Annotated in this window: 46 protein-coding genes (1 of these 46 running past the window's edge); 7 read left to right on the plus strand and 39 right to left on the minus strand. The window is 64.7% G+C overall.

All coding sequences use genetic code 11. The annotated features are described in order from the left end of the window. Positions 1-97: 97 nt before the first annotated feature. Positions 98-316: an IS3 family transposase gene (locus BMY31_RS04440; protein ID WP_369821286.1), complete on the plus strand. Its 219-nt coding sequence runs from the start codon at positions 98-100 to the stop codon at positions 314-316. A 131-nt stretch (positions 317-447) separates the two neighbouring features. Here BMY31_RS04440 and BMY31_RS04445 read toward each other — a convergent pair whose 3' ends face one another. The 11 genes from BMY31_RS04445 to uvrA all read right to left on the minus strand — a co-directional run bounded on the left by BMY31_RS04445 (position 448) and on the right by uvrA (position 12,625). Further along, entirely contained in the window at positions 448-1,362 is a 915-nt protein-coding gene (locus tag BMY31_RS04445; protein ID WP_180371359.1) for a proline iminopeptidase-family hydrolase, read from the minus strand. A 140-nt stretch (positions 1,363-1,502) separates the two neighbouring features. Then, on the minus strand, positions 1,503-1,898 hold the full coding sequence (gene hisI / locus BMY31_RS04450; protein WP_091008691.1) for a phosphoribosyl-AMP cyclohydrolase: 396 nt from the start codon (positions 1,896-1,898) through the stop codon (positions 1,503-1,505). Between the two features lie 26 nt (positions 1,899-1,924). Continuing rightward, positions 1,925-2,692: an imidazole glycerol phosphate synthase subunit HisF gene (hisF, locus tag BMY31_RS04455; protein WP_091008694.1), complete on the minus strand. Its 768-nt coding sequence runs from the start codon at positions 2,690-2,692 to the stop codon at positions 1,925-1,927. 11 nt (positions 2,693-2,703) lie between these two features. Further along, complete coding sequence (locus BMY31_RS04460) at positions 2,704-3,438, minus strand: 1-(5-phosphoribosyl)-5-[(5-phosphoribosylamino)methylideneamino]imidazole-4-carboxamide isomerase (RefSeq protein WP_091008697.1); 735 nt, start codon at positions 3,436-3,438, stop codon at positions 2,704-2,706. Positions 3,439-3,440: 2 nt separating this feature from the next. Then, positions 3,441-4,118 (minus strand): imidazole glycerol phosphate synthase subunit HisH, encoded by a 678-nt coding sequence (gene hisH, locus BMY31_RS04465; RefSeq protein ID WP_091008699.1) that lies wholly within the window; start codon positions 4,116-4,118, stop codon positions 3,441-3,443. After that, positions 4,118-4,705: an imidazoleglycerol-phosphate dehydratase HisB gene (gene hisB / locus BMY31_RS04470; protein ID WP_091008702.1), complete on the minus strand. Its 588-nt coding sequence runs from the start codon at positions 4,703-4,705 to the stop codon at positions 4,118-4,120. Before hisB ends, hisH begins: the two co-directional genes overlap by 1 nt. Continuing rightward, positions 4,705-5,805: a histidinol-phosphate transaminase gene (gene hisC / locus BMY31_RS04475; protein ID WP_091008705.1), complete on the minus strand. Its 1,101-nt coding sequence runs from the start codon at positions 5,803-5,805 to the stop codon at positions 4,705-4,707. Before hisC ends, hisB begins: the two co-directional genes overlap by 1 nt. A gap of 96 nt (positions 5,806-5,901) precedes the next feature. Continuing rightward, positions 5,902-7,287 (minus strand): histidinol dehydrogenase, encoded by a 1,386-nt coding sequence (gene hisD, locus BMY31_RS04480; protein WP_091008708.1) that lies wholly within the window; start codon positions 7,285-7,287, stop codon positions 5,902-5,904. After that, the gene (gene hisG, locus BMY31_RS04485) at positions 7,274-8,953 is read right to left on the minus strand and encodes an ATP phosphoribosyltransferase (protein WP_091008711.1); all 1,680 of its coding nucleotides are present in this window, start codon (positions 8,951-8,953) and stop codon (positions 7,274-7,276) included. Before hisG ends, hisD begins: the two co-directional genes overlap by 14 nt. A gap of 286 nt (positions 8,954-9,239) precedes the next feature. Beyond that, the gene (gene ybaK, locus BMY31_RS04490; RefSeq protein WP_091008714.1) at positions 9,240-9,737 is read right to left on the minus strand and encodes a Cys-tRNA(Pro) deacylase; all 498 of its coding nucleotides are present in this window, start codon (positions 9,735-9,737) and stop codon (positions 9,240-9,242) included. Continuing rightward, positions 9,737-12,625 carry an excinuclease ABC subunit UvrA gene (uvrA, locus tag BMY31_RS04495; RefSeq protein WP_091008717.1) on the minus strand — a complete coding sequence of 963 codons (2,889 nt, stop codon included), beginning with the start codon at positions 12,623-12,625 and terminating at the stop codon, positions 9,737-9,739. The genes ybaK and uvrA overlap by 1 nt, the downstream gene beginning before the upstream one ends. A gap of 290 nt (positions 12,626-12,915) precedes the next feature. Here uvrA and BMY31_RS04500 point away from each other — a divergent pair, with 290 nt between their 5' ends. The 3 genes from BMY31_RS04500 (at position 12,916) to BMY31_RS04510 (ending at position 16,806) form a co-directional block, all read left to right on the plus strand. Continuing rightward, on the plus strand, positions 12,916-13,752 hold the full coding sequence (locus tag BMY31_RS04500; protein WP_078687831.1) for an Mrp/NBP35 family ATP-binding protein: 837 nt from the start codon (positions 12,916-12,918) through the stop codon (positions 13,750-13,752). Positions 13,753-13,754: 2 nt separating this feature from the next. After that, entirely contained in the window at positions 13,755-15,050 is a 1,296-nt protein-coding gene (locus BMY31_RS04505) for an aminoacetone oxidase family FAD-binding enzyme (protein ID WP_159444017.1), read from the plus strand. Positions 15,051-15,135: 85 nt separating this feature from the next. Beyond that, on the plus strand, positions 15,136-16,806 hold the full coding sequence (locus tag BMY31_RS04510; RefSeq protein WP_091008720.1) for an NAD(P)/FAD-dependent oxidoreductase: 1,671 nt from the start codon (positions 15,136-15,138) through the stop codon (positions 16,804-16,806). Between the two features lie 96 nt (positions 16,807-16,902). On the opposite strand, the gene BMY31_RS04515 is transcribed toward BMY31_RS04510, so the two are convergent. The 21 genes from BMY31_RS04515 to rpsA all read right to left on the minus strand — a co-directional run bounded on the left by BMY31_RS04515 (position 16,903) and on the right by rpsA (position 40,434). Beyond that, positions 16,903-17,319, minus strand: coding sequence for a hypothetical protein (locus BMY31_RS04515; protein WP_091008723.1), 417 nt, complete (start codon positions 17,317-17,319; stop codon positions 16,903-16,905). A 661-nt stretch (positions 17,320-17,980) separates the two neighbouring features. Further along, complete coding sequence (locus BMY31_RS04520) at positions 17,981-18,847, minus strand: PfkB family carbohydrate kinase (RefSeq protein WP_091008726.1); 867 nt, start codon at positions 18,845-18,847, stop codon at positions 17,981-17,983. Between the two features lie 156 nt (positions 18,848-19,003). Next, complete coding sequence (locus BMY31_RS04525) at positions 19,004-19,972, minus strand: sugar isomerase (RefSeq protein WP_091008729.1); 969 nt, start codon at positions 19,970-19,972, stop codon at positions 19,004-19,006. Positions 19,973-20,022: 50 nt separating this feature from the next. Continuing rightward, positions 20,023-21,591, minus strand: coding sequence for an amidohydrolase (locus BMY31_RS04530; protein ID WP_091008732.1), 1,569 nt, complete (start codon positions 21,589-21,591; stop codon positions 20,023-20,025). 30 nt (positions 21,592-21,621) lie between these two features. Further along, the gene (locus tag BMY31_RS04535) at positions 21,622-23,076 is read right to left on the minus strand and encodes a YfcC family protein (protein ID WP_091008736.1); all 1,455 of its coding nucleotides are present in this window, start codon (positions 23,074-23,076) and stop codon (positions 21,622-21,624) included. 271 nt (positions 23,077-23,347) lie between these two features. Continuing rightward, positions 23,348-24,076, minus strand: coding sequence for a GntR family transcriptional regulator (locus BMY31_RS04540; RefSeq protein ID WP_091008740.1), 729 nt, complete (start codon positions 24,074-24,076; stop codon positions 23,348-23,350). Between the two features lie 237 nt (positions 24,077-24,313). After that, the gene (locus BMY31_RS04545; protein WP_078687826.1) at positions 24,314-24,592 is read right to left on the minus strand and encodes a PTS sugar transporter subunit IIB; all 279 of its coding nucleotides are present in this window, start codon (positions 24,590-24,592) and stop codon (positions 24,314-24,316) included. 132 nt (positions 24,593-24,724) lie between these two features. Then, on the minus strand, positions 24,725-26,968 hold the full coding sequence (gene uvrB, locus BMY31_RS04550) for an excinuclease ABC subunit UvrB (protein WP_078687846.1): 2,244 nt from the start codon (positions 26,966-26,968) through the stop codon (positions 24,725-24,727). A gap of 155 nt (positions 26,969-27,123) precedes the next feature. Continuing rightward, a complete protein-coding gene (locus tag BMY31_RS04555; RefSeq protein ID WP_091008743.1) occupies positions 27,124-27,723 on the minus strand; it encodes a lytic transglycosylase domain-containing protein in 600 nt (199 codons plus the stop codon). Positions 27,724-27,780: 57 nt separating this feature from the next. Further along, complete coding sequence (coaE, locus tag BMY31_RS04560) at positions 27,781-28,446, minus strand: dephospho-CoA kinase (protein ID WP_091008746.1); 666 nt, start codon at positions 28,444-28,446, stop codon at positions 27,781-27,783. 5 nt (positions 28,447-28,451) lie between these two features. Continuing rightward, positions 28,452-28,856, minus strand: a complete 405-nt coding sequence (locus tag BMY31_RS04565) for a zinc-ribbon domain-containing protein (protein WP_234970840.1) — start codon at positions 28,854-28,856, stop codon at positions 28,452-28,454. Positions 28,857-29,060: 204 nt separating this feature from the next. After that, entirely contained in the window at positions 29,061-30,116 is a 1,056-nt protein-coding gene (locus BMY31_RS04570) for a M20/M25/M40 family metallo-hydrolase (RefSeq protein WP_078687822.1), read from the minus strand. Between the two features lie 87 nt (positions 30,117-30,203). Next, positions 30,204-31,463 carry a peptidase T gene (gene pepT, locus BMY31_RS04575; RefSeq protein WP_091008749.1) on the minus strand — a complete coding sequence of 420 codons (1,260 nt, stop codon included), beginning with the start codon at positions 31,461-31,463 and terminating at the stop codon, positions 30,204-30,206. 127 nt (positions 31,464-31,590) lie between these two features. Further along, positions 31,591-32,361 carry a gamma-glutamyl-gamma-aminobutyrate hydrolase family protein gene (locus tag BMY31_RS04580; RefSeq protein WP_257612373.1) on the minus strand — a complete coding sequence of 257 codons (771 nt, stop codon included), beginning with the start codon at positions 32,359-32,361 and terminating at the stop codon, positions 31,591-31,593. 120 nt (positions 32,362-32,481) lie between these two features. Beyond that, the gene (locus BMY31_RS04585) at positions 32,482-33,537 is read right to left on the minus strand and encodes an ABC transporter ATP-binding protein (protein WP_091008756.1); all 1,056 of its coding nucleotides are present in this window, start codon (positions 33,535-33,537) and stop codon (positions 32,482-32,484) included. 3 nt (positions 33,538-33,540) lie between these two features. Beyond that, positions 33,541-34,638, minus strand: a complete 1,098-nt coding sequence (locus BMY31_RS04590; RefSeq protein WP_091008759.1) for an ABC transporter ATP-binding protein — start codon at positions 34,636-34,638, stop codon at positions 33,541-33,543. A 12-nt stretch (positions 34,639-34,650) separates the two neighbouring features. Beyond that, positions 34,651-35,604: an ABC transporter permease gene (locus BMY31_RS04595; RefSeq protein WP_091008761.1), complete on the minus strand. Its 954-nt coding sequence runs from the start codon at positions 35,602-35,604 to the stop codon at positions 34,651-34,653. Then, positions 35,604-36,539, minus strand: a complete 936-nt coding sequence (locus BMY31_RS04600) for an ABC transporter permease (RefSeq protein ID WP_078687816.1) — start codon at positions 36,537-36,539, stop codon at positions 35,604-35,606. The genes BMY31_RS04595 and BMY31_RS04600 overlap by 1 nt, the downstream gene beginning before the upstream one ends. Positions 36,540-36,697: 158 nt before the next feature. Continuing rightward, a complete protein-coding gene (locus tag BMY31_RS04605; protein WP_180363898.1) occupies positions 36,698-38,329 on the minus strand; it encodes an ABC transporter substrate-binding protein in 1,632 nt (543 codons plus the stop codon). 158 nt (positions 38,330-38,487) lie between these two features. Then, a complete protein-coding gene (locus BMY31_RS04610; protein WP_091008764.1) occupies positions 38,488-39,096 on the minus strand; it encodes a pyroglutamyl-peptidase I in 609 nt (202 codons plus the stop codon). A gap of 147 nt (positions 39,097-39,243) precedes the next feature. Continuing rightward, on the minus strand, positions 39,244-40,434 hold the full coding sequence (gene rpsA / locus BMY31_RS04615) for a 30S ribosomal protein S1 (protein WP_091008767.1): 1,191 nt from the start codon (positions 40,432-40,434) through the stop codon (positions 39,244-39,246). Positions 40,435-40,731: 297 nt separating this feature from the next. On the opposite strand from rpsA, the gene BMY31_RS04620 reads away from it, so the two are divergent. Further along, a complete protein-coding gene (locus BMY31_RS04620) occupies positions 40,732-41,484 on the plus strand; it encodes an HAD family hydrolase (protein ID WP_091008771.1) in 753 nt (250 codons plus the stop codon). A gap of 151 nt (positions 41,485-41,635) precedes the next feature. Continuing rightward, the gene (locus tag BMY31_RS04625; protein WP_091008774.1) at positions 41,636-42,940 is read left to right on the plus strand and encodes an L-cysteine desulfidase family protein; all 1,305 of its coding nucleotides are present in this window, start codon (positions 41,636-41,638) and stop codon (positions 42,938-42,940) included. A 141-nt stretch (positions 42,941-43,081) separates the two neighbouring features. On the opposite strand, the gene BMY31_RS04630 is transcribed toward BMY31_RS04625, so the two are convergent. The 3 genes from BMY31_RS04630 to BMY31_RS04640 form a co-directional block, all read right to left on the minus strand. After that, on the minus strand, positions 43,082-44,521 hold the full coding sequence (locus tag BMY31_RS04630) for a serine hydrolase domain-containing protein (RefSeq protein ID WP_091008777.1): 1,440 nt from the start codon (positions 44,519-44,521) through the stop codon (positions 43,082-43,084). A gap of 99 nt (positions 44,522-44,620) precedes the next feature. Beyond that, positions 44,621-46,072 (minus strand): PTS transporter subunit EIIC, encoded by a 1,452-nt coding sequence (locus tag BMY31_RS04635; protein ID WP_091008780.1) that lies wholly within the window; start codon positions 46,070-46,072, stop codon positions 44,621-44,623. Positions 46,073-46,149: 77 nt separating this feature from the next. Next, positions 46,150-47,481 (minus strand): 6-phospho-alpha-glucosidase, encoded by a 1,332-nt coding sequence (locus tag BMY31_RS04640; protein WP_091008783.1) that lies wholly within the window; start codon positions 47,479-47,481, stop codon positions 46,150-46,152. 208 nt (positions 47,482-47,689) lie between these two features. Between BMY31_RS04640 and BMY31_RS04645 the strand changes: the two genes are divergently transcribed. Beyond that, positions 47,690-48,430, plus strand: coding sequence for a GntR family transcriptional regulator (locus tag BMY31_RS04645; RefSeq protein ID WP_091008785.1), 741 nt, complete (start codon positions 47,690-47,692; stop codon positions 48,428-48,430). A gap of 35 nt (positions 48,431-48,465) precedes the next feature. Here BMY31_RS04645 and rnhA read toward each other — a convergent pair whose 3' ends face one another. The 4 genes from rnhA to gltB all read right to left on the minus strand — a co-directional run. Further along, positions 48,466-48,996, minus strand: a complete 531-nt coding sequence (gene rnhA / locus BMY31_RS04650; RefSeq protein WP_374057310.1) for a ribonuclease HI — start codon at positions 48,994-48,996, stop codon at positions 48,466-48,468. A gap of 20 nt (positions 48,997-49,016) precedes the next feature. Further along, positions 49,017-51,752: a DNA polymerase I gene (polA, locus tag BMY31_RS04655; protein WP_091008788.1), complete on the minus strand. Its 2,736-nt coding sequence runs from the start codon at positions 51,750-51,752 to the stop codon at positions 49,017-49,019. Between the two features lie 289 nt (positions 51,753-52,041). Beyond that, the gene (locus tag BMY31_RS04660) at positions 52,042-53,535 is read right to left on the minus strand and encodes a glutamate synthase subunit beta (RefSeq protein WP_078687810.1); all 1,494 of its coding nucleotides are present in this window, start codon (positions 53,533-53,535) and stop codon (positions 52,042-52,044) included. Positions 53,536-53,537: 2 nt separating this feature from the next. Next, positions 53,538-57,671, minus strand: partial view of a glutamate synthase large subunit gene (gene gltB / locus BMY31_RS04665; RefSeq protein WP_091008790.1) — the 3' portion only. Its footprint extends 483 nt past the window's final position; only the last 4,134 of its 4,617 coding nucleotides appear in the window; the start codon falls outside the window, past its right edge; the stop codon is at positions 53,538-53,540.

Below are 57,671 nucleotides of genomic sequence, written 5' to 3' on the forward strand. Positions count from 1 at the left end.
CGACGGCGCCAGCCCGATACTGCACTCGGACATGGGCTGGCAGTACCAGCAGGCCGGGTGGTGCAACAGGCTGAAGGAGGCGGGCGTCGTGCAGAGCATGTCCCGGAAGGGCAACTGCATCGACAACGGGGCGACCGAGCAGGTGTTCGGCCACCTGAAGGACGAGTTCTTCCGTGACCAGACATGGCCGAGCTTCGACGCGTTCAAGAGGGACCTCGACGCCTACGTCGTCCACTGGAACACGAGGAGGCGTCAGGTTAAGCTGAAGGGACTGACCCCGGAGGAGTTCCGGAATCAGTCCCTGCATGCGGCCTAGGCCGCTTTATTTGCCCGTCCAAGAACTGGGGCGCAGTTCACACCTTGGATGGGGGCCGCCTCACCTTGGTCGCGCCCGTGGCCCCTTGCGTTCCTTGCTTGCAAGCGCCTTTTGCCCGCGGTTCCCTGGCCCTACTCGTTCTGCTCGAGGAAGCCCTCCACGACGGCGCCAAAACGTTCCTGCTGCTCGCCGTGGACCCAGTGAGTGCCGTCCTTGAAGAGCTCCCAGCGCGCGCCGGGGATGCCGTCGGCGATCTGCTTTGCGATGATCGGCGTGCACTCGTCGGCCGCACCCGAGGTGACCAGGGTCGGGACGTCAATCTGCCCCAGCTGGTCGACCACGCTCCAGTGCGAGAGCGCGCCCGTGACGACGAACTCGCTCATGCCCTGCATGAAGTGGTAGCACTGGTCGCCCACTGGGTCTGGCGGCGTGACGTCCTCGGGACGAAGCGCCTCGCTGGGGTTGAGCGAGACGTGGCGGCGATAGTACTCCGCGGCCGCGGCCTTGACTTCGGGCCGCTCGTAGTCACCGTCGACATCCGCCTGCTCGAGCGCCTCCCTCATCTGCTGGGGAAGGTAGCTCCTCAGACGGATCGCCTCGCTGAGCCAGAGGTCCATGTCAGCCGGGGAGCTCGAGACCGTCATCGAGGCGAGGCCCTCGTGGCCGAAGCCGTGCCACGGCTCGCCAATGGCGTACATCATCGCCAGCATGCCGCCCCAGCTCTGCCCGAGGGCGTGCAGGCGGTCCCATCCATAGTGCTCCGCAAGGTACGAGCGGACGCAGCTGAGCTCCTCCAGGAAGAACGAGCAGCCCCACTTGTCGGGAAGAGACGGCGTCTTCGAGTTGCCGCACGAGAGCTGGTCGTAGTAGACGACGGCACGCCCGTACTTTTGCGCGATTATGTCGAGCGGCCGCAGGTAGTAATGCGAGGCGCCCGGGCCGCCGTGGATCACCAGGAGCGGGAGCCTTCCCGGCTCGCACTCCCCCACGACGCGGTAGTACGTCTGGTATCCCGCAAACGGGATGTAGCCTTCTTCTATCTTCATGGGCATGTTCCCCACGTGTCGAGACGGTTACGTTCTTCTTATCATAACGCGAGGTAGATGCCCTTATTTATAGCCCTATCCGAACTGTCGCTATCACGTAACGCAAACGCGCGACAACACGTTTTGCGGCCGAGAAGTACCTAGCCCTCGCGCCTGATGGCGCGGAACATGCAGCTGCGGTGCCCGGTGTGGCAGGCGGGACCCGGCGAGTCGACGACAGCCAGCAGCGTGTCGCCGTCGCAGTCGACCAGGAGCGCCTTAAGCTGCTGCACGTTGCCCGAGGTGGCACCCTTGTTCCAGAGCTCCGAGCGGCTGCGCGACCAGAACCAGGTCGTGCCCGTCTGAAGCGTCAGGCGCAGCGACTCCTGGTTCATCCACGCAACCATGAGCACCTCGCCGGTGCCGTGCTGCTGGACCACGCAGGGCACAAGCCCCCTTTGGTCGAACTTGATGCCCGCGGCGTCGAGGTCGACCAGCTCGAGCGGCTCTCCCGCGTAGCACAGCTTCGCATCCGATGGCAAAGTCTCGTCTGACATGGCATGCCCTTCTCTCTAGAAGCCTCTTAGAAGTCCAGGCGCACGGGAATGCCCTGTGACGCCATGTACTCCTTGACTTGGCGGATCGAGAACGTGCCGAAGTGGAAGACCGATGCGGCCAGGACCGCGTCCGCCTCGCCCTCGATGATGCCCTCGGCAAAGTGCTCGAGCGTGCCGACGCCACCCGAGGCGATGACGGGGATGGGGACGGCGCGGGCCACGGCGCGCGTCAGGGCGAGGTCGAAACCCTCCTTGGTGCCATCACGGTCCATGCTAGTCAGCAGGATCTCGCCAGCGCCGCGACGCGCGGCCTCCGTGGCCCATTCGACGGCGTCGATGCCGGTGGCAACACGACCGCCCGCCAGGTAGACCTCCCACTTGTCGACCGTACCCTGGCGCTTTGCGTCGATCGCGCAGATGACCGCCTGGCTGCCGAAGGCCGTGGCGGCCGCGGTAATGAGCGCGGGGTCCTTGATGGCCGCGGAGTTGACGGACACCTTGTCCGCACCGACCGAGATCATCTTGCGCATGCCCGCGACGTCGCGAAAGCCACCTCCCACGGTGTAGGGAATGCGCAGCTCCTGGGCTGCGCGGCTGGCAAGGTCAATGGTCGTCCTGCGATCGTCCGAGGTCGCCGTGATGTCGAGGAAGACGACCTCGTCAGCGCCCTCCCGGTCGTAGACGCGCGCGAGCTCGACGGGGTCGCCGGCATCGCGCAGGTCGACGAAGTTGACGCCCTTGACGACGCGACCGTCCTTCACGTCCAGGCAGGGTATGACTCGCTTGGTAAGCATGTGGCTCCTTCCTACAGGGCCGCCGCGAGGGCATCCTCGAGCGTGAAGTTCCCCTCGTAGAGTGCGCGGCCGGTGATGGCCCCCTCGATCACGTCGTTGCCGGCGGCGGCACAGGCGCGGATGTCGTCCAGGCTCGCAATGCCGCCCGAGGCGACCACCGGGAAGCCCGCGACGCGCGAGATGCGCCGGTACGCCTCGACGTCGATGCCCGTCTGCATGCCGTCACGGGCGATGTCGGTATAGACGAGGTGCCTGAAGCCCTGGTCGCGCAGGTCTGCGACGAGGGTCTCGGCCGAGACGCCTTCGCCCTCGCGCCAGCCGTCGACGCGCACCTCGCCGTCGCGGGCGGCGACATCGGCCACCACGTAGTCGGCGAAGTCGCGGGCGGCAGCCTCGCTGAAGGCGGGGTCGCGCACGAGCGCCGTGCCGATGGCGATGCGCTTGGCGCCGGCGTCGACCAGACGCTCGATTGCCGCCATGTCACGCACGCCGCCGCCGGTGTCCACACTTATCCCCTCGACGGAGCAGATTGCGGCAATGGCGCGCGCATTCTTCTGCCTCGCGTCGGCGTCCTCGCGAAAGGCCGCCGAAAGGTCGACGACGTGGACCCAGTGGGCACCGCGCGCCGCGAAGTCGCGCGCGACGGCCACCGGGTCGTCGGAGTAAACGTCCATCTTCGAGCGGTCGCCGCGCTGCAGGCGCACCACCTGGCCGGCAACCAGGTCGATTGCGGGAAAGAGAATCACCACTACCCCCTGACGACGTTAACGAAGTTGTGCAGGATGACCTTGCCCGTACGCGAGGACTTCTCGGGATGGAACTGCACTCCAAAGACGTTGTCGGCCCACACGCCAGACGCGAAGCTGCGCGCGTAGTGCGTGACGGTCGCGACGATGCCGGGGTCGACGTCGTCGTCAAGCGCGTAGGAGTGCGTGAAGTAGAGGTTGGCGCCCTCGGGAACGTCCACGAACAGCGGGCAGCGATGGCCGTGGTCGGTCATGTGCGCCTGGTCCCAGCCCACGTGGGGCACTTTGAGTCGCGTCGACTCCAGGCGCGTTGCCGAGCCCTTAAGCAGACCCAGGCCACTCACCCACTGGTCGTCACCCGCCGCCTTGTCCGCGTCCCCGGATTCGGCCGAGCGCTCGTTGCCACGCTCGAACAGCAAGTGAAGTCCCAGGCAGATGCCCAGGAAGGGTTTGCCGGCCCGCACGGCCTCGACCACGGCGTCGGCCTGGCCGGACTCGCGCATGTAGGCCATCGCGTCCTCGAAGGCACCGACGCCCGGCAGGATGACGGCGCGCGCGGCAGCGATGTCGACGGGGTCGTCAGACACGCAGACGCTGCCACCCACCTCGTCGACCGCGCGGGCGACGCTCTGCAGGTTTCCCTTGTGGTAGTCGACCACCACGATGTCGCCGCTCAGCATTAGAGGCTCCCCTTGGTCGACGGGATGTCATCGTTTCTTGGATCGAACTCGACGGCGGCGCGCAGCGCACGGGCAACCGCCTTGAAGGCGCACTCGAGCGTGTGGTGCGCGTTCTGCCCGGCAATCTTGCGCACGTGCAGGGTGATGCCCGCGTCGCGTGCGAAGCCCGCGAAGAACTCGTGGCCGAGCTCGGTGTCGAAGTTGCCCACCTTCTGAGCTTCGATGGGAACGTCCCAGTAGAGCTCACCGCGGCCGCTGATATCGATGGCCGCAAGCACCAGCGCCTCGTCCATGGGAACCGTCGCATCCGAGAAGCGCTTGATGCCGCGCTTGTCGCCCAGGGCCTGGGCCACGGCCTGTCCCAGCACGATGCCCACGTCCTCCACGGTATGGTGGTCGTCCACCCAGGTGTCGCCCTCGGCGCGGACGCTCAGGTCACACAGCGAGTGGCGACCCAGTGCGTTGAGCATGTGGTCGAAGAAGCCCACTCCCGTCTGGATGTCGCAGCTCCCGCTGCCGTCCAGGTCGATCGTGACCGTGATGTCGGTCTCCCCCGTCGTGCGGGAGACGGTTGCGATGCGATCCATTAGCGCTCCTCTCCAACAAGCGTCGACAGTGCGTCGAGCACGGCGTCGTTTTCCTCCGGCGTGCCCACGGTGATGCGCAGGCACCCCTCAAGACCCGGCGCGGACGAGAAGTCCCTCACCAGGATAGAGAACTCGTCCCTTAGGCGGCGGCGCACCCGAGCCGCATCGGGCACACGCACCAGCATGAAGTTGGCCTCGCTGGGCCACACGCGCACGCCACGGGAGGCCAGCTGGCCCAGCCCCTGGGCAAGACGTTCGCGCTCCTCGCGGATCTTCTGGATCGTGGGCTCGAACGACGCGCGGCCGCGCACCGCCGCGAGCGCCGCGGCCTGCGAGTACACGTTGACCGAATAGGGCTGGCGCACCGCGGCCAGCGCGCCGGAAATGGAGGGGCTGCACAGCAGGTAGCCAATGCGCGCGCCCGCCAGGCAAAACGCCTTCGACAGCGTGTGCAGGACGGCAAGGTTCTCGAACTCGCCCAGAAGCGGCGCGGCGCTCGAGCCCTCGGGGGCAAACTCCATGTAGGCCTCGTCCAACAGGACGATGCCGGGGCACGCCTGGCAGAGCCGGCGCGCGTCCTCGACAGAGAACAGGTCGCCCGTGGGGTTGTTGGGCGAGGTGACTATCACCAGGCTCGCCGTGCGCGCCGCCTCGACCAGAGCGTCAACGTCGATCGCGAACGTGTCGCTGTCACGCGGGACGTCGACCACCTGGGTCTCGACCAACTCTGCGTACAGGCGGTAGACCGTAAACGTCGGCGGCACGTTGGCCAGCACGTGACCTTGCCCGCCAAAGGCAAGAAACAGGTTAAAGAGCAGCTCGTCGCCACCGTTGCCCACGATCACCTGCGATGGGGCAACACCGTGCCACGCAGCGAGCTCAGCGCGCAGCTCGTCCGAGAGCGGCTGCGGGTAGCGGTTGGCGCTCACCGCGCACAGCGCCTCGTTCACCTTTGCGCGCACGTCATCGGGCATTCCATAGGTGTTCTCGTTGGCCGAAAGGTTGATGCGCGACGGCGTGAACGCAGGGTCGTATGGCTCGAGGGCCGCCGCACTCGGGCGCATGGCCGCGCGGATGCTGTCTGATATTGCTTGGGACATCTGTGGTGACCTCCTTGTGGGCGTCTGGTCGCATCGTGGGCTCCCTCGCCGCATCCCCTCGACCTTCGCCGAGAAGTGCACGCGGCCGTCGTCGTCCTACAGCCTGGGCACGCCCGGTTCGTCGAGCTTGCGGGGCCAGGCGCACTCCATGGCACCCTCACAGGCCTTGGCGGAGTCCGCGAACGCCTGACCGCCCTCGTCAAGCAACCTCATGCGCATGCCGACGGAGAGCGCGTGCGCCCAGAGCCCCTCGGCCTGAGCCATCGCCTGGACGGCGGGACCGTCGGCGCGCAGTCCCTCGGGACTGTAGCTGATGACGCTCGAGCGCTTGGTGAAGTCATACACGCCCAGGGGGCTCGAGAACCTGGCCGTGCCACCGGTGGGCAGCGTGTGGTTGGGACCGGCAACGTAGTCGCCCAGGGGCTCAGAGCTCCAGGCGCCCACGAAGATCGCGCCTGCGTTGCGCACCTTGCCCACGAGCGAAAACGCATCCGCGCAGTGAAGCTCGAGGTGCTCGGGCGCGACGACGTTCATCGCGTCGATGGCCTCGTCGAGCGTGTCGCACACCACGATCAGACCGTTGTCGTCGAGCGAGGCGCGCGTGATCTTCTCGCGCGGGCTCTGCGAGACCAGCGCCTCGACCGCCTGGAGCACGCGGCCGGGAAGCTCCTCGTCGCAGGTCACCAGGTAGCAGGCTGCCATGGGGTCGTGCTCTGCCTGCGCCATGAGGTCGGCCGCAACCACCGCGGGGTCGGCCGTGGCATCGGCGAGGATGCCGACCTCGGAGGGGCCGGCAACCATGTCGATCCCGACGTCTCCGGACACGTAGCGCTTGGCGGCGGCGACGAACGCGTTGCCGGGACCCACGATCTTCTCGACCGCAGGAATGGATTCGGTGCCATAGGCGGCCGCGGCGATTGCCTGGGCACCCCCCACCGCGTAGACCTCGTCGACGCCAGCGACGGCCGCGGCGGCGAGGGTGTAGGCGGAAAGCGAGCCGTCGCGCTGGCGCGGGGTCAGCATGACCACGCGCTCGACGCCGGCGACCTTGGCGGGGATGGAGTCCATGAGGACCGTGGACGGGTACTGGGCGCGCCCGCCGGGAACGTAGAGCGCCGCCGAGGCGACGGGGGTCACCTTGACGCCCAGGACGGTCCCGTTGGGGCGCGTCATGAACCAGGACTCCTCACGCTCGCGCTGGTGGAACTCCTCGATCTGCGCGGCGGCCTTCTTGAGCGCCGCGAGGAACTCGGGGTCGACCATGTCGAGCGCACCCTGGATGACAGACTCGTCGACGCGGAAGCTCTGGGGGCAGGCCCCGTCGAACTTCAGACAATAGTCGCGCACCGCCTGGTCGCCGCCCTCGCGCACGGCATCCACGATGGCCTGGGCGGACTCCATGACCTCGCGGGGCAGGGCACCCTCGCGACGGAGCTCGTCCTTGGTAAGCTGCTGGCCGGCAGAAAGCCTAACGGTCCTCATTGCTGCTCCCCTCTTGCGCGCAGGCGCGCTGGAGCCTCTGGGCCAGGTCGCGGATGCGCTCGTCGGAGCGATAGGCCGCCGGACCTGCGAAGAAGCGTGCGGTACATTCCATTACCTCGTCGACGACGACGAGGTCGTTCTCCCTGAGCGTGGTCCCCGTGGCGGTGATGTCCACCAGGCGGTCCGTCATGCCGACGATGGGGCCAAGCTCGATGTTTCCGTGCAGCTGGACGATGTCGACCTGCTGTCCGATGGAGTCGTAGTAGTTCTGGGTGATGCGCGGGTACTTGGTCGCCACGCGCACGCTGCCACGCCACGCCGCCGCGGCGTCGGCGTCGCCGGCCTTGCTCGCGGGCTCTGCCACGACGAAACGGCAGGCGCCAAAGTGCAGGTCGACCAGCTGGAGCACGTCGATGCCGGCCTCGATGATGGAGTCGTTGCCGCAGATGCCGCAGTCGGCGCCGCCGTGGCCCACGAAGACCGGAGCGTCCTGGGCGCGCACGATGACATACTCGACGCCCTCGGCGGGAATGATCAGCCTACGACCGGGGTCGCGCAGCTCGTCGACGGGAAGGCCCGCCCGCTCGAGCAGGCGCACGGCGTCCTTGAAGAGGCCGCCCTTGGGAACCGCGATGCGCAGCGGGCGCTCGGCGTTTCGGGCGCGCGCCGAGACGACGCCAGACTCGCCCTGCTCGCCCAGGACCTCCTGCATGCATTCGAGCGAGAGCGCAAAGCCGCAGGACGCCACGTCGGGACGGCCCAAGTTCGCCAGGACCGCGTCATAGCGCCCGCCCGAGGCGATGGAGGCAGTCGTGGCCTCGGAGTACGCCTTGAACACGACGCCCGTGTAGTAGTCGAACGAGTTGATGATCGAGAAGTCAAAGGTCAGACGCTGCTTGGCCCTGGCATCGAGGCCGGCCACGAGCTCGCGAAGCTCGCGCGTGCCGCGCTCTTCCTCTGCGACGCCCGCCCGGCCCAGCAGCTCGTCGATCTGGTCGAGCACGTCGGCGTCGCCCGCCAGGCGGCAGATGCCGTGCAGGGCGCTCGCGGCGACGGGAGCCAAGCTCCCCGCCGCGTCAATCAGCTCGTCGAGGCCCACCAGGTCGGAGCCGTGTACAAGCTCCATCGCCCGGGCTCGGAACTCCTCGCTGGGAGCCGTCGCATCGAGCAGCGCCTTGAGCGGCGTCACCGAGCCGCAGACGATCTTCCACGCGGGAACCCTCAGGGCAGCAAGCGTCTCGGCCAGAAGGGAGATGACCTCGACCTCGGGGGCAATCCCCTCTCCGCCAAAGAGCTCGACGCCCAGCTGCGTGAACTGGCGCGGCTGACCCTTGAGCGTGGACTCCTCGCGCACCACCGGCGCGGCGTAACGCAGGCGAACCGGGAGCGACCCGTCCGAGAAGCGCGTGGACACCATGCGCGCGATGGGCAGTGTCAGGTCGGGGCGCAGCACCAGCAGGCTGCCGTCGACGTCGAAGAGCTGGAACGGGGTGTTCTGCAGACGGCCGCCACGGTCGAGCACGGCACGGTCCTCCAGCAGCGGCGTCTCGACGGGAAGGTACCCATGGGACGAGAAGCACGACCTCACGGTCTGCGTGATTCGTTCGCGTGCAAGGGCCTCGGTGGGAAGGATGTCCCTAAAGCCCCTGGGAGTCCTGGCTAGCAAGAGCGTCTCCTCTCGTCCGCCTTGTGAAGTCGCAGGCAGAAGGCTTGTTGCGAGGTCGTTCCCCACAGCCTCCCGCCCGCTTCACTTTAGCGTGCTACAGTGCTTGTGATGGAGGTACTTTATCACACTAAAGTACCCGGCAGTGCACCTGATTGAAGAATATACGAGCAGGAAACAAAGGAATGGAAGCGTTACCTGTTTGCCACGTTGAGCCGCGTTTTCTCCGCCAGCGGCGGTCGGCGCCGAAGTCCGACGCGCTTCGGGGGGCGGGCCCGGGCGACGAGCCCTAGCGGCAGATGTCGGCGAACTGGGCGCCGATGAAATCCGCAAGCTCCTCGGGGTTGAGGCGAAGCGAGATGCCACGCCTGCCACCCGAGATGCCAATCTGGTCGAACAGCTGGGCGGTCTCGTCAATAAGTGTGGGGAACTGCTTCTTCATGCCCACGGGCGTGCAGCCGCCGCGAACGTAGCCGGTGGTGGGCTCGAGGTCCTTCATGTGCATCATCGAGAGGCTCTTCTCGCCCGCCGCCGCAGCCGCCTTCTTCAGGTCGAGCTCCTCGGCCACCGGGACGCAGCACACGACGTGCCCGCCGGAGGGCGTGACGGTCACCAGGGTCTTGAACGCGGATTCGGGGTCCTCCCCCAGCATCTCCGAGATGCGCACGCCAACGCCAGTCGAAAGGTCCTCGTTGTCGGCGTCGTAGCTCTGGAGCTCGTACGAGATGCCCCCGCGCTCCAGCTCTCGCATCGCGTTGGTCTTCTGGACCTTCTCCTTCTTCGCCACTAGCGCGTCGCCATCCTCTCTCGGTCGCGTTCAAGAATCGGGGCAAGGTACTTGCCCGTGTACGAGCCCTCCGTCGCGGCGATCTGCTCGGGAGTCCCGTAGCCCACGATGGTACCACCGCCCTCGCCGCCCTCGGGCCCGAGGTCGATGATCCTGTCGGCCACCTTGATGACGTCGAGGTTGTGCTCGATCACCAGGACGGTGTTGCCCGCGTCGACCAGCTTCTGGAGCACGTCGACCAACATGCGCACGTCCTCGAAGTGCAGGCCTGTCGTAGGCTCGTCCAGAATGTAGAAGGTCTTGCCCGTCTGGGTGCGGTGCAGCTCCTTGGCCAGCTTGACGCGCTGGGCCTCACCGCCCGACAACGTGGTGGCGGGCTGGCCCAGGTGCACGTAGCCCAGGCCCACGTCGTAGAGGGTCTGCAGCTTCTTCTTGATGCGCGGGATGTTCGCGAAGAACGCCAGCGCCTCGGTCACCGTCATGTCGAGCACGTCCGAGATCGACTTGCCGTGGTAGGTGACCTCGAGGGTCTCGCGGTTGTAGCGCTTCCCACCGCAGACCTCGCAGGGCACGTAGATATCCGGCAGGAAGTTCATCTCGATCTTGATCTGGCCGTCGCCCTTGCAGGCCTCGCAGCGGCCGCCTGACACGTTGAACGAGAACCGCCCGGCCGAGTAGCCGCGGGCGCGGCTCTCGGGCGTAGATGCGTATAGGTTGCGCAGGTCGTCCCACAGGCCGATGTAGGTCGCGGGATTGGAGCGCGGCGTGCGGCCGATGGGGCTCTGGTCGATGTCGATCACCTTGTCGATCAGCTTGTTGCCCTCGTCGTCTACCACGCCCTCGAACTTGCGATAGGGACCGACGAAGCGCGAGGCGTGCTGCACCTCGTTCGCAAGCAGCGGTGCGATGGTGTTGGTGACCAGCGACGACTTGCCCGAGCCCGAAACGCCGGTGACGACCGTGAGGGTTCCGAACTCGACCTTGGCCGACACGTTCTTGAGGTTGTTCGCGCGGCAGCCGGAGATCCTGAACGCACCGCGCCGGGGGTTGCGGCGCTTGCCCGGCAACTCGATCATGCGCTTGCCCGTGAGGTACTTGCCCGTGAGCGAATCGGGGTTTCGCATGATCTGGTCGGGCGTGCCGGCCGCGACGACGTCGCCGCCCAGCTCGCCGGCACCGGGCCCCATGTCGATGACGTAGTCCGCCGCGCGGATGGTGTCCTCGTCGTGCTCGACCACCAGCACGGTGTTGCCCTGGTCGCGCAGGCGTCGCAGCGTATCGATCAGTCGGTCGTTGTCGCGCTGGTGCAGACCGATGGAGGGCTCGTCCAGGATGTAGAGGACGCCCATCAGGCCGGCGCCAATCTGCGTGGCCAGGCGGATGCGCTGCGCCTCGCCGCCCGAGAGCGTGGTGGCCGCGCGCGAGAGCGTAAGGTAGTCCAGGCCGACGTTCACCATGAAGCGAAGGCGCGCGACGATCTCCTTGACGATGGGACCGCCAATGAGGTGCTGGCGCTCGGTCAGCTGCAGTCCCTCGAAGAAGCGCAGGCTCTCCTTGCAGGAGAGGTCGCAGACCTCCTGGATGTTCTTCTCGCCCACCGTGACCGCAAGGTACTCCGGCTTGAGTCGCGCGCCGTGGCAGGTGGGGCACGGTACCTCGCGGATGTAGCGCTCGAGCCTGGCCTTGACCGAATCGGACGAGGTCTCGCCGTACTTCTCGAACAGGATGGACCTCACGCCCGAGAACGTCGTGAACCAGTGCGTGTTGCGGCCGTCCTTGGTGACGTAGTCGACCTTCACCTTGGTTGAGCCCAGGCCGTCGAGAAGTGCCTTCTGGGTCTTTTTGGAGAGCTCCTCCCACGGCGTCTTGGGGTCTTCGCCCATGTGCCTGACCACGGCCGCGAACACCTGCGGGTAGTAGTTGGAGCGGTTGAACGTGTCGCCGAAGACGCCGTCCGCAACCGAGACGGTCGGGTCCTCGATGAGCGCCTCGGCGTCGACCGTGCGCAGCGTGCCGATGCCGTCGCAGTCCGGGCAGGCGCCGTAGGGCGCGTTGAACGAAAAGTCGCGCGGCTGCAGGTCGTCGATGGAGTGACCGTGCTCGGGGCAGGCGAGCGCCAGCGAGTAGCTCAGGAGGTTGCCCTCCGTCCCCTCCGGGGCGTCGCGGTCGGGCAGCAGGTAGAAGCTGACGCGGCCCGACGCGAGCTTGGTGGCCTGCTCGACGGCCTCGGCGATGCGACCCAGTGAGTTCTCGCGGATGACGATGCGGTCGACCACAACCTCGATGGAATGCTTGTACTTCTTGTCGAGCCTGATCTCCTCGTCGAGCTCACGGACCTCGCCGTCCACGCGGACGCGGCTGAAGCCCTCCTTGCGCAGGTCCTCGAAGAGCTTGGTGTACTCGCCCTTGCGCCCCAGGACGACGGGAGCGAGCACGTAGGCCCTCCTGCCCTGGCCGGTGGCGAGGACCTTGTCCGCCACCTGGTCGGTGGTCTGGCGGCTGATGGGGCGACCGCACTCGGGGCAGTGCGGCGTGCCAATGCGCGCGAACAGCAGGCGCAGGTAGTCGTAGATCTCGGTCACCGTGCCCACCGTGGAGCGCGGGTTGCGGCTGGTGGTCTTCTGGTCGATGGAGACCGCGGGGCTCAGGCCGTCGATGGAGTCGAGGTCGGGCTTGTCCATCTGTCCGAGGAACATGCGCGCGTAGCTGGAGAGCGACTCGACGTAGCGGCGCTGGCCCTCCGCGTAGACGGTGTCGAACGCGAGGCTCGACTTGCCCGAGCCCGAAAGGCCCGTGATGACCACGAGCTTGTCGCGCGGAATGGTGACGTCGATGTCGCGAAGGTTGTGCTCGCGCGCTCCGCGGATGACGATGGAATCTGAGGCCATGCTCTTCTCCAACCCTCTTGCCAAAATCCCGGCAGCCGCTCGGCCCGGAGGGCTCCGGGTCACGCTGGCTGCCCACACGGTTTCTTCCCTCTGATTCTAGCGGCTGCGTGGCGGCGGCTCCGCAAGTGCTGGCGTGGCTGCATCATTTTCGTATAGAACACATGTTTGGTGCTCGGGCGAGCGGCGGGTGGCGTATGCGACGGGGCGCGTTGGGTAGAATCAAGGGGCTGAAGATTTGTAAGGTTCATGCGGGCCGCGCGCGTCCGGCGCCCGCTGAAGGAAGGAAGCGCATGGCAGAGTTTGACGAGGAGGCCGTCCGCAGCGACGTCGAGGCCGTTTTCGGCCACAGGTCCAAGCATGAGGGTCCCGAGAAGTACCAGGTAAACGACAAGTCGAGCATCAAGCACGTGGTTGGTGTCATCTCGGGAAAGGGCGGCGTCGGCAAGTCGCTTGTCACGGGAATCCTCGCCACAGAGCTCACGCGCAAGGGTCACAAGGTCGGCATTCTTGACGCGGACATCACCGGCCCCTCCATCCCCAAGATGTTCGGGCTTTCAGGCCAGCACGTCCTGGGCCAGGACGACAAGATCGTTCCCGCCGAGTCCAAGGGTGGCGTGAAGATCATCAGCACCAACCTGATCCTGCAGAACGAGAACGACCCCGTGCTCTGGCGCGGCCCCATGCTCATGGGCGCCCTGAAGCAGTTCTACGAGGACACCCTCTGGGGCGACATTGACTACCTGCTGGTCGACATGCCGCCGGGAACGGGTGACGTAGCGCTGACCGTCTTCCAGTCGCTCCCCATCGAGGGCGTCGTGATCGTCAGCTCGCCACAGGACCTGGTGCAGGTCATCGTGGGCAAGGCCGTCAAAATGGCTGCCATGATGGACGTGCCCGTGCTCGGCGTGGTCGAGAACATGAGCTACATGGAGTGTCCCGACTGCGGAAAGAGGCTCGAGCCGTTCGGGCCCAGCCACCTGGACGAGATCGTGGGCGAGTTCAACGTCAGGGACCTGGGGCGCATCCCCATCGACCCCAGGGTCGCCGCAGCCTGCGACGCCGGCACCTTCGAGAGCGAGCTCCCCTCCGGACTCATTCCGGACGCCGTCGAGACGGTCGAGGGATAGCCGTGGCGCGAGTTGGCTCGCATGCGGGCAAGGCGCGTTCGGGCAAGAGGCCCTCGCGCGCGCAGGAGAGGGAGCGCCTGCTGGCACGGGCTGCCGAGGTCACGGTCGACGAGCGCTACGACGTCGCCGTCATAGGCGGTGGCGCAGCTGGCCTCGCGGCGGCCATCAGCTCCGCCGAGGCAGGGGCCAAGACGCTCGTGCTCGAGTCCGCTCCCGAGTGCGGTCGCAGCATCCTCGCCACCGGCAACGGGCGCTGTAACTTCTCGACCGTCGAACTCGGCGCTGAGCGCTTCAACGACCCGGAATTCGTGGGCCAGGCCTTCGGCGACGACCCGCTGGGCGACATCCTGAACTTCTTCCGTGACTCCAACATGCGCTGGGCGCTTGAGGATGGGCGCCTCTACCCGCTCTCGCGCAGGGCGGCATCGGTCAGGAACGTCCTGCTGCATCGCGCGCGTGAGGCCGGGGCCACGTTGGCGCCCGCACGCCCGGTGACGTCCGTCGAGCGGGACGGCAAGTCCTTCTCGCTAGCGTTTGAGCAGCTCTTTGACGAGGGACGCAAGACAAGGACGCGTGCCGGCCGCGTGGTCGTCGCCACCGGCGGCGGTACGGCGGAGGCGCTCGGCCCGCTGGGACTCGAGGTCACGGAGACGAGGAAGGTGCTCTGCCCCATCGCCTGCGAGGACTCCCCGCTGGCCGCGCTCGACGGCTGCCGCGCCCAGGTGCGCGCGCAGCTGAGTCACGGGATGTTCCCGTGCTGGAGCGAGCGCGGCGAGGTCCTGTTCCGCAGTTATGGGCTTTCGGGCATCGTCATCTTCAACATGTCACGCGAGGTGCTTGCGGGCGACCTGGTCGCGATTGACCTCGTGCCCGACGTGAATGCCTCCGAGCTTCGCCAGATGATTGACCCCCTCATGCACGGGGACTTCGAGGACGGTTGCGTCGACGGTGTGGTCGATCCCAAGATCGCGAGCGTACTCGGGAGCCTCGCGCGATCTGGGTGGCAGGGGCCGAGCGCCGAAGACCCCACGGACGAGAGCGCCTCGGAACGGCTCATCGGCCTGCTGAAGGGACTGCCCTTCCGAACCCTGGGAACCACGGACGCCAGCAGCGCACAGGTGACGCGCGGCGGGCTCAAAAACGACCAGTTCGACGCCACGACGCTAGAGGCCCTTCGGATTCCGGGACTGTTCGCCTGCGGCGAGACGCTCGACGTCGACGGAGCCTGCGGAGGGTACAACCTGTCGTGGGCATGGAAGAGCGGCATGGTTGCGGGAAGCGCGGCCGCGCAGGCCTAGCAAGCAGATAGAATTGAGGGGCCGAGCCAGATGGCTTGGCCCTCTTTTCCCACCGGTACCCGCCAGCGTCTTGTCAGGAGTAGACGTGCTCGACATTTCCAACATCCGCATTCCGGTCGACCAGCTTGACGGCACGGAGCGTACCGAGGAGCTCGCTCTTCGCAAGGCCGTCCTGCGAAAGCTGCACGTCACCCCCGACGACCTGCTCTCTGTCGAGCCGCGCAAGCGTTCGATCGACGCGCGCAAGAAGAACGACGTGCACTTCACCTACAGCGTCCGCGTCATCCTGCGCGGCCGGGCCAACGCCGAGCGCGACCTCATGGCCAAGCTCAAGCGCCGCCACGGCGACGGAAGCGTCCGGATAGCAGAGCCCAAGCCCTTCTCGCTCCCCGGGTACCTGGGCACCGAGCGCGTCGGGCGCCCGGTCGTCGTAGGTGCGGGATGCGCCGGCCTCTTTTGTGCGCTCGCGCTGGCCGAGGCGGGACTCGAACCGCTCCTGATCGAGCGTGGCCAGGACGCCACGAGGCGCACTGCGGCAATCGAGCACTTCAACGAGACCGGCGAGCTAAACCCCGAGTCGAACATCCAGTTTGGCCTGGGCGGCGCCGGAACGTTCAGCGACGGCAAGCTCGCAACGGGGACGAAGAGTCGCGCGCATCGCTACATATTGGAGACCCTCGTCGAGGCCGGGGCCCAGCGCGAGATCCTGTGGGACGCCAAGCCCCACGTGGGCAGCGACGTCCTCCCTCAGGTGGTCACGCACATCCTCAACCAGATCGAGGAGCTCGGCGGCGAGGTGCGCCTGTCGTGCCGCATGACCGAGATCGAGATCGCGGACACGCCCTCGCCCCACGTGACCTCGGTGACCCTCGAGCAGCACGACCCACAGACCGGGCTCGTCATCAGCCAGAAGGCTGCGGCCTCCAACGTCGTGATCGCCTGCGGTCACTCGGCGCGCGACGTGTTCGAGCTTCTTCGCGAGCGCGGCGTCGCCATGGAACGCAAGACCTTCGCCATGGGCGTGCGCATCGAGCACCTGCAGTCGATGGTCGACCGCTCGCAGTACGGCGCCTTCGCAGGGCACCCCGCCCTGGGAGCCGCCCCGTACAAGCTGGTCGCGCACCTGGACAACAAACGCAGCGCGTTCTCGTTCTGCATGTGCCCCGGCGGCTACGTAGTCGCCGCCGCAAGCGAGCCCGGAGGGGTCGTCACCAATGGCATGAGCCTCTCGGACCGCGCAGGAACCAATGCGAACTCGGGATTCCTCGCGAACGTCTTCCCCGGTGACCTTCCCGGCAACGACGTCCTAGCCGGCGTCGAGCTCCAGCGCCAGTGCGAGAAGGCCGCCTTTGCGGCAGGTGGAGGCGGATACGTCGCTCCCGCCCAGCTGGTTTCCGACTTCCTCCAGGGAACGCCCTCCTCTGCGGGTGGCAGCATCGAGCCAACCTATCCACGCGGGGTTGCCTGGGGTGACGTGAGCCAGTGCCTTCCCGGCTACGTGAGTGACACCCTGCGCGGCGCCATCCCTAGGATGGACCGTCAGCTTCATGGGTTCAACACCGCCGATGCCGTGCTCACGGGAGTGGAGACGCGCTCGAGCTCGCCCGTTCGTGTGACCCGCGACAAGGGCTGCCAGTCAATCTCGACCGCCGGACTCTGGCCCTGCGGCGAGGGCGCCGGCTATGCCGGCGGCATCATGAGCGCTGCGACCGACGGCCTGCGCGTGGCGGCAGCGCTCGTCGAGTCACTGGGATAGGCCCGCGGCCACCCAAATCGGCTGTCGGAAGCTCGCGTTCAGCAATATCTCACGCTTGTGGTGGACCGTTGCATCACGAGCGTGCTTCCCCTTGCGTCAGCGCTCGCCTTTCGACAAGCCATGTCCAGCGGCAGCGATAACGCTTTCGATGAGATCATCGCTCGAGTCGAGCCTCGCAAGGTCAGCGTAGGTCACGGGCATCACGGAATACCCGTTCAGGCTGTAGTTTCTCCAGCGACTGCGATCCAAAACGCAAGAGTCCTCAAAGCCGTGGAACGCACGGCCGTCGCACTCGCTGACCATTTTCATGTCCGGGAACAGTATGTCTGGGATCACCTCAATGCGACCTCCACCCATGCCGGAAGGTCCGTCCAGGTAAAGAGACGGGTTATTCTCGGGGGCGGGAAAGCTGATTCCGCCGTATCGGGGAGGCAGCGCCAGAATGGCATAGGTCGCCACCTCAAGAGGTGACGCAAACCTCTCCTTCGCAAGCGGAAGAATGCGCCGTGCCATGTCGACTCCCGAGTCGGCGGGGCTTTCCCAAGGTAGCTGGCCAAGCTTTCAACAGAAAGCGCGGAGCAAGGTCATACTGCGAAGTCAGTTTGCATGCGTTCTGAGGTTCCCTGCCATACGTACCCATGAGTTCCGACAAGAGAGCAAACAGCTTGGCAAACTGCAACTGGAGCCTGTCGTCTCCGTTACCAAAAGCGGTGGCAAGAGCTGCGGGCGCACACGACGTAGCGCTCCGGAGGTCCAGAAACGCCCTCGTTCCGGCTGGTAGCCCAGCATGAGCAAGCTGAACCGAAGAGACCACGAGCTCCCTGTACGCCCTTGGTCCCAAGTCGCATGCATGGCGCGAAACGGCGCAGTCGTTGGTCCGCACCCGATGAGGAGACCCAGACACCAGCACGCCAATGCCGTGCACGTCAGGATCTCCCCAAGGAACGGCACGATCGGCCTCAGGACGCCTTTCAGCATCGCCACGGGACAGGAACCGGAGCCTTCATTGACTCTGTACATGTCCACAGTTCTGGACCTCTTCCCAGACGAGAAGAGCGCAAAATCGCAAGTGCCTGGTTTCCTGTAATGAAGACATCCATGCTCCCAGTGATACCAGGCACCACTGGGAGCATTTCTAACAAATCTAGGCAGTTGTCTGCAGAAAGAGACTGACCTAGTACTTCAGGCCGTGCCCCCAGCTACCGTCCTGGGCACAGCACACGTCCGAGGCGAACTCCGCCGCATAGGCCAGGCCCGCCTTGTACGACTCCTCGTCCGACGCGCCCTTCTTACGGGTATCGATGCTCTTGACCAGGAAACTCGTCAGAAACGAGTCGCCCGCGCCCATGGCGTCGCGCATGTCCAAGACGGGCTTCGCCTCCTGTCGATAGAACCTCTCGCCGTCAAAGGCGAAGCATCCCTCGGCGCCACGCGTGGCCGAGACCCACTTCGGACCCAGCTCGTGAACCTTCCGCAGGCGCTCATTCGTCTCGTCGACGGAAAGGTCAGACGCCGAAAAGAACGCATAGGTCACGCTCGGAGCAACCTCCTGGTAGTAGTCCCAGCTGGAGTCGTCCGAAAAATCGAACGAGAGCTCGACTCCCGCGTCATGAATCTTGTGCAGCTGACGCTCGGTGAAGCAGTAATTGCCCGAGTGGACGATGTCAAACTGCCGCAGGTACTCGATGTCGAAGCGATCGAGCACGTAACGGGACTCTCCGCGGATGCCCCCTTGGTTGTAGTCGCCCCAGATGCGGTCGCCGTCCTCGGCTATCGAGACGCAGCTGTAGCCATTCTCGCCAATGAGCTGCTTGCACTTGACGAGCTCGATGCCCTCATCGTAGAGGCTCTCGATCACGTGCTCGGCACGGTCGTCGTTTCCGAAGTAACCCATGTACGCGGCGCGCCTGACGCCGGCCTTCTTCGCGTAGACCGCAAAGTTGACGGCGTTGCCGCCGGGATACATGGTCCTGACGTGCTCGTAGATGTCGACCACGTTGTCGCCGAAGCCACAGACGCTGACATCAAGATCTTGCTGCATGTCCGCTTCCTTTCTCCACTTTAATGCCGCACGCGAAGCTTTGGTGCCAACACGATCGGCTCGGCTGCCCTTCAGGAGGCTCGCCCTGCAAGGGGCACTCACCTCGCACGAGGCGATTTCGGCACCGGGTGCCAGGGGGTAGCCCAAGCGCGATTCCTAGTAGTCGACGACACCCATGTAGCGGCGGATGTCGGGGTCGTGGTCAAACGCCTTGCCGCGAACGCCGCGCAGGCTCACGTTCATCTCGTAGAAAAAGACTGGGTCAAGGTAGCTGCGCACCGACTCGTCCACCTCCTCCATGCCATAGCTTGCGGAGTCGAGGACCATCAGCGTGTCGGTGTGCCCCACCAGGAAGCGCTCGGCGCGCTCGTCGATGGCACGGTTAGCGCCGGAACCCTTCTGGAGGAAGTAGAACACACCTTTCTCGGTGCACTCGAACGGACCGTGGAAATACTCGGCCGAGCTCACGTACGAGCAGTGCTGCCACTGCATCTCCATCAACGAGCAAATCGCAAAGCCGTAGGTCTGGCAGAAGGTGGGGCCAGAGCCCATCACATAGAAGAAGTCGTGCTGGCGGCACAGCTCAGCAAAGCGCGGGCCAAGCTCGGATTCGACGCGCGGCTTGGCTGCCGCGATAATGCCGTCGAGCTGGTCGATTCCCGCAGAGAGAGCTTCAACCTTGTCGTATCCGTCCTGCGCGGCCATCAGCTCTGCGGCAAGCCTGAGCGAGAAGCCCGCGGGACGATCGGCCTGCGGCGTGTCATCCTCCCAGGCATACACCCAGCAGGGCCACGACCCGCCGTCGATCTTGGATTCCACCCTGTTGGTCATCGCAAGCACGTAGGCACCGCGGGACTTGCCAAGCTCGCTGGCCTCGACGGTCTCGGCCGTGCCGCCGGAATGGCTGCACGTGACGACCAGCGAGTCAGGGCCGAGCTTGGCGGGAGGAAACGCGTTGAACTCGGCAGCGGTAAAGATGGCGCTCTCGATCGAGACGCTCGACGCGTTGATCAGGCAGTGGGCGGGATAGAGGTCGATAACCGAGCCGCCGCAGGCGACCCAGTAGACCTGCTTGACCATCTTCCTCTCCGCAAGAATCTGTTCCGCGTAGTCGACTGCGTTCATCCAAAACTCCAATCTGTTGACACCATTGTGCATTTTTCTGTCAGTGGTCCCTAGCCCATCCGGTCGAACACCACGCGGCCGTCGCTCACAGTCAGAACGGCATTCACGTCGCGAACGGTTGCCGGGTCCGCGTGGAGGACGTCCCTCTCCAAGACCACGATGTCGGCAAGCTTGCCAGGCTCGAGCGTTCCCAGGCGGTCTTCCGAGCAGCAGTCGTAGGCGCCGTTGGCCGTCCAGGAGAGCAGCATCTCCGGGACGGTGAGCATATTCTCAAGCCGCGCGGTGTCGCCGTCGTCAAAATGACCGCCGCAGCCGCAATAGATGGACTCGCCAATGGACGGCAGCATCAGCGGCAGGTCGGTGTCGCCCACCACGACGCAGCCGGCGTCCCACATCTGGCGACGCTGCCAGTAGTGCCCGAAGCGCTCGAGGCCGACCTTCCGCTCGACCATCTCGAGCAGGTCGGCCTTGCGGTCGAGCGACTGAATCTGCGGGTACACCTCGCAGATGCCACCCAGCTCGCCAAGGCGCACGAGGTCTTTGGGGTCCGAGAGCTCGACGTCTGTAATGGCATGCCGCCGCAGCAGGCGGCCGTCGGAGCCGCGAGCGCAGCGCTCGTACAGGCCGACCACGTGCGCCACGGCCGCATCCCCCTGGCAGTGCAGGGAATAGCGAAAACCCTCGCGGTCGGCCTCCATGAGCTCCGACTCGATCAAATCCCACTCGACGGGCTCGCCACAGCAGCAGTTGGGTCGGTCGAGGTAGGGCTCCTTGAGTTCGGCCATGCCCGACGCAATGGAACGGTCAGTCATGCGGTTGAAGCCGCCGAAGCTCAAGAACGGCCCCTGCAGGCGCTCGCTCATTCGACGCCCGTGCTCGAGGTCCATCGGCCGGCCGACGGGCTGGCTCATCATCGAGACGCGAACGGTGAGCTCATCGCTTTTCTCCATGGCCTCCATCACGTCGACGAAGCCGTAGTAGTCGTCGAAGGCCATCTCTTTGATCTGCGTGATGCCGCGCGAGTTCAGCATGCGCATGTACAGGCGGTACAGGCTGCGCATTCTGGGGTCCGCAAGGTAGTCGCGCATCATGCGCCAGATCTTCTCGGCATAGCACTCCTGAGGCGTGAAACCGTAGCGCTCGCGCGCAGCCCGATTCATCCAGCAGCAATCGCGCCCGTCCGAGAACGCCACAACCGGTCGGTCAGGAAACGTCGCGTCCAGAATCGCGTCCTCGTCGAAGGAGTCGTCCGCCAAGAATGACTCGGCATTCCAGCCGTGGGCAAAGAGGGGCTGGCCGTCGTCAAGCGTGCGCTCGTAGGCGAGAAGGGCCGCCAGTGCGCTCGACACGTCGTGCTCGCGCGAGAGGTCGCAGCCGAGCGAGAGCAGGGCCCAGCCGGTAAAGAAGGTGTGGTTGTCGGTCATGCCCGGAAGCACCGTGCGCTTGCCCGCGTCGAAAACGCGCGTGGCCGAGGAGACGTACGGGTCGGCGTCCTTACGCGGGCCAACCGCCACGATGCGGTTGGCCCGCGTCGCGACGAACCCATCAAAGGAGTCCGTGCCCGTTGCGGGGAAGACGTTGCGCGAAAGGATAACCAGGCTGTCTGGTCTGTCTTGCATCTGTGCACCTCAATCGGGAATACGTGACCGCTATGCCGGGAGCATGCCCGAGATTGCCGTCACGGCGATTCCCAACGCGGCAATCAGGAGGACGAACTTCCAGCAGGTCTTCCACCACTGTCCGAAGCTGATCTTGCAGACGGCCAGGCCGGCAACGGTCATGCCCGCCGTGGGACTAATGGTATTCATGGTCTGGTTGGCCAGGCAGAGAGCCGTGACCGCCGCCTCGGGATTGACGCCGATGAGCTGCGTCAGGGGCCCAAGGATGGGCATCGTGAGCGCGGCGAGACCGGACGAGCTGGGGACCAAGAGCGAAAGCAGGCCCAGCACGACGTAAAGCAGCGTGGTGTAGATAGGGGTTGGGACGCCCGCCAGGCCGCCGGCCATCGCGTTCAGGATAGTGTCGATGATCATGCCGTCCTCGGCGATGACCAGGATGGAGCGGGCAAGGCCGATGATGATGGCGGCATAGGCGAAGTCGGCGATGCCGTGAACGAACTCCTCGGCCATCTCGCGCTCGCCCATGCCCGAGACGATGCCCGACAGGACGCCCATGCCAAAGAAGACTGCGCTGATCTCGTCCATGTACCACTGCTGAGTGACGAGGCCCCACACGATCAGGCCCATGCCGGCTGCGAAGATGGCAAGCACGCCCTTCTGGCGAGCAGTGAATGGCTGCTCGATGCTGTCATTCTGGACCGAGAACTCGACGCGCTTCTGGATGTCGTCCTGATAGGTGATGGAGCTCTCGGGGTCGCGCTTGACCTTGGCCGCATAGCGCATGACCCAGACGACGGCCATCACGGTGAAGACGACCCACACGATCGCGCGCAGCCACAGCTGGGGATTGCCCTCGATGCCCGTGATTCCCTGGGCGATCAGAACGTTGAAGGGATTGACGGTCGAGGCGATGTAGCCGATGTTGGGACCCATGAAGCAGATGAGAAACGCGGTCATCGAGTCGTAGCCCAGGGCCATGATGACGGGGATGAAAATCGCGTAGAACGGCAGCGCCTCCTCGGACATGCCAAAGGTCGTTCCGCAGATGGAGAGAAGCACCATCACTATCGGGATAATCATGATGTCGCGTTTCTTGAACCTTCCGATGACGTGGCTCAGTCCGGCGTTGATGGCGTTGGTCTTGGTGATGATTGCGAAGGAGCCGCCAATCAGGAGGACGAACGCAACGACGTCAGCCGCAGCCTGGATACCACGGGTAGGCGCCTGCATGAGCTGCATGAGGTTGCAGCGCAGATCGGTCGTCTCTCCGGTCTCCTCGTCGACAGAGACCTTCTCCTGGGACGAATAGGTTCCGGCAACGGCCACTTCCTTCTCGCCCGCGGCAGTCTCGATGACCTGTCGCTCATACGAACCGGACGGGACAATCCAGGTCAGGGCCGCGAACACTATCATCAGCAAGAAGACGATCGTATACACGTGCGGCAGGTGGAATCTTCTTTTCTTTTCCGAGCCTTCTTCTGTCATGCCAATGCCTCCCATGCGCTTCGCTTTCAGGTGCCAATCAAGAAGAGTCGAGCAGACGCGCCTCCCTCGACTTCTTGTACGTATAGGTTATATGACGTTGTATGACGTTTCGTAGTTAGTAAAATCCCCTTAGCGCGTTCGAAACCTATGGGCTCCGCAAGCGGCATGAAAAACCGGCCAGGCGGTCGCCTAGCCCGAGAGGGCTCATCGCACGTGTAAGGGCTCGTTCGCGCGGCGACGATCGCCAGAACGAGCAATCGGCGCGAGCGAGCTAGATGTCAAAGACGTAGAGGCTTCCCACGATGCGCTGCTTGCCCACGAAGAAGGGCTTCCCCTCCTGATCGGTGAAGAACACCGTCTCGAGGAAGAGCGGCTCGCCCATGGTCACGCCCAAATCCGCGGCCTCCCTGGAGCCAGCATGGACGATCTCGAGGGTACAGCGCTCATCGCCCTCAGGCCTGCGTCCACTCTCCTGCTCGACGAACTTGAAGATCGATTTGTCCTCAAGGTCCGCGCAGAGCAGGAATGCAAACTCGCGCAGTGGATAGTAGTTGTTCTCGATCATGATGGGAACGCCGTCGGCCGTACGCAATCGTCTGACATGCACCAGACGCTCGCCCTCGGCAAGTCCCAGAAACGCCGCCACACTCGCATGCGCCTCGACCAGCTCAACGCCCAAGACCTTGGCACCGGGCACGCGATTGCCCTCGGCGCAGGTATCCGAGAAGCTCTGGACCTCGCTGGTCTGGCAGATCTTGCGCTCGAGCTTGGGACGGCTCACAAAGGTCCCCTTGCCGCGCATCTTGGTGAGGTAGCCGCGATCAACCAATTCGGAGACGGCTCGGCGAACCGTGATCCTGCTGACGGAATAGATCTGGGACAGCTCGCCCTCGGAGGGAATCCGCTGTCCCGTTTGGTACTTGCCGCTGTCGACATCGTCCTTGATGCTATCCATCACCTGCTGGTACAGCGGGGTAAGTGACGCCTCCACTAACCTCATCCCAATCCCTCAGACGGCGAGAAGGGACAGACCCCCCCTCGCGCCATACGGCTGCCGGCAAAGCGTCCGGGCCATACGGGCACATAACAAGTCATGACATTGTATGACATGTTCCAGTCGCATCGGATGACGGACTCGTCGACCGCCTGGCAGAAACACCCGAAGCCAGGCGGAACGGGGAATTCGAAAGATTTGGACTTGCCCCACGAGGCAGTTTCCTCAAAAAAGAGGTCCAGCCTACGAGAGGACCTCCACGAGCCGGTCGAGCTCGTCCTCCTGGCCCATACCCGTCAGAAAGGCGACGCCGTTGATAGTCGGTACGTCGTAGTCCTTCTCGGTCTTGACAACGGGCACGTAAGCCACAGCACCCTCGAGGGCCTCGTCGAGGTCCTTCACCTCTGCCGCCTGAACGTCAGCCTCTACGTCGCGCTCCTCAAGGAGCTTCGTGATCTTCTGGGCGACCATCTTTGAGGTGGCGATGCCGGAGCCGCACGCCACGATGACCTTTTTCGACATGGAGTTCCTTTCTCTCGGCAGGTTTCAGTCTACCAGCGAAAACGGAGGGGTTCGCAACTTGTCACACAGTTGTGAGGTTTGGCAGCTCATCCCGAAGCCGCCGACCGGGTCACACTCCGCCCCTGCGTCCTCCTAGTGCTTCTTGCGGAAGCGGCGGCGCGTGGCATGGGCCGAACCCTTGCGCGCACCGGCCTTGAGGCGGTTCATCACGTCGTCGGCCGAAGTGCCCTCAAGATGGCTTCGCAGCTCGACCACCTGGTCACGCAGACGCGCGGCACGCTCGAAGTCCATGTCGGCAGAGGCCTGGACCATCTCGTCCTCGAGGGCACCAAGAATCTGCGCGACCTCCTGCTTGGGCAGCGCGGAGAGCTCATCGGCAACCGACGAAATGGTGCGCTCGTGCTCGCACCCCTCCCTGTCCGGAAGGTCCTCGTCGCCCTTGGCGGTAAAGAACTCGCCGCCGACGCGCGACTTGGTGCCCAGGGTCTTCTCGGCCTCCACGATGAAGCTCGTGACGTCGGTGATCGACTTGCTGATGGTCTTGGGTACGATGCCGTGCTCCTCGTTGAAGGCCATCTGGATCTTGCGGCGGCGGGCGGTCTCGCCCATGGCCTCGCGCATGGAGTCCGTAATCGTGTCGGCATACATGACGACCTCACCCTGGGCGTTTCGCGCAGCGCGGCCCATGGTCTGGATGAGCGAGCGGCGATTGCGCAGGAAGCCCTCCTTATCCGCGTCGAGGATCGCGACGAGCGAGACCTCGGGGATGTCGAGGCCCTCGCGCAGAAGGTTGATGCCTACCAGGACGTCGATCTTGCCCAGGCGCAGGTCGCGAATGATGTCGATGCGGTCGAGCGTGGCGGTGTCAGAGTGCATGTAGTTGACGCGCACGCCCTCGTCCAGAAGGTGGTCGGTCAGGTCCTCGGCCATGCGCTTGGTGAGGGTTGTGACCAGCACGCGCTCCTTCTTGGCGACGCGGGTCTTGATCTCGTCCATCAGGTCGTCAATCTGGCCGCGCACAGGGCGCACCTCGACCTTGGGGTCGAGCAGGCCCGTCGGTCGAATGACCTGCTCGACCTCCTGCTCAGAAACCGCTTCCTCGTAGTCGCCCGGCGTCGCAGAGACGTAGACGAACTGCGGGATGCGCGCCTCGAACTCGTCGAAGCGCAAAGGGCGGTTGTCGAGTGCCGAGGGCAGGCGGAAGCCGTGGTCGATCAGCGTGACCTTGCGGGAGCGGTCGCCCTCGTACATGCCGCGAATCTGGGGCACCGTGACGTGGGACTCGTCAATGATGCAGAGCATGTCCTTGGGGAAGTAGTCGATCAGCGTGTAGGGAGGCTCGCCGGGACGGCGGCCGTCCATGTGGCGCGAGTAGTTCTCGATGCCGGAGCAGTAGCCCATGGTCTCGAGCATCTCGACGTCGTAGCCGGTGCGCTGCGACAGGCGCTGTGCCTCGAGGATCATGTCGTTGTCCTTCAGCTCCTTCACGCGGCCCTCGAGCTCCTCCTCGATGGTCTTGATGGCGTGGTTCACCTTGGGACGCTCGGTAACGTAGTGGGAGGCGGGCCAGATGGGAATTGCGTCGTACTCGCGGACAATCTCGCCCGTCACGCCGTCGATCTCTGCGATGAGCTCGACCTCGTCGCCGAAGAAGCTAATGCGCAGGGGGTTCTCCGCGTAGGGCGGAAACACGTCGACGGTGTCGCCGCGCACGCGAAACATACCGCGCTGCAGCTCATAATCGTTGCGGTCGTACTGAATGTCGATGAGCTCCTTGATGAGGTCGTCGCGTTCCAGGGGAACTGACTTGTCGACGTTGGGGGCAAGGCCAGCGTAGTCCTGGGGCGAGCCAATGCCGTAGATGCACGAGACCGACGCGACCACGATGACGTCTCGCCGGGAGAGCAGACTCGAGGTGGCCTGGTGACGGAGCTTCTCGACCTCCTCGTTGATGGAGGCGTCCTTCTCGATGTAGGTGTCCGTCTGCGGGACGTAGGCCTCGGGCTGGTAGTAGTCGTAGTAGCTGACGAAATAGACGACCGCGTTGTTGGGGAACATCTCCTTCATCTCGCTGGCGACCTGTGCCGCAAGCGTCTTGTTGGGCTCCATGATGAGCGTGGGCTTCTGGACGGCCTCGATGGTCTTGGCCATCGAGAAGGTCTTGCCCGACCCTGTGACGCCCAGCAGCGTCTGGTAGCGCAGTCCCGCCTTGATGCCCTCGGAGAGCTTCTTGATGGCGTTCGGCTGGTCGCCGGCCGGCTCGAAGGGAGAGACGACCTCAAGCCGCTCGTCACCGTGCTCGAGCCCGAAGCGCTTGAGCTCTGCCCCGACGCGCTCGCGCGCCTCTGCCGTGCCCGCAAGGGGCTCGTAGGTAATGGTCTGGCCCGTTTCGCTCACGAACGAGCGCTCCCGCGTCTGTGACACCCTGCCTCCTTAGGTCCTCGTATAGAACAAGTGTACCCATGTGCGCAAGGACTATGCCAGAAGCGCCCGCGGTCGCGGCGGGTGCGGCATTGCGGCACCCGGAACCTCTAGAAGAGCGAGCCTGAGTTCTCGATGCCGTCGGGATACAGCTGGCGGTAGCGTCCCTGCGCATCGTTCACGCGCACCAGGTACGAGGCCGTCTCGGCGAACTGAACCGTCTCGTTCACGTTACCGCCGTTGGCGGTCCACTGCGAGACCGAGCCCAGACCGGCGTTGTAGGCGGCGATGACCTCGTCCTGCGACTTGAGGTTGCGCTGCAGGTAGGCCAGGTAGGCGGTGCCGTACTCGATGTTGGTCGCCGGATCGGTCAGGTCATTGGGGTTGTAGGTGCGGCTGTCGACCAAGCCCAGGCGCGCCACCTCGGCCGAGGTCGAGGGCATCATCTGCATCAGGCCGACCGCGCCAGCCGAAGAGGTGACGTTGGGATCCCAGTTCGACTCGCACTTGACCACGGCGCAGACCAGGTACTCGTCCACCCCGTAGCGCTGCGAGGCGCTCTTGATGATCTCGGCGTACCTGACGGGATACAGGACCTTCCTGACGACCTTGGCAGGGGCAATGCCGATGCCGGCCGTAACAACGCACAGGGCAAGCATCACCATGATGGGAATCGTTCTGAACCACCTGAAGAAGCGCGTGTCGCTCATGGCAGCCCCCCTCTCAGTCAGTAAGTAGTCTTTCGCTTGGTTCCGCGGGGCGGGCGGCTAGCGGGCACGCGTCGGCCAGCCCATGCGCTCACGCGCGGCCCACCAGGCGCGGACCTTATCCAGCAGCTCGTCGAGCGAGCCGTCGTTGGCAAGCTCGGTGTCACATGCGCGACGCAGGTAGTCGTCGTCCGGCTGGCCGGCCAGACGGCGCCTGAAGTCCTCCTCCGCAACGCCGCGCCCCAAAGCGTGGCGCAGACGCACTTCGGGAGAGCATGTGACGCACACGAGCTCGTCGGCAAAGTCCAACTGGCCCTCCATGCGGTCGAGCAGTGGGACCTCGACCACACGCACCCGGGCGTCCTCGGCAGGCCCCGCACCATCCCCCGCCCCGGTGTCATCGTCAGGCGAGTAGAGCTCGCGCTCCAGCTCGCGTTGGATGTAGGGAAGCTCGATCTTCTCTAGAAGGGCCGACCGTTCGGGCGTCGAGAAGGCCCTCTGCGCAATCAGGCCACGGTTCAGCTCGCCCGTGGCCTGATTGACGATGTCATCTCCAAAGGCACGCGCGAGCCCGTCGACGCAGGGGCTGCCCGGCCTCATGACGAGGCGCGAGATCGCATCGAGGTCGATGCGACGGGCACCCAAGCGCTCAAGCTCGCGCGCAACGGTCGACTTGCCGGACGCAATGGAGCCGGTGAGCACCACCGTGTAGGGTCGTTGCGCCATGCGTGCTACGACTTGCTGTCGAACTTCTGCTTGCAGCGCGGGCAGGTGATCCTGATGTGGCCCTTGCCACGCGGCACGCGCACCTTCTGGTGGCAGTTGGGGCAGGTCGCGTGTTTGTAGGCACGCGCGTCCTTGACGGCGGCCACGGGGTTGGTGATGAAGGGGCGCACGGGGCCGGCAAACTCGGCGAAGGCCATGCTCTCCTTGCGGCGCTGGTTGATGTCGGTCGAGACCACGCGGAAGATCGCGTAGGCGAGAAGCGCCAGCATCAGCAGGCTGATGACGAGGTTGTTCGCGAAGATGTTGATGATGGCCAGGATGACCATTAGTTCGATGCAGGCAAGGCTCAGCTCGTCGGCACCGTTGCGGCCGCGCATGAAGTCCTGGACCTTGTTCATGAAGTCGTTCATTGCCATTGCCTCTCAGACCACGGGTTAGTGAAGTGCCTTGCGGCCGATGCCCTGCCCCTGCGGGCATGTGCGTCGGCCACGACTCGCCTACCCATTATGACAGTTTCGCGGTGCGCCTCAAGAAGCCGCAAAAAACCTCTTGCCCGCAAGGGGCAAGAGGTCGCAGCTGCAGTTGCGTGGGGTGCGCCGGAAGCCAGCCGGTCGCTAGGCCTGGCACTCGCCCATCACGTAGGCGCGCGCGAGCTTCTCGGTCTCGACGATGGCGTCGACGTGGCAGCGCTCGCGGCCGTGGGAGTTCATACAGGCCATGCCAAAGGCTGCGTGACGAATGTCGTGGTCCAGGTGCGAGGCGGCGTTCGCGTCGGTCGAGTAGTGGAAGCACACCTGGGTGTCCCACTTGTCGGCGTCGCAGTGCTCCTGGGCACAGCGGATGAGCTGGTTGGTGAGGTCCCAGTCGTAGGGACCCTTGGCGTCGGAGGCGATGACGCCCACGTGGTGCTCGTTGGAGTCATAGTCGGGCCCGATGAGCGTGATGTCGACGGCGACGTACTCGCTCACGTCAGCGGGAACGAAGGCGCCACCGTGGCCGATCTCCTCGTACATGGGGAAGGCGAACAGCGTGTCGTAGGCAGGCTTCTCGCCAGACTCCTTGAACCACTTGAGGATGTCGATCAAAGCGGCAACGGCGGCCTTGTCGTCGATGTGGCGCGAGACGATGTAGCCGTTGTCGAAGGACTCGAAGTGCGGGTCGATTGAGATGATGGCGCCCTCGGTGATGCCCAGCGCGCGGGCGTCGGCGGGACTGTAGACGTCGCCGATGACGCTGACGCTCATGTTGTTCTCGTCGCGGTCGGCCTGACGGCAGTCCTCGAACACGTGGACGGAGTGCTTGTTGCAGATGACCTGCGCGTTCACGACGCGACCGTCACGACAGTGGATGTAGCAGGTCTCGCCCTCGATGGCATGGTAGTTGATGCCGCCGAGCATGCGGACGCGCAGGGTGCCATCGTCGTTGAAGCCACGCACGATCAGGCCGATGGTGTCCAGGTGGGCACCCAGGCAGACGGACTTGCTGGAGTCCTTGCCAGGCACGCGCACGTAGGCTGTAGCCTTGTTGTCGACGGTCATCTCGTAGCCCAGCTCGGCGAACTTGGAGCGCAGGTAGGCATGAATGTCGGCGTAGTAGCCCACGGGACTGTCGACCTTGACGAGCTCCTCGAGGGTGTCGGTCAGGTACCGGGCGTCAATCTGATAGGACATGCATTTCTCCTCTGGTGATCTGGAGGCGGTTGGGTCTGTGGTGCAAACGCGTGCGGTTTGGGCAAGAAGTGCCTGCGCCCTTGGCCGCTACCCTGCGGAAACCTGCGGCTTGGCATAGAGGGCCACGAGCTCCTGAAGCATGTCGACCATGGCCTCGAGCTCGGGCACGGGCACGAACTCGCGCACGCCGTGGGCGTTGTAGTAGCACGCCGAGAGATTGCCGCAGGCGAAGCCACGGAAGCTCAGCTGCGAGCCGTCGGTGCCGCCGCGCATGGGGATGCAGGTCATCTCCTGGCCAATCTTGGCGTAGGCGGCGCGCGCGTTCTCGATCAGGTGGCTGTACTCGGGCTTGGTCACGACGTCAGCCAGGTTGTGGTACTGGTCGTGGATCTCGATGGTTAGGACCTCCTGGCCGAACGTCTGGTTGACGAAGTCGACGGCCTTGCGCATGGTCTCCTTGCGAGCCTCGACCTTGGCCTGGTCGTGGTCGCGAATGATGTAGTCGGCCAGGGCCTCCTCGCAGTCGCCCTGGACGCGCTCGAGGTAGTAGAAGCCGTCATAGTTCTCGGTGTACTCGGGACGCTCCTGGGGCGGCACGAGCGCGTGGAACTTCATGATGGCCTCGCAGGCGTTGACCATGATGCCCTTGGCGGTGCCGGTGTGGACCGAGAGGCCCTTGGCGCGGACCTTGGCCTCGGCCGCGTTGAAGGTCTCGTAGCAGAACTCGCCCAGGGGACCGCCGTCGATGGTGTAGCCAAAGGTCGCGCCGAACTCGTCGAGGTCCAGGAGGGCGGCGCCGTGGCCAATCTCCTCGTCGGGCACGAAGCTCACGGCCAGGCGCGGGTGAGGAAGGCTCGGGTCGTCCTTCAGGCGGGCCAGAAGGGAGACGACCATCGCGTCGCCGGCCTTGTCGTCGCCGCCCAGAAGCGAGGTGCCGTCAGCGGTGACGAGGTCCCAGCCCACCATGCGCTCGAGGCAGGCGTTGGTCTCGGGGCTGATGAAGACCTCCTTGCCGTCGCGGCCGGTGCCGATGGTCAGCTTGCCGCCCTCGTAGCGCTTGATCTGTGGGTGGACAGGGTCGCCGTAGGACTGCCAGGCAGTGTCGATGTGGCAGCAGAAGCCCAGGGTGGGCAGGTCCTCGCAACCCTCGCTGGCGGGCCAGTGGGCGGTCACGTAGGCGTTCTCGGTGACGACGACGTCCTCGGCGCCCAGCTCGCGCAGGTCGTCGGCGATGACCTTGGCAATGTCGAACTGCGACTCGGTAGAGGGGACTCTGTCAGCCGTCAGGGGGTTGGACTGAGACGGCACGGCACAGTACTTGATGAAGCGATCTACTACGTCACTCATGCTTGGCGGGTTCCTTTCCTCGCGCCCCGCGGAAGGCGGGACAGACACTTTTTTTGCACCAGGCCATTGTGCGCTGCGGCGCAAGCACAACACACATTCTTGTAACACTCGTACGCGCCTTGAAACATTAGGCCTGAGGGTCGCGCTCCCTGCGGGCGCGGGCCGCGGCGACGAGGCCGTCCCAGATGCCGCGATCGCTCGAGAGCGCATGCCACATGTACTCGGGATGCCACTGGACGCCCAGGCAGAAGGTCTGCGAGCGGACCTCGATCGCCTCGGGGATGCCGTCGGTGGCGTATCCCACGACGTCGACGTCCTCCCCCGGCTCGAGCACGCAGCAGTGGTGTGAGGAGTTCACCTGGATGAGCTCACGCTCCCCCACGCATCCGTAGAGCGTCGTTCCGGGTCGCACCTCGACGGGATGCGTGGGCTCCTTCAGGACGACGGAGTGGTGCCACAGCGCCATGCCGGGACGCGGCGTCATCCTGTTGATGTCCATGCAGATGCTGCCGCCCCTCACGACGTTGAGCATCTGCATGCCGCGACACGTCGCCAGAAGGGGCTTGTCCCGCTCGAGGACCTTCTTGATCAGCAGGAACTCGTACTCGTCACGCTCGGGGCAGACCTCCTCGGGAATGGGCTCGTCGCTTCCCCAGAACTGCGGGTTGATGTCCTGCCCGCCCGGGATCGAGAAGCCGTCGCACATGTCGACGTAGGCCTCGATGAGTTCGGCGTCGTTCGTGATCGGCATCATCATGGGCATGCCGCCGGCGGCCAGGATGGCGTCCAGGTAGCAGTCACCCAGCGACTCGGAGGCGCACAGGGCGCCCTCGGCCGGGAACCACCTGGGCGCAACGCCGATCAGCGGCCTGTATAAGGCGTTCTTCTCCACTGTCATTACCATCCCTCGCTAGTCGTCTGGGTCGCGCACAGGCAGGCGAGAAGTGCCTCTTCCCTTGCACGCGCAGGGGCCCGACCATGCGGCCGGGCCCCTGATATCAATCATATCCCTGCGGCACTACGCCTGCTGGGCAGCCTCGATCGCGGGATCGAGCGCCAGCCTGCGCTCGGCCTCGGAGAGGTTCTTGTCGAACAGGTGGCAGGTGCAGGTGTGGCCCGGCGTGACCTCGATGGCCTCGGGCGCGCGCTCGCGGCAGACCTGCATGCACTTGGGGCAGCGGGTGCTGAAGGCGCAGCCGGTCGGCGGGTTGGTGGGGCTGGGGACGTCGCCCTGCAGGATCTTCTTGCCCTGGATGCGCTCGTCGGCGATGCGCGGGATGACGTCCAGAAGCGCCTGCGTGTACGGGTGCAACGGGTTCTCGAACAGCTCCTCCTTGCTGGCAAGCTCCATCTGGTGACCCAGGTACATGACCATGACCGTGTCGGAGATGTGCTTGACGACGGAGAGGTCGTGGCTGATGAACACGTAGGAGAGGCCGAGCTCGTCCTGCAGCTTCTCGAGCAGGTTGATAACCTTCGCCTGGACTGACACGTCGAGCGCCGAGACCGGCTCGTCGCAGACGACGATCTCGGGAACGAGCACTATGGCGCGGGCGATGCCGATGCGCTGGCGCTGGCCGCCCGAGAACTCGTGCGGATAGCGGTACTTGTAGCTCAGGTCCAGAGCGACGGCCTGCATGACCTCCTCGACGCGAGCGTCACGCTCGGCGCGGGTCTTGTAGGTGCCCGCGATGTCGATCGGCTCCGCGATGATGTCGGCGACGGTCATGCGCGGGTTGAGCGAGCTGTAGGGGTCCTGGAAGATGAGCTTCATCTTCTGGCGCGCGCGGGTGAGGTCCTGGCCGGAGAGCTCAGTGAAGTCCTCGCCGTCCAGAAGAACCTTGCCCTCGGTGGGCTCCGTCAGGCGCAGGACGCACTTGCCGGTGGTCGACTTGCCGCAGCCGGACTCGCCGACGATGGCAAAGGTCTCGCCGCGGTGCAGCTCGAACGAGACGTCCTCCAGAGCGTGGACGTACTGCTTCGACTTGCCGAAGACCCCCTTCTTGATGGGGTAGCGCTTGACGAGGTGCTCCACCTTGAGCACTACATCGTTCTTGTCCATGTTCTTGCCCATGGGTTACTCACCCCATCCCTTCCTGTACTTCCAGCACGCAACCAGGTGGTTCTCGTCCCCATCGACGGGAAGCATCTCCGGCGCCTGCTTGCAGCAGATGTCCTTGGCAAACGGGCAGCGCGGATGGAAGGGGCAGCCCTTCGGCATCTCGGAGAGCATGGGCACGTTGCCGGGAATCGCGTAGAGTGTATCGACCGCATTGTCGAGCGACGGGATGGAGTCGATGAGGCCCCTGGAGTACGGGTGGAGCGGGTTGGTGAAGAGCTCCGGTGCAAGCGTGTACTCGACCTTGTGGCCGGCATACATGACCAGGACCCAGTCGGCCATCTCGGAGACGACGCCCATGTCGTGCGTGATCAGCATGACGGCGGTGCCGAGCTTGTCTCGCATGCGGTCGATCAGCTGCAGGATCTGCGCCTGGATCGTGACGTCAAGCGCCGTGGTGGGCTCATCGCAGATGAGCAGCGAGGGCTGGCAGGCAAGGGCCATGGCGATCATGATGCGCTGGCGCATGCCGCCCGAGAGCTCATGCGGGTAGCTCTTGAAGACCTTCTCGGGAGCGGGGATGCCGACGAGCTTGATCATCTCGAGCGCGCGGGCGTCCGCTTCCTTCTTGCTCATCTTGGGGTTGTGCACCAGGATGCCCTCGCGAATCTGCTTGCCCGCGGTCATGACCGGGTTGAGCGAGGTCATGGGCTCCTGGAAGATCATGCCGATCTTGTTGCCGCGATAGTGGCGCATCTCCTCGTTGGAGAGCTTGACCATGTCGACGCCGGACAGTTCGATGGAGCCGTTGGTGACCTTGGCAGGCGGGGTCGGCAGAAGGCCCATGATGGACAGGGCGGTCATCGACTTTCCGCAGCCGGACTCACCGACGACGGCAAGCGTTTCTCCCTTGCGCATCTCGAAGCTGAGGCTCGTGATTGCGGGCAGGGCGCCATCCTCGGTGAAGAGGGTGACGTTGAGGTCCTTAACGCGGAGAAGCACCTCACGCCTGGCGTTAGTGTCCAAACGCTCCTGGGTCAGCTCCTTGCCCCTCTCCTGGAGCTCCTCGCTGACGACCTCGGTGGTGGTGCGACCGCGCCTTTCTTCTTCAGCCATAGTCTCCCCTCCCTACGAGCGCATCTTGGGGTCGAGCGCGTCACGAAGCGCGTCGCCAAGAAGGTTGAAGGCCATTACCGTGATGATGATTGCGATGCCCGGGACGATCGAGTAGTTCGTGTTCGACTGGATGTAGGGCTGGGAGGCCGAGATCATCTGGCCCCAGCTTGCCATGGGAGGCTGAACGCCCAGGCCCAGGAACGAGAGGGACGCCTCGGAGAGAATCGCGTTGGGGATGCCCAGGGTCGAGACGACGATGAGCGTCGAGATGCAGTTGGGAAGCAGGTGCTTCATGATGATGCGCCAGCTCTTGCCGCCCGACAGGACGCAGGACTGGATGTACTCCGAGTTCTTCAGGCGCATGACGTCGCCGCGCACCAGGCGCGCCGTCGAGGTCCACATGAGCAGGCCCAGCGCGACGTAGAGGTTCACGAGGCCGGGGCCCATGACGAACATGACGACGATTGCGAACAGCAGGAACGGGAAGGACGAGAACACCTGGATCACGAAGGAGATCACGGCGTCGACCTTGCCGCCGAAGTAGCCAGCGAAGACGCCCGCAAGGAAGCCTATGACCAGTGCGATAATCTGGGAGACGATGCCGACCGACAGCGAGATGCGGCAGCCGTAGATGACACGCGAGAGGATGTCGCGGCCGAACTCGTCGGTGCCGAAGACGTGGGCACCGCCCGGTGCCGCCAGCATGTTGGAGAGTTCCTGGGCGTCGGGGTCGAAGGGCGCGAGCACGGGGGCCAGGATCGCCACGAGCACCAACAGGCCCACGACAAACAGGCAGGCCATGCCCAGCTTGTTCTTCTTGAAGATGTTCCAGCTAACCGCCCAGTAGCTCTGCGCGCGCTTCTTGCCGCCCGCACGCTCGGCCGTCTGGGCCTTGGCAGCATCGGCCGCGATGCGCTCGGCCTCGCGCACCTTCTTGTCGTCCTTGTCACTGTTGAGAAGTGCCATTATTCCGCTGCCTCCCCTCCGAGTCGAATGCGCGGGTCGACGACGGCGTAGAGGATGTCGACGACGAGGTAGACCACGACGCAAATGATTGCGATGTACATGACGCCGCCCTCGATGAGCGGGAGGTCACGTGCGTTGATGGCGTCAAGCAGGAGCTTGCCCATGCCGGGAATCGCGAAGACGGATTCGATGAGGATAGAACCGGTGAAGATCTCTCCCAGCTGGGTACCGGCGATGGTGATGATGGGAATCAGGGCGTTGCGCAGGCCGTGGACCAGAATGATGGCCGAGGTCTTGAGGCCCTTGGCCTCAGCGGTCCTCATGAAGTCCTGGTTGAGCACGTCCATCATCGAGGTACGCGTGACGCGGGCGATGCTTGCGGCGTAGCGCGTACCCAAAGCGATGGTCGGCAGGACGAAGGCCGCGGCGGTCTTGACGCCCGAGAGCGGGAACCACTTGAGGTTGAGCGCAAAGACGATCTGGACCAGGATGGCCACCCAGAACGCCGGCGCCGATATGCCGAAGATCGAGAGCGCCATCAAGAGTCGGTCCACCCACTTGCCGTGGTACACCGCAGAGACGACGCCGACGACCAGTCCGAATACGAGCGCGAACAGGTAGGCGAAGCCCGCGAGCTTGGCCGTCACGGCAAAGGCCGTTCCCATCAGGACCGTAACGCTCTTGTTCTGCGTGTACGAAGTGCCAAAGTTACCCTGGACCATGTTGCCGAACCAGTTGACGTACTGCTCGGTGACCGGCCTGTCGAGGCCCATGTTGTGCCTCACCTGCTCGATGGTCTGCTCATCAGCCATGTCACCCATCATGACGCGAACCGGGTCTCCCGGGACGACGTTGAGGATGAAGAACGTGATGGCAGAAATGCAGATGACGACACCAACGGCCTGCAGGACTCTCTTGATAAGGAAGTCCCTCATCTGGCCCCCTCCTTTCGTGCCTAACATATAAGAATCTGACATAAGAATCTGTTATGCCTGGAACACTTTAGCCGTAAAAAGGGACGACGCTTCAAAAGCGCCGCCCCTTGAAACACGATGGTTAGATATCAATCATTCCATCTTCGCAATTGGTCAAACTAGCCGGCGTAGTCTTCCTTGGTGGTGTCGATGTCGACATCGTTCATGTGGTAGACCAGGTTGCCAACCTTGGCGTTCTTGACGTAGTCCTTGGCAACGAACTGGTTCTTGGGGTAGTACAGGGGAATCGTCGCGTAGTCCTGGCGGGTCAGGATGTCGTCGGCCTGCTTGTAGAGGTCAGCGCGCTTGTCCTGGTCCTGCTCGATGCGAGCCTGGGAGACGAGGTCGTCGAACTCGGGGTTGTTGTAGAACGAGCTCTTTGCCTTCGCGTTCTCGCTGTAGAAGTACGTGTACATGTGGTTGTCCGCGTCAGCATACAGGGGGAACCAGCCCAGAGCGGTGATCTCGAGGTTGCCGTCAGCCCAGTCCTGAGCCCAGACGCCATTGTCCTCGGTCTCGACGGTCAGCTTGACGCCGATCTTGTCCCAGTAGTCCTGGACGGCAACGAGCTGCTTCTGGTTGATGTTGGCGCGAACCTTGGCGGAGAGCTCAAGGTTGGAGACGCCAGCCTCGGCGAGAAGGGCCTTGGCCTTCTCGGGGTCGTACTCGAACGTAGGAGCGCTGTCATCGTGGCCCGGGGTCTGGGGAGCGAGCCAGCCGGAGGGAGCGATGCCCGCGCCGCCGGCAATGGACTGGATGAGCTCATCGCGGTTGATCGCGAGGGAGAGGGCCTTGCGGACCCTGACGTCCTGGAGCTTCTCGGAGCTGAGGTTCAGGTTGACGAACTGGACACCGAGGGTCTGGTACTGGGTGATGAGGTCCTTGACGTCGGGATCGCCCTGGTACTGCTGGAGCTGGGAGGCGTCGAGGTCGCAGTAGTCGATGTCGCCGTTCTTGAAGGACATCATCTTGGTGTTGAGATCGTCGATGAAGGTGAAGTGAATCTCGTCGAGGGCGGGGGTGCCGTCGTGGTAGTCCTCGAACTTCTCGAGAACGACCTCGGTGGTGTCGTCGTTGGAGACGACCTTGTACTTGCCGGTGCCGATGACGTTGGTGCCGGTGCCCCAGGCGTCGCCAGCCTTCTCGCAGGCATCCTTGGGGAAGATGTCAGCGTAGTCGATGCCGAGGTTGTTAACGAAGGTGATCATGGGGTCGGTGAGGACGAAGGTGAAGTGCGTGTCATCCTCGACCGTGAGGCCCTCGAGCTCGGTAGCGGTTCCGGCGAGCATCTCCTTGGCGCCCTTGATCTTGTCGTACATGTAGGTGGACTTGGCACCGGTCTCAGGCTTGAACATACGCTCGAAGGAGTACTTGACGTCATCGGCGGTCAGCGTGGAGCCGTCGTGGAACTTGATGCCCTCCTTGAGCTCGCAATGCAGGGTGACGCCGTCGGCCTCGAAGGTCGGGATCTCCTTAAGGAGGCAGGGGACGAGCTCGTTGTCCTCGGTCCAGAGAAGGGGTGCCTCGAAGATGGAGTCGGCGATGGAGGAAGAGCCAGAGTTGGTCGACTTCTGCATGTCCAGGCCCTGCTTGGCGTTAGCCTGACCGAACTTCAGGATCTTCTTCTTGCTGCCATCGGCAGAGGCATCGGAGCCACCGCAGGCGGCAAGCATCGAGGAGGCCGCAGCACCACCGGCGGTAACTGCGGAGGCCTTGAGGAAGCTGCGACGGCTAAGGGACTTCTCCATCATTTTCGTACCTTTCAACGTGGGACGTAGATCCGAGGGAACGTTTCCCCCTCATTGTCAGTGGGACTACTATGCACCACGCTGAAAGCAAAAATGATGAATTAGATTTTGCAGAAATGCACCCTTAACAATGAAAGTTGCCCAATGTTTCAGGAGCGTAACTAGGCCAAACTGGTTATCAATATTGAATACAAGCCAGCAGAAGACAGCTCGCTGGAAAGCGAGGCGCGCTCGGGTTTACTTACCGTTTGAATCGGCGTGTAGGGGACGTGCGCGAAGCCCGCAGGGATCTTCAGACCGCACGACCTGACCGCGTGCAGAACGCGGTACATGACTTGATTGCAGACGTAGAGCCCAGCGGTGTCGGAGACCTTGGAGGGAACGCCTGCGGCGCTCATGGCCGAGACGGCGTCGTCGAGCGGCAGAGTCGAGAGGTAGGCGTCAGGTCCGCCCTCGACGACTGGGTCACCCTGGGGCTGCGCGCCGTCGTTGTCGGGAATGCGGGCGACCATGCGGTTGACGGCAACGCGCTCCGGCGTGACGCAGGTGCGCCCGCCCGCCTCGCCCACGCTGAGGACCACGGCGGGCTCGAGCTCGCGGATGGCAGCCTCTACGATGTCGCCCGACGCGCCGAAGACCACGGGCAGCTTGATCTTGTGGATGGGATGTCCCTCGACCTCATCGGGAAGAAGGCGCACTGCCTCCCACGACGCGTTGCTCTTCTCTCCCCCGAAGGGCTCGAAGCCCGTGACGATAACCGGACGTGCCATGGATCCTCCCGATGTCTCATGCGGGTGGACGCCCACCCGTCTCGAACGTAGTAGAGCATAGCGATACGAAGGCCTCGAGTCTCGCTCGACAGCAAAAAAGGGGAGCCGCCGAAGCGACTCCCCCTTCGAGTTCAATAAGCGCGAAGCTTACTCCTCGGTGGCCTCGGTGGCCTCCTCGGCAGCCTCAGCGGTCTCGCCCTCGGGCTCGTCCATGGGCTTGACCTCAACCTCGACGCCCAACGTCTCGGCAGCGGCCTTCATGGAGAGGGAGATGCGACGACGATCGAGGTCGATCTCCATGACCTTCACCTGGACGGTGTCGCCAACGGTGCAGACCTGCGCGGGAGCGTCGACGTGCTGCTTGGCCATCTCGGAGATGTGGACCAGACCCTCAACGCCATCACCGAGGTCGACGAAGGCTCCGAAGGTGACGAGCTTGGTGACGGAACCCTCGACGATAGCGCCGACAGGGTACTTCTTGACGAGGGTTCTCCAGGGATCCTCGGTGGTCTGCTTGAGACCGAGGGAGATGCGCTCGCGGTTGAGATCCACGTCGAGAACCTGAACCTCGACCTCCTGGCCGACCTTGACGACCTCGGAGGGATGGTTGACGTGGTTCCAAGAGAGCTCGGAGATGTGGATGAGGCCGTCGATGCCACCGAGGTCGACGAAGGCGCCGAAGTCGACGATGGAAGAGACGGTGCCCTTGAGGCGCATGCCGCTCTGGAGCTTGGAGAGAATCTCGGAACGCTCGGCCTTGCGAGCCTCCTCGAGAACGACGCGACGGGAGAGGACAACGTTGTTGCGGTTGCGGTCCATCTCGATGACGCGGGCCTCGATGCGGGTGCCCATGTAGGCGTTGAGGTCCTTGACCCTGCGGAGGTCAACGAGGGAGGCAGGCAGGAAGCCACGGAGGCCGATGTCGAGGATAAGACCACCCTTGACGACCTCGATAACCTCACCCTCGACGTTCTGGCCGGCGTTGAACTTCTCCTCGACGGCGTTCCAGGCACGCTCGTACTCGGCACGCTTCTTGGAGAGAATCAGACGACCCTCCTTGTCCTCCTTCTGGAGAACGAGAGCCTCGATGGTGTCGCCCAGGTTGACGATCTCCTCGGGGTTGACGTCCTTGCGGATGGAGAGCTCACGGGAGGGGATGACGCCCTCAGACTTGAAGCCGATGTCCAGCAGAACCTCATCGTGCTCAATCTTGACGACGGTGCCCGTCACAAGATCGCCCTCATCAAAGTCGGTAATGGTACCGTCGATGAGGCTGTTCATCTCCTCGTCGGAAACGTCATCCAGGGAGAAGATGGACGAGTTTTGAATCTCACTCAAAGGTGGACCCCTTTCGAAAACGGGGCCCCGATCTACATGATCGCTGCCTAGGGCGCTCGGCTGACGCGTTGCGCAATTGGAAACTTACATGCTCTCGGGGGCCAACAGATACAGGTGTACGAGCATTTTGCCCATACGTTAGGTAGATTAGCGTTATTGGGGTGCAAATTTCAAGTTCTTGCAGTGCCAAAGCCAAATTTCACTACTATCCCAAATTTTTCTAGACGTTTGGGTACCTTATGTGGTAATCGATGTAGCCGCATCGAACGACTCGAACGCACCTTGGAAGGGGGTCTCATGATTCGCGCAATTCTGTTCGACCTTGACGACACCCTCCTCGACATCAACCTGACGGCGTTCATCACGCGCTACGTCACCCAGAAGGCCCGCATCGTCGGGCGCATTACGCGAACGCCCTCCGCCCTGGTCATGGCCCACATGGCCAAGGGCTACCTCGACGTCTCCGACCCAAAGCGCGAGGACGGCATGACCAACCTCGAGCTCTTCAACAGCTCCTACCTGCGTCGCACGGGCATCCCCCTGGACGACCCCATCATCGCGGACGTGCTCGACTATTACGAGAAGAACTGCCTTTGGGGCATGAAGGGCTCTATGGTGCAGGCGCGTCCGCGCGAGGGTGCACGACGCACCATCGAGCGCGCGCAGGAGCTCGGGCTGACGGTAGCCCTTGCCACCAACCCGACCTTCACGCTTGACTGCGACCGGGTGCGCATGGAGTGGGCAGAGGTTGCCGACATTGGCTTCGCTCGCATTTCTCACATTGCGAACTCTACGCGAAGCAAGCCCGATGCCCGCTACTACCAGGAGTTCATCTCGAAGCTCGGGTTCACGCCCCAAGAGTGCCTGATGGTGGGAAACGACGCCCGCCGCGACTTCCCGCGCCCCGACATCGCACTGCGCACCGCCTACGTGGGACACGCCTGGCCCAGGCGCGCCATCTGGCGAGGGTCCATCGGCGCCCTGGGCGACGCCCTCCCCCAGGTCATCAGCCTTCTCGACGCAAGCGAGGGTGGCACGACGAACCCGTAGCGTGCGGCTCGCCTGCGGCGCGGCTCCATGCGTGAATTAGCCGCGAATAATGGGCACCTCGGCTCAGAAGGCCACCATACCTGAGAAAATGCACCTATCGAATGACCAATCCCTTCTCGCCCAGCGCGAGAGAACGACCGATGGAGTCCCCATGGACAGCACCAGCTACGCGAATCACATCGCCATCCTGAACGAGGAGCTCGTCTGTGCGCTCGGCTGCACGGAGCCCATCGCCGTGGCCTATGCCGCGGCCCTGGCGAAGGCCGCACTGCGTCAGAACCCCACGCACCTCGAGGTTGCCTGCAGCGGCAACATCATCAAGAACGTCAAGAGCGTCACCGTCCCCAACTCCGGCGGCATGCGCGGCATCGAGGCCGCAGCCACCCTGGGCGCGCTGGGCGGCGACCCGCTGCGCGAGCTGGAGGTGCTCCAGGCTGTGGGCCCCGAGGACATCTCGAGGACCCGCGAGTTCGTCGAGGCTGGCTTCTGCGACGTAGAGCTCGCCGAGGGCGTGCCCAACCTGTACGTGCGCGTGGTCGCCCAGTGCGAGGGGCACAGGGCCGTCGCCTGCATCGAGGAGCGCCACACGAACGTGGTCGAACTCACGCTCGACGGCGAGCCCACCGTGGCCGCCGGGAAGACCGCGGTGTCCGCAGGGCTGCAGGAGGACGGCTCTTCGGCCGACCGCTCCAAGCTCTCGCTCCAGTCCATCTGGGACTTCGCCCACGAGCTCAAGATCGAGGACGTGGACGAGCTCATCACCAGGCAGATCGAGACCAACCAGGCAATCTCAAACGAGGGCCTGACCAACCGCTGGGGCGCCAACATCGGAAGCACCCTGCTCAAGAGCCGCTCCCAGGACATCAGCTGCAAGGCGCGCGCCGCGGCCGCCGCCGGCTCGGACGCCCGCATGAGCGGCTGCGCCATGCCCGTCGTCATCAACTGCGGCAGCGGCAACCAGGGCATCACCTGCTCGCAGCCCGTGCTCGAGTACGCGCACGAGCTCTGGAGCAGCCACGAGGACCTGGTGCGCGCCGTCGTGCTGTCGGACCTGACGGCCGTGCACGTGAAGTACTTCATCGGCGAGCTCTCCGCGTTCTGCGGCGCCGTCTCGGCCGGCTGCGGCGCGGGCGCAGGCATCTGCATGCTGCGCGGCGGCTCGTTCGCCCAGTTCGAGGCCACCATCGTCAACACCCTCGCCAACGTCGGCGGCATCGTGTGCGACGGCGCCAAGCCCAGCTGCGCCGCCAAGATCTGCGCCGCCGTCGACGCCGCGATTCTGGGCTGCGACATGGCGCTCGCCGACGACAACTTCCTCGCCGGCGACGGCCTCGTGGGCCAGAACGCAGAGGAGACCATCCGCTCGATGGGCTACGTCGGCCGCGTCGGCATGCACCCGACCGACGTCGAGATCCTGAACATCATGATCGGAAAGACGAACGTGAGCCAGGGGTAGGCACCCGAAGGCACCTCATTCTTCCACCTAGCAGAAGGCCGGCCCCATCGGAGCCGGCCTTTTTGGCACCCATTTTTCCTAGCACTTCTCGATGCCGAGAAGGGATAGTGCGACTCGGCGGCATCCGCGACGCGAGCGCGACTAGAAGCTCAGGTAGTACGTGGTCGGATTGGTCCCGCACAGCATGTTGGTGACCGACAGCTCGCAAAGCACGTGGTTGCCGTCCAGACGCATCACCACATTGCAGCGCCGGGTCGAGTCGAGCTCAACGGAGCGAAGCGCCAACGTCGAAGGCGACATCCAGGCGTAGCAGCCATAGGTAACATGCGCGATGTCGTCTGGTCGCTCCACAATCTGGGCCGACTCCGTCGCAAAGGGAAAGAGCTCCCCCATGCCGCGCTCGCCGGCACACGTGGGCGCCCACCAGCCATGTCCCGCAACCAAGACGTGACTCTTGCCGACGCGCTCGAGGCAAAGTCTCAGCACGCGGTCGCCATCAGCAGAAGTGACCATGCGCAGGTCGATCGAGCCGAAGCCAAAGCGGTTCTCGTCGCAGGCGTGGCGGCCCAAAACGCGCTCGGCATGGGGCGCGGTGGCAGAGCCCTCCAGAACGGGAAGCGCGTCGAAACCGTAGGCCCCTGCATCGGCGAGCGACGCCCCCTTGTCCGACGAGGTCCTCCAAAGCACCTGGTAGAGGGGGTCAAGCAGGGACTTGCTCCCGTTGGTCGAGCTCGACGCGGCGACAACCAGCTGCTCCTTGGGGAGCACGTAGCAGATCTGACCCCAAAGCCCCGCGGCGCGAAAGCCGCCGCCGGCGCACATCCAGAACTGGTAGCCATAGCCGTTGCGGTCCTCCGTCGCCTCTGGCGCGTAGGCCGCGCGGGTCTCGACCTGCTTATGCGTGGCCTCGGCGACCCAGCGCTCGGGAAGCACCCTTTGCCCCTCCCAGACGCCCCCATCAAGAAGGCACTGGCCAAAGCGGGCAAGGTCCGGCGTGGAGAGGTGCAGCCCAAAGCCGCCCACCGAGTTGCCGCGGGAGTCCTTCTCCCACCACCAGCGCCCACAGCCGAGCGGTCCAAAGAGTCGCTCTTGCAACAGCTCAGACTCGTCCCTTCCACTCACGCGCCTAACCAGCAGGGCAAGCAGATGGGAGCAGAGCGAGTTGTAGAAGAAGGCCTCACCCGGCTCGTGCGCGAGGTCCTTCCCCACCACGGCGCGGACCCAGTCGTCGGAGCCCACAAGATAGGGCTCGCCGTCCTGTCCGAGCGTCATCGTCAGCAGATTGCGCACGCTCACACGCAGGAAGCGCTCGTCGACCACAAACTCGCGGTACTCGGGGAACCAAGAGATCCATGGCCGGTCGATGTCAATCAGACCATCTTCAACCAGTAGGCCGACAGCACAGGACGTGAACGACTTGGTGACCGAATAGAGCGGGTGAGGAAGTTCTGGCGAGAAGGGCCTCGCGCTGTGCTGGAACACCACCCTGCCAGCCTGACGGACGACCAGCACACGCAGCTGGACCCCCTCTTGTCGCAGGAGGGCAAGGTACTTCCGACCGCAGGCGTCATCAAAAACCATACTCAACACTTTCGTGACAGGTCGCCTCGCGCGAACGCGAGACGACGAACGACCCTCCGACAAGGCGCGCCGCCTTGCCGGAGGTGAAACTCTTGGGAACTAGCGACCCTCGGGAACGGCGTCCTCGTCGCGATATAGCGCGTAGGTCGCCACGAAGGAGATGACGCTCGAGATGGCAATGCCGATGAGAACGTAGATGAGACAGCTGACGCCCATTGCGCCCGTCGGGTCGACAAAGCCGGGAAGAGCGCAGAAAGCACCGCCGGTGAACTCGAACATGCGCGTCCCCATCAGACCGATAAAGAGGCCACCAGGAACGGAGGCGACGCAGCTGATCCAGAACGGTTTCTTCCTGGGAAGCGTAACGCCATAGATGCAGGGCTCGGTGATGCCGAAGAAGAATCCCGTGATGAAGGCGGGCCAGCCGAGCTCCTTGAGCTTGGTGTCCCTGGTCTTCAGGAGCATGGCGAGAACGGCGAACACCTGGGCGAACGAGCAAACCATATAGGGGGCCATGATTACGTCCCAGCCCTGGCCCGCGATGTTCATGAGCATAAGGGCGATGACGCTCCAGTGGAACCCGAACACAACCATGGGCTGCCAGATGGCCGTGAGAACCGCACCACCGATGGCGCCGCCGATTACCGGGATGCTGTAAAGCGAGTTGAACATGAGGCTCAGGGCATCGGTGATGATCGTCGCGATGGGGCCGATGACCAGATACGTCAGCGGAACCGTGACGGCAAGCACGACGAACGGTACGAAGAAGAACTTGACGTACTCGTTAAAATACTCGCGGCAGAACCTCTCGAGCTTCGAAGCGACCCAGACGGAGAGGATGATGGGGATGACGGAGCTGGTGTAGCCAGATGTGGGCATAATGATGGGAATGCCCGCAAACGACGCGTAGAAGTTCATGGCAAAGGGCGTATTGGCGAGCACCGTGCCAAGCACTTCTCCCGAGGTGATGTTGACCATCGCCGGATACGTGAGGGCGATGCCCAGCGTCATTCCGATGAACTCCGAGCAGCCGAACTTCTTTGCGGAGGTGTAGCCCAAGATAATGGGCAAGAAGTAGAAGAAGCCATCGCCAGCCGCATAGAGCACCTGGTAGACGCCATCCGTAGGCGCAAGCCAGCCCAGGAAGGTGGCGATGCTCAGGATGCCCTTGATCATGCCGGCGGCGCAAAGCACCGCAAGAATCGGCGCGATGATGCCCGAGATCAGGTCGATCACGACCGCAACCGGATTGCGCTTGCCCACGGGCACGCCGTCTTCGGTCACCTCGCCCAAGCCCTCGATGTCGGTCACGTTCTGGACCGCATCGTAGAGGTCCTCGATGACGTTGATGCCCACGACCACCTGGTACTGGCCGTTGGCGTTGATCACCTGAACGACCTTGGGCAGGCCCTCAATCTCCTCGGTCTTGGGCAACGTGTCGTCCTTCAACTTGAAGCGAAGCCTCGTCATGCAGTGGGAGATGCACAGGACGTTGTCACTTCCGCCAACCAGGTCCACGACCTGTTTGGCCATATCGTCGTACTTTGCCATTGCTCCTCTTTTCCTCGATGGCAAGTTGTCGGACTACCTTCGTACCGGCGGCCCCTTGGGCCACCGACAGTTCTTCGTTAGCGAAGCTCGGGCCAGAAGTTTCTGTTCGCCTCATAGAGCTCATCGAGAAGATCCTTTGCCACCGAGGCAGACGGCACGGTCTTGGACAGGGAAAGCGCCTGCCAGAGCTTCTGGTAGGAATGTTCGACCCAGGCGGACACGACGAGCTTCTCGACACTCACTTGCTGTTCCATCAGCCCCTTCTGGAACTGTGGGATGCTGCCCTGGCAAATCTTCTGGTAGCCGTCCGAGCCTACGATGCAGGGCACTTCGACGGCCGCCGTCGGATCGAAGTTCTCTATGGCGCCGTGGTTGGGGACGATGAGCATGAACCGCTCGCGCGTGTTCTCCGCGAGCGCGCAGGCCAGGTCGACGATGTACTCGGAGTGTTCGTCCGCCTTGAGCTCGAAGCCACGGGCCGTGCCCTGCTGGATGATCTTGTGAGCCATACCGAACACGCTCTTCTCCCTCCCCTCGCGCACCTCGTCCGTTCGCGTGTGGTTGGGATCGCTGTTGGCCACGACGTAGTCCGGATAGAGGTAGTACTTGAGGTAGGTGTTGGGAATCGTATTGGGGTCGAGGGCGTAGACGTCCTTCGCCTTCTGGAAGGTGTGCAGCCAGGACTCGTCCACGAACTGGAGCCCCGCGACGGCATCGGCGTAGCCATTGCGCGCCATGTGCTCCTTGATGGTCGGCATCAGGTCGCGACCGGACTTGTCCTGAATCTTCCACCACCAGCCGAAGTGGTTCAGGCCGTAGTACCCGTAGACCAAGTCGCGGTAGTCGCGAAGACCGCACAAGGCAGCCATGATGTCCATCAGGGCAATGGGCATGTCGCAGATGTTGATGATCCTGGAGTCGGGGCGCAGCCTGCGCGTCGCCTCGGCAACGATGGCGGCCGGGTTCGAGTAGTTGAGCATCCAGGCATCGGGCGAGTACTTCTCCATGTAGTCCAGAATCTCGATGACGCCGACGATGGAGCGCAGGCCGTAGGCGATGCCACCGGGACCGCAGGTCTCCTGGCCCACCACACCGTGACGCAGGGGGATCTTCTCGTCCTTGTCGCGCATCTCGTACTTGCCCACGCGAATCTGGGCCAGTACGAAGTCGATGCCCGTAAACGCCTCGGCCGGGTCGGTCGTGTACGAGAACTTGACCTCAGGGGCATTCTCTTGGATGTAGATGGCACAGGCCTTGGCGATGGTCTCCTGACGCTCGGCATCGTTGTCGTAGAGGGTGATGTGCCGTACGGGGAACTTCTGCATGTCATGCAGCAGCATGAGCACGACGCCCGGAGTGTAGGTGCTCCCTCCTCCCGCGATGGTGACCGCATAGCTCTGCTTGCCCATTGCCACTCCCTCCGACACTCACCTATAACTTATCTAGACATGTTTTCACGTCCGAGCGATAGATTACTCAACATGTCTAGATAAGTTAGAAGACAGACGCGAGCGGTAGCTTCAACGTCGCAGACGGCATGTGCGACGACGCCTGGCAATGCGATAAAGTGATACGACGAGAGCCGGCAAGACTCCGTAAAGAAGCAGGGGTAGCCTCATGGGCAGAGCAATTTACCAGGACATATATCACGATCTTCGAGAGGCGATCGTTTCGGGCGACATCAAGCCAAGCGCGTTTCTACCCTCGGAGGCTGAGCTGGTCGCTCGTTACTCGTGCTCGCGCATGACGATCCGCAAGGCGGTCTCGCTCCTCGCGAACGAGGGCGTCGTGCAGCCCATACGCGGCCGCGGCGTCCGCGTGATCTCTCACCCCAGCGATGCCATCAACAAGGAGGACGCCTTTAGAGTGAATGGCCTGAGCTCCTTCACCGAGTCGGCCCGCGTAATCGGGGCAAAGCCGGCGTCCAAGCTCTTCCTGCTGGACAGCGTGACCTGCGACGAAAAGACGGCGGGACGGTCAGGCTTCAGCGAGGGAGAAGAGCTCACGCGCGTCGGGCTGGTGCGCAGCCTGGACGGGCACATCATGGCGATAGACAGGCACCTCTTCCCCGCCGTGCGCATCCCGGGAATCGACGAGGCCATCGCGACCTCGTCGCTCTTCCGCTACATCGAGGACGAGCTGAAGATCACGATCTCGCTCAGCAACCGCGAGATCACCGTCGAGAAGCCCTCACCCGAAGACAGCAAGCTCATGGGACTCGACAAGCCCATGTATCTCGCGGTAATACGCAGCCACACCTTCGACTCGAACGGAACCCAGTTCGAATACGTCGAGAGCAAGTACCTGCCCAGCTGTTTCCACTTCTTCGATTCGGCAACGCGCACGCCCCTGCCCTAGGCCCCAGACGGGAAATCGAGCCAAGGGGCCACGTCCTACCCTACAAAGCCACGGTCCTCGAGCAGGGGGCCCAGCAGGCCGTCGGCCGACTGCGTGGCAAGCTCGTCGCAGCGCTCGTTGAGTTCGGTGCCGGCGTGTCCCTTGACCCAGACGAAGCTCACCTCATGGGGCTTCTTTGCGGCAAGCAGCCGCTTCCACAGGTCGGAATTCTTGACCGGCTGCTTGCTCGCGTTCTTCCAACCCTTCTTGAGCCAGCCCCAGATCCACCCCTTGTTGAAGGCGTTCACCACGTACTGGGAGTCGGAATGGACCTCCACCACGCACGGGCGCTTGAGCGCCTCGAGCGCGGCGACGACGCCCAGGATCTCCATGCGGTTGTTTGTCGTGGTCTTGTAGCCCTGGCTGAGCTCGCGACGATGCTCGACGCCATTCGCATCGGTGAACAGGAGCACGGCGCCGTAGCCGCCGGGACCGGGGTTGCCGCGCGACGAGCCGTCCGTCCAGACGGTCACGCGCATGCGGTTGTCAACGGGCACCTCGTGCAGCGCGCCGGGGTGCTCGGACATAAACTGATCGAAACTCGCCATTACTTAGCCTCCGCCCAGTTGGAGCCGTAGCTCACGTCCGCCAGCAGCGGAACGCGCAGGTCCGCGACGCCCTCCATCGTCTCGCGCACGAGCTCGGAGAGGGTCTCGACCTCGTCGACGGGGACCTCGAAGTCGAGCTCGTCGTGAATCTGCAGGACGAGCTTGCTCCTGAGCCCCTCCTCGCGCAGGCGGTCGGCCACGCGGATCATCGCGATCTTGATGATGTCGGCCGCGGTGCCCTGCATGGGGTGGTTCATGGCGGTTCGCTCGGCAAAGCTGCGCAGCTGGAAGTTGCTCGCCTTGATGTCCTTGATCTGGCGGCGACGGCCGTACATGGTGATGGCAAAGCCCGTCTTGCGCGCGAACTCGATGCTCGCGTCGAGGAACTGCCTGACGCCGGGGTACGCCTCGAAGTAGCGGTCGATCATCCCCTGGGCCTCCGCCCTGCCGATCTTGAGCGAGGTGGCCAGGCCATAGGCCTGCTGGCCGTAGACGATGCCGAAGTTGACCGCCTTGGCGCGGCTGCGCAGCTGCGGGGTAACCTCCTCGACCGGCACGCCAAAGACGCGTGCCGCGGTGGCCGCGTGGAAGTCGGCGCCCTCGTTGAAGGCGGCAACCAGGTGCTCGTCTCCCGAAAGGTGCGCGAGCAGGCGCAGCTCGATCTGGGAGTAGTCGCAGGCCAGAAAGACGCTGCCTTCGGGCACGGTGAAGGCGGTCCTCACGCGATGGCCCAGCTGGGAGCGGGTCGGGATGTTCTGGAGGTTGGGCTCGGAGCTCGACAGGCGCCCCGTTGCGGCGACGGTCTGGTTGAGCGTGGTGTGGACGCGGTGGTCGCTGCGGATAAGCGCCGGAAGCGCATCGAGGTAGGTGCTCTTGATCTTTGCGCGCTCGCGGTACTCCAGCACCTGCTGGACCACCTCATAGTCGCGCGCAAGGTCGCCAAGAATCTTGGCATTGGTCGAGTAGAAGCCCTTCTTGGTCTTCTTGAGCCCCTGCGTCGGCAGGCCCATCACGTCGAACAGCACGTGCGAAAGCTGCTGCGGCGAGTCAAGGTTGAACTTCTCGCCCGCCTGCTCGTGAATGGAGCTGACCATGCCCTCGATCTCGGTCCCGAGCTCGGCAGACTGCTCGGCCATCTTGGCGGCGTCGGCGTACAGGCCGCAGCGCTCCATCTGGAGCAGCACCACCAGAAGCGGCATCTCGACGTTGCGGAAGAGGTCCTTGGCGCCCTCGGCCTCTAGGCGCCTGGAGAGGGGCTCCACCAGCTGCAGCGCAGCGCATACGTCGAGCGCCGCCGCGGGCAGCTCGTCGGTTGCCTCGGGCATGACGCCCGCGCACAGGGTGGGATTCGCGTAGAGCTCGGCCACGCTGAAGGCGCCGGAGTCGGAGTCGAGCAGGTAGCCGGCAATTGCCACGTCGAACAGGCGCGCGGGGTCGAGCTCGGTCGCCTCGACCTTCGCAGGCTGCGCGGAGTCCATCGGGAAGAGCTCGTGGAGAAGCGCCTTCACGTCGCCGCCGACGAGCAGACCCTCGCGAACAAGGAGTGCCAGGGCCGCATCCACGGCCTCGTCTCCGACCAGGCGCATGAGCTTCTGGCCCGAGGCAAGCCACAGCACGCGGGGAGGCTCCTCGTCGAAGAGCGACTGCTGCCCCTTCTTCTTTTGGGGCTTCTGGAGCTCGGCCGCAACCCACTGCTTCGACAAGACGGCCTCGCCGAGCGCCGCCTGGGCCGCGTCGCCCTCGAGCGGCTCGGGAACCTCGAGCTGGTTGGTCGCCTGGCGCGCGGAGGCGGGCATCTCGGCGCCGCCCAGCCGCACCAGGCGCCGGGTCATGCCCGTGAAGCCCAGGGCCGAAAACGCCTCGACCACGGCCTCGGGGTCGAAGGTGGGGAACTTGGCGTCGGAAAGCTCGAGCTCGATGGGGGCGTTGGTGAGGATGGTCGCGACCTTGCGGCTCAGCAGGGCGTCGTCGATGTGGGCGCGAAGGTTCTCGCCCATCTTGCCCTTGACCTCGTCGGCGTGCGCGATGACCTCGTCCAGGTTGCCGTACTGGACGATGAGCGCAGCAGCCTTCTTGGGACCGATGCCTGGGACGCCGGGGATGTTGTCGGAGCTGTCGCCCTTGAGACCGTAGAAGTCCGGCACGAGTTCGGGGGTGATGCCGTGGTAGAGGTCGTCGACGCTCTCGGGGGTCATGATGCTGACGTCAGACACGCCCTTCTTGGTGGCGACAATCTTGACGCGCTCGGTCGCCAGCTGGTACATGTCGCGGTCTCCAGTGAAGAGCAGCATATCGTAGCCGGCCGCCTCGCCGCGACGCGCAAGGGTGCCCAGGATGTCGTCGCCCTCCCAGCCGGGGCACTCGACCACGGGCACGTCGAGCGCGCGGAGCAGGTCCTTCACCATGGGGAACTGCTCGTGGAGGGCAGGGTCCATGGGCGGGCGCTGCGCCTTGTACTGCGGGAGCATGTCGATGCGCACCTGGGGCTTGCCCTTGTCGAACGCGCAGATGACGCCGTCGGGATCGAACGACTCGACCAGCTTTATGAACATGTTGAAGAAGCCGAACAGCGCGTTGGTGGCACGACCGTCCGGCGCGTTCATGGGCTGCCTGATCGCGTGAAACGCCCTGTGCATGAGCGAGTTGCCGTCGATGACGGCGATGGTCCTTCTGCGCGCGGCTGCCCGCGAGTCCGCCTGGGCCTCGCCCTGGGCGTCAATCTGAGAGTCTGCCATGAGCTAGTCTCCTTGGAGTTGTGTGTGTCCTTAGATTGTAGCGGGCGCACGCGACGGAATCGGACGCTGCACCAAAAGGGCTCAGTGCAAGAGAGGCGCAAGGCTGCCGCGAGCAGGGCAAGAGGAGCGTGCGAGGCAAGCGGCTTGCAAACAGCCGACAGACGGCTGGCGGACAGAAAGAGGCCACCGCAACCGGATCGGTCACGGTGGCCTAAAGTTCCAGCTCACGCGAGCGTACGCACAGGCAAGAAGTACCCGCCTGCCAAAGCCGCGACTCGTTGCGCGACGCCTAGGCGAGGGAGGCCGCAACCTCCGCCGCGCAGGCAAGGCCGTCGGCGATGGCGTTGACCACCAGCGAGGAGCCGTTGCGCGCGTCGCCCGCGGCGTACACGGGCACCTTGCCCTGGGTGCTCACGAGGTGCTCGTCGGCAGCGGCAAGCTGCGGACGAACGCCGTCGCGGAAGGGCACGGTCTTGCAGCCGAGCGCCTCGAAGACGGAGGCGCAGGGACCGCTGAATCCCATGGCGATGAGGACCAGCTGCGCCGGGATGGTGCGCTCGGTGCCCTCGATGGGCTCGGGCTTGCCGTGGCTCCAGTCGAGCGAGACGACGCGCAGGCCGGCAACGGAGCCGCCCTTCTCGCCCTCGCCTGCCTCCTGCTCGAGGACCTCGAGGGTGTTTGTGGCCCACAGGCGCGGGTCCTCGCCCTGGATGGCGATGGCCTCGAGCTGACCGTAGTCGGTCTTCTTGAGGGTCGCCCACTCGGGCCAGGGGTTGCCCTCCGCACGCTTCTCGGGAGGAGCGGGCAGGAACTCGAGCTGGGTCACGCTCTTGGCGCCCTGGCGAAGCGCAGTGGCCACGCAGTCGGTACCGGTGTCGCCGCCACCGACGACCACGACGTCCAGGCCGGCCGCGCTGATGGCGGGGTCGGAGCCACTCACGACGGACTTGGTCGAGCTCGTCAGGTAGTCGACCGCGAGGGTCACGCCGTCGAGGTCGGCACCGGGGCAGCGCAGCGTGCGGGCGGCGCCGGCACCGGCAGAGACGACCACGGCGTCAAACTCGCCGCCGGTCAGGCGCTTTGCGACGGCAGGGTCGCCCGCGTCGGCAGAGCACTCGAAGGCGATGCCGCTCTTGCGCATCAGCTCGATGCGGCGGGCGACGACGTCCTTGGGGAGCTTCATGTTGGGGATGCCGTACATCAGCAGGCCACCAGGGGCGTCGCTCTTCTCGAACACCGTGACCGAAAGGCCGCGGCGCGCAAGCTCCCAGGCGGTGGCAAGGCCGGCGGGGCCAGAGCCCACCACGGCGACCTTGGCGGCGCCCGTGGCGGCCGCGGGCAGAGGCGCCACGGAAGCGGAGCCTGTGGCCCAGGCATGGTCGCTGATGGCGCGCTCGTTGTCGCGGATCGTGGTCGGCTCGTCGTGCAGGCCCAGGTTGCACGCGGTCTCGCACAGGGCGGGGCACACGCGGCCCGTAAACTCGGGGAACGGGTTGGTGAGCGAGAGGCGGCCGGCCGCGGAGTCCCAAAGGCCGCGGTAGAGCAGGTCGTTCCACTCGGGGATCAGGTTGTGCAGCGGACAGCCAGAGGTGCGCGCCTTGCCGAAGGCGATGCCGCTCTGGCAGTAGGCGACGCCGCACATCATGCAGCGCGATGCCTGCAGCTGCTGGAGCTCCTCGCTCAGCGGCTGGGCGAACTCCTCGAAGTCCGCTACGGTCTGACTCTTGTCACGCTCCGCGTGTGCGACGCGCTTGACGTCAAGAAATGCTCCGGGCTTACCCATGACTACATCTCTCCCCTCATGAGCTCAAACGCGCGCTCGACTGCCTCGTCGTGGGTCGCGCCCTTCTCCATCTCTTGCTCCACGCGCACCATGATCTTGTGGTACTCCGTGGGAATGACCTTCACAAAGTGCTTCTTCAGAACGCTGAAGCGGAAGAGCATCTTGATGCCACGCGGACTGCGCGTGCGGCGCACGTGCTCCTCAATGAGGGCGCGGATCTGCTCGAGCTCGTGCGCGGTGGGCTCCATGAGCTCGACCATGTCGTGGTTGCAGTTGGCATCGAGCGTGCCGAACTCGTCGAACACGTAGGCCACGCCGCCGCTCATGCCGGCCGCAAAGTTCTGGCCGACCTCGCCCAGGATCAGGGCGACGCCGCCGGTCATGTACTCGCAGCCGTGGTTGCCCACGCCCTCGGCGACCAGGGTGGCGCCAGAGTTGCGCACGCCGAAGCGCTGGCCGGCAAGGCCGTTGACGAAGCCCTTGCCCGAGGTCGCACCGTAGAACGCGACGTTGCCCACGCAGACGTTCTCGTCAAACTTGAAGCTGGCATCGGGGTGCGGCGCCACCGCGAGGATGCCGCCGGAAAGGCCCTTGCCGAAGTAGTCGTTGGCGTCACCGGAGATGTTGATCGTCACGCCAGCAGGCAGGAAGGCGCCGAAGCTCTGGCCGCCAGAGCCCTCGCAGTCGATGGTGACGGAGCCCTCGGGCAGGCCCTCGGGGTGCGCGGTGGTGATGGCTGAGCCCAGCATGGTGCCCACGCAGCGGTTGACGTTGGCGATGTCGGCGCGGAAGCGAATCGGCTCCAGGTGGCGACGGGCGTGCTTGGTGTAGGGCACGAACAGCGTGGCGTCGAGCGTGGAGCCAAGCTGCGCGTCGAATGCCATGCTCGGCAGGTAGTGCCTGCAGTCAGCGCCCTCGATGCTGGTGCCGAAGACGGTCTTGGGCTGGACGAGAAGGGCGCTCAGGTCGCACTTGTTGGCCTTCTCGTTTCCGGGGACCTCGACCTGCTTGAGGCACTCGGGGTGGCCGACCATGTCTTCCACGGTGCGGAAGCCCAGCTGGGCCATGATCTCGCGCAGCTCCTGCGCGACGAAGCGCATAAAGTTGACGACGTGCTCGGGCTTGCCGGCAAAGCGGCCGCGCAGGCGGGCGTTCTGCGTGCAGATGCCCACGGGGCAGGTGTCCTGCTGGCAGTCGCGCTGCATCAGGCAGCCCATGGCCAGAAGCGGGGCGGTTGCGAAGCCGAACTCCTCGGCACCCATGAGCGCCGCGACGGCGACGTCGCGGCCGTCCATAAGCTTGCCGTCGGCCTCGAGGACGATGCGCGAGCGCAGGCCGTTGGCGACCAGCGTCTGCTGGGCCTCGGCCAGACCGAGCTCCAGGGGCAGGCCGGCGTGGTAGACGGAGTCGCGCGGAGCCGCGCCCGTGCCGCCGTTGGCACCAGAGATCGTGATCTTGCCCGCGCCGCCCTTGGCGACGCCCGTGGCGATGGTGCCGACGCCGGCCTCGGAGACCAGCTTGACCGAGATGCGCGCCTGCGGGTTGGCGTTCTGCAGGTCGAAGATGAGCTCGGCCAGGTCCTCGATCGAGTAGATGTCGTGGTGAGGCGGAGGCGAGATCAGGCCGACGCCCGGGGTGGAGCGGCGCACGCGGGCGACCCACGGCCACACCTTGCGGCCGGGAAGGTGACCGCCCTCGCCGGGCTTGGCGCCCTGGGCCATCTTGATCTGAATCTCGTTCGCGCTCGACAGGTAGCGGCTCGTGACGCCAAAGCGGCCGGAGGCGACCTGCTTGATGGCGGAGTTCATAGAGTCACCGTTGGGAAGCGGGGTCTCGCGACGCGGGTCCTCGCCGCCCTCGCCGGTGTTGGAGCGACCGCCCAGGCGGTTCATGGCGATGGCCAGGCACTCGTGCGCCTCCTGCGAGATGGCGCCGAAGCTCATGGCACCCGCGTTGAAGCGACGCACGATGGAGTCGACGGACTCGACCTCGTCCAGGGGGACGGGACCGGACTCCAGCGGTACGAGCTCGAGCAGGTCGCGCAGGACGATGGCGCGGCCGGCGCGGTGCAGGCGCTCGCTGTAGGAGCGGAACAGGTCGAAGTCACCCTTGCGGACCGACTGCTGCAGGTAGTAGATGGTCTCGGGGTCGATCATGTGCTCTTCTCCGCCAAGCGGGCGCCACTTGGTGAGGCCGGAGCTGGAGAGCTGGTCGGGAGCCGGGGTCTGGAGGAGCGACAGGGCCTCGTCATAGCGGCGCTCGGCCTCGCGCTGGACGTCGTCGACGTCCAGGCCGCCGATGCGGCTGGCCGTGCCGGCGAAGTTCTTGCGCACGAAGGAGTCGGCGAATCCGACGATCTCGAAGATCTGCGCGCCGTGGTAGCCCTGGAGCGTCGAGATGCCCATCTTGGACATGATCGAGACGATGCCAGCGGTCAGGGCCTTGTCGTAGTTGGCGACGGCGCCGTCCACGCTCTGCTTGAGGGCGCCGATCTCGACCAGATGGGCGATGCACTCGTGCGCCGCGTAGGGGTAGATGCCCGACGCGGAGTAGCCGACCAGGGTCGCGAAGTCATGCGGGGTGATGGCGTCGCCGCACTCCAGGATGATGTCGGCATTCATGCGCACGCCGGCGCGAATCAGATGGTTGTGCACGCAGCCCAAGGCCAAAAGCGAGGGGATGGGCACTTCTCCGTCGGCCGCGCGGTCGCTGATGGCGACGATGTTGCAGCCCGCCTTGACGGCAGCCTCGACGTCGTTTGCCAGCTTGTCGAGGGCGCGCTCGAGCGCGCCGGCACCCTCGTCGCGGACGTAGGTGGCCGAGAAGCGCGCGGCATGGAAGCTCGTGCGGTTGACGTGAGCGATGCGCTCATACTGCTCGCGGGAGAGGATGGGGCCGCCGAGGCGGATCAGGCGGCAGCTGTCACGGGCGTCCTCCAGGATGTTGCCGTGGTTGCCCAGGTAGAGCACGTTGGAGGTGACGACCTTCTCGCGCAGGGCGTCGATGGGCGGGTTGGTGACCTGGGCGAAGAGCTGGTTGAAGTAGTTGAAGAAGGACTGCGGGCGCTTGGAGAGCACGGGCAGGGGCACGTCGGCGCCCATGGAGGTGAGGGGCGCCTTGCCCGTCTGGGCCATGGGGCGCACGGACTCGTCCACGTCGTCGTAGTGGTAGCCCAGCTTGGCGAGGCGCACCGTCAGGTCGAGGCCGGCGTCGCGCGGCGCCTCGACGTCGGTCGGGGCGGCCAGGTCGGACACGTCAAGCGTCTCGGCGGCCAGCCAGTCGCGGTAGGGCTTCTGGGCGGCGAGGCCGTCGCGGATCTCGTCGTTCCACAGGACGCGACCCTGGCTCGGGTCGACCAGGAGCATCTCGCCGGGACCGAGGCAGCCGGTCTGCAGGATGTTGCCGGGCTCGATGTCGAGCGGGCCGACCTCGGAGGCGAGGATCATGCGGTCGTCGCGCGTGAGGTAGAAGCGGGCGGGGCGCAGGCCGTTGCGGTCGAGCACGGCGCCCAGCTTGCGGCCATCGGTGAAGGCGACGGCGGCAGGACCGTCCCAGGGCTCCATCAGCATGGACTGGTAGGCGTCGAAGGCGCGGCGCTTGTCGGAGAGCTGCGGGTTGTGGTCCCACGGCTCGGGGATCATCAGCGAGACGGCGCGCTCGAGGCTCCTGCCGTTCATCGTGAGGAACTCGAGCACGTTGTCGAGGATCGCAGAGTCGGAGCCCTCGCGGTTGATGATGGGGACGACCTTGCTGAGGTCGCGGCCGAGCTGGGGCGAGTACAGGTTCGGCTCGCGCGAGCGGATCCAGTTGACGTTGCCGCGCAGGGTGTTGATCTCGCCGTTGTGGATGATCATGCGGTTGGGGTGCGCGCGCTCCCAGCTGGGCGTGGTGTTGGTGGAGTAGCGCGAGTGCACCAGGGCGATGGCCGACTCGACCGCGGCGTCGTTGAGGTCGAGGAAGAAGCGGCGCATCTGCGTGGCGACAAGCATGCCCTTATAGACAATGGTGCGGCTGGACATCGAGCACACGTAGAAGATCTTGCCCTCGAGGGCGTGCTCGGCGTCCGCACGCCGCTCGATGGTGCGACGGCACACGTAGAGCCTGCGCTCGAAGTCGTCGCCAGGCTCGACGTCGTC

Source organism: Parafannyhessea umbonata, assembly GCF_900111255.1.
Lineage (GTDB): Bacteria > Actinomycetota > Coriobacteriia > Coriobacteriales > Atopobiaceae > Olsenella_J > Olsenella_J umbonata_A.

Coding starts and splice junctions, on each gene's coding strand:
- hisD (WP_091008708.1), bottom strand. CDS start 7,287: ATGAGGACCGTTAGGCTTTCTGCCGGCCAGCAGCTTACCAAGGACGAG.
- pepT (WP_091008749.1), bottom strand. CDS start 31,463: ATGAGTGACGTAGTAGATCGCTTCATCAAGTACTGTGCCGTGCCGTCT.
- BMY31_RS04440 (WP_369821286.1), top strand. CDS start 98: ATGTCCCGGAAGGGCAACTGCATCGACAACGGGGCGACCGAGCAGGTG.
- BMY31_RS04545 (WP_078687826.1), bottom strand. CDS start 24,592: ATGTCGAAAAAGGTCATCGTGGCGTGCGGCTCCGGCATCGCCACCTCA.
- uvrA (WP_091008717.1), bottom strand. CDS start 12,625: ATGGCCTCAGATTCCATCGTCATCCGCGGAGCGCGCGAGCACAACCTT.
- BMY31_RS04565 (WP_234970840.1), bottom strand. CDS start 28,856: ATGAACGACTTCATGAACAAGGTCCAGGACTTCATGCGCGGCCGCAAC.
- BMY31_RS04445 (WP_180371359.1), bottom strand. CDS start 1,362: ATGAAGATAGAAGAAGGCTACATCCCGTTTGCGGGATACCAGACGTAC.
- BMY31_RS04590 (WP_091008759.1), bottom strand. CDS start 34,638: ATGGCTGAAGAAGAAAGGCGCGGTCGCACCACCACCGAGGTCGTCAGC.
- BMY31_RS04620 (WP_091008771.1), top strand. CDS start 40,732: ATGATTCGCGCAATTCTGTTCGACCTTGACGACACCCTCCTCGACATC.
- BMY31_RS04645 (WP_091008785.1), top strand. CDS start 47,690: ATGGGCAGAGCAATTTACCAGGACATATATCACGATCTTCGAGAGGCG.
- BMY31_RS04580 (WP_257612373.1), bottom strand. CDS start 32,361: ATGACAGTGGAGAAGAACGCCTTATACAGGCCGCTGATCGGCGTTGCG.
- rnhA (WP_374057310.1), bottom strand. CDS start 48,996: ATGTCCGAGCACCCCGGCGCGCTGCACGAGGTGCCCGTTGACAACCGC.
- BMY31_RS04625 (WP_091008774.1), top strand. CDS start 41,636: ATGGACAGCACCAGCTACGCGAATCACATCGCCATCCTGAACGAGGAG.
- BMY31_RS04525 (WP_091008729.1), bottom strand. CDS start 19,972: ATGAACGCAGTCGACTACGCGGAACAGATTCTTGCGGAGAGGAAGATG.
- hisH (WP_091008699.1), bottom strand. CDS start 4,118: ATGCTGAGCGGCGACATCGTGGTGGTCGACTACCACAAGGGAAACCTG.
- BMY31_RS04535 (WP_091008736.1), bottom strand. CDS start 23,076: ATGACAGAAGAAGGCTCGGAAAAGAAAAGAAGATTCCACCTGCCGCAC.
- BMY31_RS04585 (WP_091008756.1), bottom strand. CDS start 33,537: ATGGGCAAGAACATGGACAAGAACGATGTAGTGCTCAAGGTGGAGCAC.
- BMY31_RS04640 (WP_091008783.1), bottom strand. CDS start 47,481: ATGGGCAAGCAGAGCTATGCGGTCACCATCGCGGGAGGAGGGAGCACC.
- polA (WP_091008788.1), bottom strand. CDS start 51,752: ATGGCAGACTCTCAGATTGACGCCCAGGGCGAGGCCCAGGCGGACTCG.
- hisF (WP_091008694.1), bottom strand. CDS start 2,692: ATGCTTACCAAGCGAGTCATACCCTGCCTGGACGTGAAGGACGGTCGC.
- BMY31_RS04660 (WP_078687810.1), bottom strand. CDS start 53,535: ATGGGTAAGCCCGGAGCATTTCTTGACGTCAAGCGCGTCGCACACGCG.
- BMY31_RS04530 (WP_091008732.1), bottom strand. CDS start 21,591: ATGCAAGACAGACCAGACAGCCTGGTTATCCTTTCGCGCAACGTCTTC.
- BMY31_RS04500 (WP_078687831.1), top strand. CDS start 12,916: ATGGCAGAGTTTGACGAGGAGGCCGTCCGCAGCGACGTCGAGGCCGTT.
- BMY31_RS04540 (WP_091008740.1), bottom strand. CDS start 24,076: ATGAGGTTAGTGGAGGCGTCACTTACCCCGCTGTACCAGCAGGTGATG.
- BMY31_RS04595 (WP_091008761.1), bottom strand. CDS start 35,604: ATGGCACTTCTCAACAGTGACAAGGACGACAAGAAGGTGCGCGAGGCC.
- BMY31_RS04610 (WP_091008764.1), bottom strand. CDS start 39,096: ATGGCACGTCCGGTTATCGTCACGGGCTTCGAGCCCTTCGGGGGAGAG.
- BMY31_RS04600 (WP_078687816.1), bottom strand. CDS start 36,539: ATGAGGGACTTCCTTATCAAGAGAGTCCTGCAGGCCGTTGGTGTCGTC.
- BMY31_RS04635 (WP_091008780.1), bottom strand. CDS start 46,072: ATGGCAAAGTACGACGATATGGCCAAACAGGTCGTGGACCTGGTTGGC.
- BMY31_RS04630 (WP_091008777.1), bottom strand. CDS start 44,521: ATGGTTTTTGATGACGCCTGCGGTCGGAAGTACCTTGCCCTCCTGCGA.
- hisB (WP_091008702.1), bottom strand. CDS start 4,705: ATGGATCGCATCGCAACCGTCTCCCGCACGACGGGGGAGACCGACATC.
- BMY31_RS04520 (WP_091008726.1), bottom strand. CDS start 18,847: ATGCAGCAAGATCTTGATGTCAGCGTCTGTGGCTTCGGCGACAACGTG.
- BMY31_RS04515 (WP_091008723.1), bottom strand. CDS start 17,319: ATGGCACGGCGCATTCTTCCGCTTGCGAAGGAGAGGTTTGCGTCACCT.
- hisC (WP_091008705.1), bottom strand. CDS start 5,805: ATGTCCCAAGCAATATCAGACAGCATCCGCGCGGCCATGCGCCCGAGT.
- coaE (WP_091008746.1), bottom strand. CDS start 28,446: ATGGCGCAACGACCCTACACGGTGGTGCTCACCGGCTCCATTGCGTCC.
- BMY31_RS04570 (WP_078687822.1), bottom strand. CDS start 30,116: ATGTCCTATCAGATTGACGCCCGGTACCTGACCGACACCCTCGAGGAG.
- hisI (WP_091008691.1), bottom strand. CDS start 1,898: ATGTCAGACGAGACTTTGCCATCGGATGCGAAGCTGTGCTACGCGGGA.
- BMY31_RS04555 (WP_091008743.1), bottom strand. CDS start 27,723: ATGAGCGACACGCGCTTCTTCAGGTGGTTCAGAACGATTCCCATCATG.
- BMY31_RS04605 (WP_180363898.1), bottom strand. CDS start 38,329: ATGATGGAGAAGTCCCTTAGCCGTCGCAGCTTCCTCAAGGCCTCCGCA.